The sequence below is a fragment of the Phaeobacter sp. NW0010-22 genome, assembly GCF_040365955.1.
GTDB lineage: Bacteria > Pseudomonadota > Alphaproteobacteria > Rhodobacterales > Rhodobacteraceae > OMPR01.
This window is the reverse complement of sequence record NZ_BAABWT010000014.1, coordinates 1-57,671: the sequence shown is the minus strand read 5'-3', so window position 1 is coordinate 57,671 and position 57,671 is coordinate 1. Positions and strand designations below refer to the sequence as shown.

At 56.4% G+C, this 57,671-nt stretch carries 50 protein-coding genes (1 of these 50 running past the window's edge); 25 read left to right on the top strand and 25 right to left on the bottom strand.

The features are described from left to right. The 4 genes from ABWV33_RS22140 to ABWV33_RS22125 all read right to left on the bottom strand — a co-directional run. Nucleotides 1–186, bottom strand: partial view of a TRAP transporter small permease gene (locus tag ABWV33_RS22140; RefSeq protein WP_353333883.1) — the 5' end (the start) only. The gene continues 360 nt to the left of window position 1, outside the view; 186 of the gene's 546 nt are visible here — the first part of the coding sequence; the start codon lies at nucleotides 184–186; the stop codon falls past the left edge of the window. A 64-nt stretch (nucleotides 187–250) separates the two neighbouring features. Further along, nucleotides 251–1,264, bottom strand: coding sequence for a TRAP transporter substrate-binding protein DctP (dctP, locus tag ABWV33_RS22135; RefSeq protein WP_353333881.1), 1,014 nt, complete (start codon nucleotides 1,262–1,264; stop codon nucleotides 251–253). 299 nt (nucleotides 1,265–1,563) lie between these two features. Further along, a complete protein-coding gene (locus ABWV33_RS22130) occupies nucleotides 1,564–2,898 on the bottom strand; it encodes an NAD(P)/FAD-dependent oxidoreductase (protein WP_353333879.1) in 1,335 nt (444 codons plus the stop codon). 78 nt (nucleotides 2,899–2,976) lie between these two features. Further along, nucleotides 2,977–4,350, bottom strand: a complete 1,374-nt coding sequence (locus ABWV33_RS22125) for an FAD-dependent oxidoreductase (RefSeq protein WP_353333877.1) — start codon at nucleotides 4,348–4,350, stop codon at nucleotides 2,977–2,979. A 194-nt stretch (nucleotides 4,351–4,544) separates the two neighbouring features. Here ABWV33_RS22125 and ABWV33_RS22120 point away from each other — a divergent pair, with 194 nt between their 5' ends. The 6 genes from ABWV33_RS22120 to ABWV33_RS22095 all read left to right on the top strand — a co-directional run bounded on the left by ABWV33_RS22120 (nucleotide 4,545) and on the right by ABWV33_RS22095 (nucleotide 11,664). After that, a complete protein-coding gene (locus ABWV33_RS22120) occupies nucleotides 4,545–5,339 on the top strand; it encodes a DeoR/GlpR family DNA-binding transcription regulator (protein ID WP_353333875.1) in 795 nt (264 codons plus the stop codon). 69 nt (nucleotides 5,340–5,408) lie between these two features. Continuing rightward, nucleotides 5,409–7,451 carry an ABC transporter substrate-binding protein gene (locus ABWV33_RS22115; protein WP_113823208.1) on the top strand — a complete coding sequence of 681 codons (2,043 nt, stop codon included), beginning with the start codon at nucleotides 5,409–5,411 and terminating at the stop codon, nucleotides 7,449–7,451. An 80-nt stretch (nucleotides 7,452–7,531) separates the two neighbouring features. Further along, the gene (locus ABWV33_RS22110) at nucleotides 7,532–8,536 is read left to right on the top strand and encodes an ABC transporter permease (RefSeq protein ID WP_353333873.1); all 1,005 of its coding nucleotides are present in this window, start codon (nucleotides 7,532–7,534) and stop codon (nucleotides 8,534–8,536) included. Between the two features lie 4 nt (nucleotides 8,537–8,540). Continuing rightward, nucleotides 8,541–9,671, top strand: coding sequence for an ABC transporter permease (locus tag ABWV33_RS22105; protein WP_113823206.1), 1,131 nt, complete (start codon nucleotides 8,541–8,543; stop codon nucleotides 9,669–9,671). Continuing rightward, entirely contained in the window at nucleotides 9,668–10,663 is a 996-nt protein-coding gene (locus tag ABWV33_RS22100; protein WP_353333871.1) for an ABC transporter ATP-binding protein, read from the top strand. The genes ABWV33_RS22105 and ABWV33_RS22100 overlap by 4 nt, the downstream gene beginning before the upstream one ends. Beyond that, nucleotides 10,660–11,664 (top strand): ABC transporter ATP-binding protein, encoded by a 1,005-nt coding sequence (locus ABWV33_RS22095; protein WP_353333869.1) that lies wholly within the window; start codon nucleotides 10,660–10,662, stop codon nucleotides 11,662–11,664. Before ABWV33_RS22100 ends, ABWV33_RS22095 begins: the two co-directional genes overlap by 4 nt. Nucleotides 11,665–11,670: 6 nt before the next feature. On the opposite strand, the gene ABWV33_RS22090 is transcribed toward ABWV33_RS22095, so the two are convergent. From ABWV33_RS22090 to ABWV33_RS22075, 4 genes are read right to left on the bottom strand one after another with little or no spacing between them, the layout of a single operon-like run. Further along, nucleotides 11,671–12,510, bottom strand: coding sequence for an EamA family transporter (locus ABWV33_RS22090; protein WP_353333867.1), 840 nt, complete (start codon nucleotides 12,508–12,510; stop codon nucleotides 11,671–11,673). A 4-nt stretch (nucleotides 12,511–12,514) separates the two neighbouring features. Then, complete coding sequence (locus ABWV33_RS22085) at nucleotides 12,515–14,197, bottom strand: Na/Pi cotransporter family protein (RefSeq protein WP_113823202.1); 1,683 nt, start codon at nucleotides 14,195–14,197, stop codon at nucleotides 12,515–12,517. Nucleotides 14,198–14,201: 4 nt separating this feature from the next. After that, a complete protein-coding gene (locus ABWV33_RS22080; RefSeq protein ID WP_353333865.1) occupies nucleotides 14,202–14,975 on the bottom strand; it encodes an inositol monophosphatase family protein in 774 nt (257 codons plus the stop codon). Then, complete coding sequence (locus tag ABWV33_RS22075) at nucleotides 14,959–15,780, bottom strand: DeoR/GlpR family DNA-binding transcription regulator (protein ID WP_353333863.1); 822 nt, start codon at nucleotides 15,778–15,780, stop codon at nucleotides 14,959–14,961. The genes ABWV33_RS22080 and ABWV33_RS22075 overlap by 17 nt, the downstream gene beginning before the upstream one ends. A 172-nt stretch (nucleotides 15,781–15,952) precedes the next feature. Here ABWV33_RS22075 and ABWV33_RS22070 point away from each other — a divergent pair, with 172 nt between their 5' ends. Further along, nucleotides 15,953–17,482 (top strand): sulfatase-like hydrolase/transferase, encoded by a 1,530-nt coding sequence (locus ABWV33_RS22070; RefSeq protein ID WP_353333861.1) that lies wholly within the window; start codon nucleotides 15,953–15,955, stop codon nucleotides 17,480–17,482. Here ABWV33_RS22070 and ABWV33_RS22065 read toward each other — a convergent pair whose 3' ends face one another. Genes ABWV33_RS22065 through ABWV33_RS22045 form a run of 5 tightly spaced genes read right to left on the bottom strand, consistent with a single transcriptional unit; the run spans nucleotide 17,483 to nucleotide 22,297 of the window. Beyond that, nucleotides 17,483–18,946, bottom strand: coding sequence for an aldehyde dehydrogenase (locus tag ABWV33_RS22065; RefSeq protein ID WP_353333859.1), 1,464 nt, complete (start codon nucleotides 18,944–18,946; stop codon nucleotides 17,483–17,485). Nucleotides 18,947–18,955: 9 nt separating this feature from the next. Next, nucleotides 18,956–19,993: an LLM class flavin-dependent oxidoreductase gene (locus tag ABWV33_RS22060; protein ID WP_353333857.1), complete on the bottom strand. Its 1,038-nt coding sequence runs from the start codon at nucleotides 19,991–19,993 to the stop codon at nucleotides 18,956–18,958. Nucleotides 19,994–19,996: 3 nt separating this feature from the next. Beyond that, nucleotides 19,997–20,914: a flavin reductase gene (locus ABWV33_RS22055; protein WP_353333855.1), complete on the bottom strand. Its 918-nt coding sequence runs from the start codon at nucleotides 20,912–20,914 to the stop codon at nucleotides 19,997–19,999. Then, nucleotides 20,911–21,723, bottom strand: coding sequence for an alpha/beta fold hydrolase (locus ABWV33_RS22050; protein WP_353333853.1), 813 nt, complete (start codon nucleotides 21,721–21,723; stop codon nucleotides 20,911–20,913). The genes ABWV33_RS22055 and ABWV33_RS22050 overlap by 4 nt, the downstream gene beginning before the upstream one ends. Then, nucleotides 21,695–22,297 (bottom strand): amino acid synthesis family protein, encoded by a 603-nt coding sequence (locus ABWV33_RS22045; protein WP_353333851.1) that lies wholly within the window; start codon nucleotides 22,295–22,297, stop codon nucleotides 21,695–21,697. The genes ABWV33_RS22050 and ABWV33_RS22045 overlap by 29 nt, the downstream gene beginning before the upstream one ends. 111 nt (nucleotides 22,298–22,408) lie before the next feature. Between ABWV33_RS22045 and ABWV33_RS22040 the strand changes: the two genes are divergently transcribed. Further along, nucleotides 22,409–23,098 carry a GntR family transcriptional regulator gene (locus ABWV33_RS22040; RefSeq protein ID WP_121997909.1) on the top strand — a complete coding sequence of 230 codons (690 nt, stop codon included), beginning with the start codon at nucleotides 22,409–22,411 and terminating at the stop codon, nucleotides 23,096–23,098. Between the two features lie 93 nt (nucleotides 23,099–23,191). Beyond that, nucleotides 23,192–24,343 carry an NnrS family protein gene (locus ABWV33_RS22035; RefSeq protein WP_353333849.1) on the top strand — a complete coding sequence of 384 codons (1,152 nt, stop codon included), beginning with the start codon at nucleotides 23,192–23,194 and terminating at the stop codon, nucleotides 24,341–24,343. A gap of 46 nt (nucleotides 24,344–24,389) precedes the next feature. Here ABWV33_RS22035 and ABWV33_RS22030 read toward each other — a convergent pair whose 3' ends face one another. Further along, complete coding sequence (locus tag ABWV33_RS22030; protein ID WP_121997907.1) at nucleotides 24,390–25,457, bottom strand: ParB/RepB/Spo0J family partition protein; 1,068 nt, start codon at nucleotides 25,455–25,457, stop codon at nucleotides 24,390–24,392. Then, nucleotides 25,450–26,835 (bottom strand): AAA family ATPase, encoded by a 1,386-nt coding sequence (locus ABWV33_RS22025; protein ID WP_353333847.1) that lies wholly within the window; start codon nucleotides 26,833–26,835, stop codon nucleotides 25,450–25,452. The genes ABWV33_RS22030 and ABWV33_RS22025 overlap by 8 nt, the downstream gene beginning before the upstream one ends. 578 nt (nucleotides 26,836–27,413) lie before the next feature. On the opposite strand from ABWV33_RS22025, the gene ABWV33_RS22020 reads away from it, so the two are divergent. Beyond that, the gene (locus ABWV33_RS22020; RefSeq protein WP_353333845.1) at nucleotides 27,414–28,682 is read left to right on the top strand and encodes a replication initiation protein; all 1,269 of its coding nucleotides are present in this window, start codon (nucleotides 27,414–27,416) and stop codon (nucleotides 28,680–28,682) included. On the opposite strand, the gene ABWV33_RS22015 is transcribed toward ABWV33_RS22020, so the two are convergent. Then, the gene (locus tag ABWV33_RS22015; protein WP_353333843.1) at nucleotides 28,672–29,709 is read right to left on the bottom strand and encodes a LacI family DNA-binding transcriptional regulator; all 1,038 of its coding nucleotides are present in this window, start codon (nucleotides 29,707–29,709) and stop codon (nucleotides 28,672–28,674) included. The genes ABWV33_RS22020 and ABWV33_RS22015 overlap by 11 nt on opposite strands. A gap of 115 nt (nucleotides 29,710–29,824) precedes the next feature. Here ABWV33_RS22015 and ABWV33_RS22010 point away from each other — a divergent pair, with 115 nt between their 5' ends. The 5 genes from ABWV33_RS22010 to ABWV33_RS21990 are packed head-to-tail and all read left to right on the top strand — an operon-like array spanning nucleotide 29,825 to nucleotide 35,756. Further along, on the top strand, nucleotides 29,825–31,336 hold the full coding sequence (locus ABWV33_RS22010) for a tripartite tricarboxylate transporter permease (protein ID WP_113823188.1): 1,512 nt from the start codon (nucleotides 29,825–29,827) through the stop codon (nucleotides 31,334–31,336). After that, nucleotides 31,333–31,788 carry a tripartite tricarboxylate transporter TctB family protein gene (locus tag ABWV33_RS22005; RefSeq protein WP_113823187.1) on the top strand — a complete coding sequence of 152 codons (456 nt, stop codon included), beginning with the start codon at nucleotides 31,333–31,335 and terminating at the stop codon, nucleotides 31,786–31,788. Before ABWV33_RS22010 ends, ABWV33_RS22005 begins: the two co-directional genes overlap by 4 nt. Before the next feature lie 43 nt (nucleotides 31,789–31,831). Further along, the gene (locus tag ABWV33_RS22000) at nucleotides 31,832–32,794 is read left to right on the top strand and encodes a tripartite tricarboxylate transporter substrate binding protein (protein WP_113823186.1); all 963 of its coding nucleotides are present in this window, start codon (nucleotides 31,832–31,834) and stop codon (nucleotides 32,792–32,794) included. A 56-nt stretch (nucleotides 32,795–32,850) separates the two neighbouring features. Beyond that, entirely contained in the window at nucleotides 32,851–34,266 is a 1,416-nt protein-coding gene (gene sauS / locus ABWV33_RS21995) for an acylating sulfoacetaldehyde dehydrogenase (RefSeq protein ID WP_353333913.1), read from the top strand. Further along, on the top strand, nucleotides 34,263–35,756 hold the full coding sequence (locus tag ABWV33_RS21990) for an AMP-binding protein (protein WP_353333840.1): 1,494 nt from the start codon (nucleotides 34,263–34,265) through the stop codon (nucleotides 35,754–35,756). The genes sauS and ABWV33_RS21990 overlap by 4 nt, the downstream gene beginning before the upstream one ends. A gap of 39 nt (nucleotides 35,757–35,795) precedes the next feature. Here the strand turns inward: ABWV33_RS21990 and ABWV33_RS21985 are convergent, their stop codons facing one another. The 7 genes from ABWV33_RS21985 to ABWV33_RS21955 form a co-directional block, all read right to left on the bottom strand. Next, nucleotides 35,796–37,031 (bottom strand): Tm-1-like ATP-binding domain-containing protein, encoded by a 1,236-nt coding sequence (locus ABWV33_RS21985; protein WP_353333838.1) that lies wholly within the window; start codon nucleotides 37,029–37,031, stop codon nucleotides 35,796–35,798. A gap of 22 nt (nucleotides 37,032–37,053) precedes the next feature. After that, nucleotides 37,054–37,992: a phosphotransferase enzyme family protein gene (locus ABWV33_RS21980; RefSeq protein ID WP_353333836.1), complete on the bottom strand. Its 939-nt coding sequence runs from the start codon at nucleotides 37,990–37,992 to the stop codon at nucleotides 37,054–37,056. Then, a complete protein-coding gene (locus ABWV33_RS21975) occupies nucleotides 37,989–39,284 on the bottom strand; it encodes an aspartate aminotransferase family protein (protein WP_353333834.1) in 1,296 nt (431 codons plus the stop codon). Before ABWV33_RS21975 ends, ABWV33_RS21980 begins: the two co-directional genes overlap by 4 nt. Nucleotides 39,285–39,300: 16 nt before the next feature. Then, the gene (locus ABWV33_RS21970; RefSeq protein WP_353333832.1) at nucleotides 39,301–40,785 is read right to left on the bottom strand and encodes an aldehyde dehydrogenase; all 1,485 of its coding nucleotides are present in this window, start codon (nucleotides 40,783–40,785) and stop codon (nucleotides 39,301–39,303) included. A gap of 9 nt (nucleotides 40,786–40,794) precedes the next feature. After that, a complete protein-coding gene (locus tag ABWV33_RS21965; RefSeq protein ID WP_353333830.1) occupies nucleotides 40,795–42,315 on the bottom strand; it encodes a tripartite tricarboxylate transporter permease in 1,521 nt (506 codons plus the stop codon). Nucleotides 42,316–42,322: 7 nt separating this feature from the next. Next, nucleotides 42,323–42,862 (bottom strand): tripartite tricarboxylate transporter TctB family protein, encoded by a 540-nt coding sequence (locus tag ABWV33_RS21960; RefSeq protein ID WP_353333828.1) that lies wholly within the window; start codon nucleotides 42,860–42,862, stop codon nucleotides 42,323–42,325. 68 nt (nucleotides 42,863–42,930) lie between these two features. Beyond that, nucleotides 42,931–43,863, bottom strand: a complete 933-nt coding sequence (locus ABWV33_RS21955; protein WP_258547060.1) for a tripartite tricarboxylate transporter substrate-binding protein — start codon at nucleotides 43,861–43,863, stop codon at nucleotides 42,931–42,933. Between the two features lie 106 nt (nucleotides 43,864–43,969). On the opposite strand from ABWV33_RS21955, the gene ABWV33_RS21950 reads away from it, so the two are divergent. Both ABWV33_RS21950 and ABWV33_RS21945 read left to right on the top strand, forming a co-directional pair. Then, the gene (locus ABWV33_RS21950) at nucleotides 43,970–44,755 is read left to right on the top strand and encodes an IclR family transcriptional regulator (RefSeq protein ID WP_353333826.1); all 786 of its coding nucleotides are present in this window, start codon (nucleotides 43,970–43,972) and stop codon (nucleotides 44,753–44,755) included. Nucleotides 44,756–44,782: 27 nt separating this feature from the next. Next, on the top strand, nucleotides 44,783–46,135 hold the full coding sequence (locus ABWV33_RS21945; RefSeq protein ID WP_121997894.1) for an aminotransferase class III-fold pyridoxal phosphate-dependent enzyme: 1,353 nt from the start codon (nucleotides 44,783–44,785) through the stop codon (nucleotides 46,133–46,135). 35 nt (nucleotides 46,136–46,170) lie between these two features. On the opposite strand, the gene hpaR is transcribed toward ABWV33_RS21945, so the two are convergent. Next, the gene (gene hpaR, locus ABWV33_RS21940) at nucleotides 46,171–46,623 is read right to left on the bottom strand and encodes a homoprotocatechuate degradation operon regulator HpaR (protein ID WP_113823175.1); all 453 of its coding nucleotides are present in this window, start codon (nucleotides 46,621–46,623) and stop codon (nucleotides 46,171–46,173) included. A 116-nt stretch (nucleotides 46,624–46,739) separates the two neighbouring features. On the opposite strand from hpaR, the gene hpaE reads away from it, so the two are divergent. The 8 genes from hpaE to ABWV33_RS21900 all read left to right on the top strand — a co-directional run bounded on the left by hpaE (nucleotide 46,740) and on the right by ABWV33_RS21900 (nucleotide 55,352). Continuing rightward, nucleotides 46,740–48,251: a 5-carboxymethyl-2-hydroxymuconate semialdehyde dehydrogenase gene (gene hpaE, locus ABWV33_RS21935; RefSeq protein ID WP_353333823.1), complete on the top strand. Its 1,512-nt coding sequence runs from the start codon at nucleotides 46,740–46,742 to the stop codon at nucleotides 48,249–48,251. Nucleotides 48,252–48,356: 105 nt separating this feature from the next. Further along, a complete protein-coding gene (gene hpaD, locus ABWV33_RS21930; RefSeq protein ID WP_353333821.1) occupies nucleotides 48,357–49,211 on the top strand; it encodes a 3,4-dihydroxyphenylacetate 2,3-dioxygenase in 855 nt (284 codons plus the stop codon). 10 nt (nucleotides 49,212–49,221) lie between these two features. Beyond that, entirely contained in the window at nucleotides 49,222–50,205 is a 984-nt protein-coding gene (gene hpaD / locus ABWV33_RS21925; protein WP_113823172.1) for a 3,4-dihydroxyphenylacetate 2,3-dioxygenase, read from the top strand. A 13-nt stretch (nucleotides 50,206–50,218) separates the two neighbouring features. Continuing rightward, nucleotides 50,219–51,691: an NAD-dependent succinate-semialdehyde dehydrogenase gene (locus ABWV33_RS21920; RefSeq protein ID WP_353333819.1), complete on the top strand. Its 1,473-nt coding sequence runs from the start codon at nucleotides 50,219–50,221 to the stop codon at nucleotides 51,689–51,691. A 3-nt stretch (nucleotides 51,692–51,694) separates the two neighbouring features. Continuing rightward, a complete protein-coding gene (locus tag ABWV33_RS21915) occupies nucleotides 51,695–52,549 on the top strand; it encodes a fumarylacetoacetate hydrolase family protein (RefSeq protein WP_353333817.1) in 855 nt (284 codons plus the stop codon). Then, a complete protein-coding gene (gene hpaH, locus ABWV33_RS21910; protein WP_353333815.1) occupies nucleotides 52,546–53,346 on the top strand; it encodes a 2-oxo-hept-4-ene-1,7-dioate hydratase in 801 nt (266 codons plus the stop codon). Before ABWV33_RS21915 ends, hpaH begins: the two co-directional genes overlap by 4 nt. Before the next feature lie 7 nt (nucleotides 53,347–53,353). Further along, nucleotides 53,354–54,130, top strand: a complete 777-nt coding sequence (gene hpaI / locus ABWV33_RS21905; protein WP_353333813.1) for a 4-hydroxy-2-oxoheptanedioate aldolase — start codon at nucleotides 53,354–53,356, stop codon at nucleotides 54,128–54,130. A gap of 124 nt (nucleotides 54,131–54,254) precedes the next feature. Further along, complete coding sequence (locus ABWV33_RS21900) at nucleotides 54,255–55,352, top strand: alkaline phosphatase D family protein (protein WP_353333811.1); 1,098 nt, start codon at nucleotides 54,255–54,257, stop codon at nucleotides 55,350–55,352. A gap of 195 nt (nucleotides 55,353–55,547) precedes the next feature. On the opposite strand, the gene ilvD is transcribed toward ABWV33_RS21900, so the two are convergent. After that, nucleotides 55,548–57,380, bottom strand: coding sequence for a dihydroxy-acid dehydratase (ilvD, locus tag ABWV33_RS21895; RefSeq protein ID WP_353333809.1), 1,833 nt, complete (start codon nucleotides 57,378–57,380; stop codon nucleotides 55,548–55,550). Nucleotides 57,381–57,671: the final 291 nt, after the last annotated feature.

Below are 57,671 nucleotides of genomic sequence, written 5' to 3'. Positions count from 1 at the left end.
GATGGCCAACAACCACTCTTCGTAGGCGAACAAATTCCCTGCAAAGCCATAGCGAATGATCACAACGGCCATAAAAGTCAACGCCATCAGCAATCCGCCAAAGGCGACGAAGATCCTCATAAGCTTCAAAATCCCACGCAGGGGCACAGCAGCCGCCCTTGGCAGTCTGTCAGTTATTTCACTCATGCGTTTCCCCCCGTTTGGAATTTCTGGGGTGGTCGGCGAAGTAGCATCGCCGACCACCCAAATCTTAGTTTGCTGTCAGACGGTCCAGTGTGTCCTGACCAATCGTATCAACCATGGTTGGCCAGATGTTTTCACGCACCCAAGCGGCCATTGCTGCCTGTTGGTCAGCATTCAGAGCAAGGATTTCGTATCCTTTTTCCTCAAGTTTCTTGCCGAATTCCGCGTCATTGGCGCGGTTGTAGGCAAAGAAGTCATCCGATGCTTTGGTGAACGCGGCCTGCACAACATCCTTTTGCGCTTCGTCCAGTTTGGCCCATGTCTTTTCGGATGCGTAATACGAAGTCAGCTCGGAAACCGAGTTGTATTGAACATAGTATTTGCCCACATCAGACTGCGCAAAGATCGAGTATGTGGCGGATTTGGTGCAACAAATCGCGCCGTCTACGATACCCGATTGCAGCGCGGGAAAGATGTCACCCCAAGCCATTGTTGTTGCTTGAAACCCCAGACCTTCGACCATGTTTTTGACAACGGGAGATGACCAGACCCGGATATTCATGTTTTTGGGGCCACGTTCGGCCCAATTGTCGGGCTTCTTGTTAGCAACGATTCCGGTGAACCCTTCGGGGTTGTTGGCGAGTAGACGCAGGCCCAAACCGTTTAGGCGCTCTTGCAGGATCTGGTTGAATGCGCTGTCCATGTTGCGCATGACGCTATCCATTTCGTCAAAATTGTTGACGAGGAACGGCATCGACAGGAACTCAAGACGCGGGTCTTTGTGGGAATAGACAAAGGCCGCGGTGAAATCGATGTTACCGCGAATAGTGTCTTCCATCAGCGCCTCACCCGAACCCAGCTGGTTGGCTGGAAACAGCGACATTTTCAGGCCCACATCCGCGGCTTCGATGTCTGCTTTGATCTGCTCCATCATTTTGGTGCCGGGGTGATCCACCGGGAATGTCCCAGCAAATTTCAACCGCATGTCCGCCGCCGAGGCAAACGTCGCAACTGACAATGCCATAACGCCCGCCAGACCGATACGGCCCAGAGTCTTACCGAATTTCCGTGAATTGAGCATGTTGTCCTCCCTCGCTCATTGCTCCTGTTAGCAGGAGCAAATGCACATCCCGTGATGCACCTCAAAACTGCGCCCCAGTGCCAAACACGCCCTATTCAAGGCCCCGACCAGCAGCAGGTTGGCGACACGTTACGGCAATAAATATTACATTTGCAATCTTATTTTATACTTTTGTTACATTTGATAAATTATGTATTGACACATTGCGCACCAAAACCAAACGAGCAGCGCCAGGTGCCTGGAACTGTTCTTTTGATTCATGAAGTAAAATCAGGTATTTGAAACTTATTCGACCGCTTTCACAGCTGGTCTTTGAACCGATACCACGCAAATGCCGGAGGCAATGACGCGCGACGCCACCGGCCCAGTTCAAACCGCCGCAGTGGCATTTGCAACAGCTTGGCGTGTGGTCGCTTCGTGCGCCCAAGGGCCAAATCAGCAATTAGAGCCCCGGCGTAATTCGCCATCGAGACCCCGCCACCATGGTATCCCAATGCCGCAAACGCGCCCTCAGTTCCGGGCAGAGCCCCGGCAAATGGGACCAGATTGCGGGTCATGCAAATCAAACCCGACCAGAAAAACGGAGTTTCCACGTGCTGCCAAGCCGGGAACATCCGGTCGAAATCTGCCCGTGCAATGGCGCGTGTCCGAGCAATATTGTCCTCGGTAACACGCACGGAACCACGCAGCCCCAACAGCATACGCCGGTCCGGCAGCAATCTGAAATAATGCAGCAAGGTGCGGGAATCGACGATCATCTGATCGCTCCACCATCCCTGCGCCTGAATTTCATCATCCGTCAGAGGCCGGGACACGAGGATATTGGACTGCACTGGCAGATATCGTCCTGCCAAAGCCGGGGGCAGATCATCGCTGGAATACCCGTTGGTGGCAATCAATAGCTTTTTAGCCCGAACCTGCCCATGTGGAGTGGTCAGGATAAATCCACCGTCGGCTGAAACTTTGGTCACAGGGGTGTTCGAGTACATCCGAACGCCAGCGGCCTTTGCCGCACGGGTCAATCCCAGCACAAACTTCATCGGGTTCAAGGCAAACCCAATCGGCAGATTTACCGCCGCATGGAAATCCGGGCTGTTCAGGCCCTGCGCAGCCATCTCCTCTTTGGCAATAAACTCATACGGAAGCCCATAACGCGATGTGTAAGACGCCCCGTAGTCTTTGATCCCGGCAATCGCCGAAGCAGAATGCGCAACAAACGTATACCCGCGCGAATGGCGATCCACGTTCAATCCGTAGGTCTCAAGGTACTCTTCAACCAACTCGACCGAGGCCCGATCCCCATCAAACAGGGTCTGCGCATCCTCGGCACCGTATTTTCGAATGATCTCGCTATCATCAATCTTGCAAGCCCCGGCAGAGACCAATCCGCCGTTGCGACCAGAGGCGCCCCACCCCGGGATCTTGGCATCAACCAGAACCACATCAGCGCCCGCCTCGACCAGGTTCAACGCCGCAGACAGCCCGGTATAACCGCCACCGATAATGGCAAAATCACAGGTCACCGACTCTGTCAGGGTCTCATAGACGGGTCGGTCCTTGGACACTGTTGCTGGCCAAAACCCATCCTGCAATGGACGATCGCCATAGGCCAAGGATTCATAGATCCGTTTCATGTTCCCCCTCCCCTTGATCCGCTTAGACCCTTAACCCGTTTAAAATGGGTCGACCCAGCCAGCGCCGACCATCTTTCATTAGCGGTGCCGCCCACCTTGGCGTTCCAATTCGGTTTGGATCAATAGCGGGTCGATGTCTGCCAACGCCTTGTTCTGCTGTTTGATCGACAGCGCGGCAGCGATACCTGCAGCCTGCCCCGTGACCGCGCAGCACGCCATGTTGCGCGTTGCGGCATGACTATCGCGGTCCCCACCGGTTGCACGGCCAGCAACCAATAGGTTTTCGACCTTTTTGGGCAACAGGTTGCGATACGGAATTTGGAAATAGCGCCCCGTCGTGGGCAGGATGAGAATGCCGTACCCATCAATGAATTCCGGGAAAATACCAACTGAATCTTCAAATCGGGCCTGTTCGCGCACATCATGGCTGGTCATGTTGTACTCACAATCCACTTTGCGCGTATCGCGCACGCCCAGCGACATGCCGAAATTGCGCAGGCGAATGCCTTCGCAGCCCGGCGTGTAGCGGCGCAATGCTTCGATGGCGAGCATCGACTGACGGCGGCCTTCGATCTCGTATTTGGTCAGACTGTCGGGGTCGGTGCCGTCACAATCATCCATGTGGATGAGGTTCATATACGTCAGCTCACCCGTGTCGTGCACTGCCCCCCATGTGCCTGCGATCGTGTTCAGATGTGGCGGGATCAACCCGTCTTTGATCGCCTGCTCAAAGGGCTTTTTCAAAAATGGCGAAAACATCTCGTCTTCTTTGCCAGTGGTCTCGATATTCCATTCACCACCGCCACCCCAATCGGCGTAGGTCTGCGGATCGTTCTTAATGCCATCCATGAACTTTTGTTTGTCCACGCCCGCAACATGGAACATCACTGACGCCGCCATCATCTTTTCCAGCGGAGTCTTATAAGTGGGCGCGCCTGCTCGGTCGATAACATCCGCATCCCCAGTTGCATCAATCACCCGCTTCGCCAGGATCGCTTCGCGCCCGGCTTTGGATTCCGTGATGATACCGATGATACCATTACCTTCCATGATTGGCGCGACGAACTGTCGGTGCAGCATGGGGCGAATGTTGGGTTCATCAGCGACCATCTTGTCGGCCACCAGTTTGAACCCTTCGCTGTCGATCTCATAGCTGAGCGACTGGCTTTCCGGAACGGCGGCGCCCATTTCCTTGGCCCTGTCTTCGAACTCACGCGCGATGCCGTTGGATTCCACTGTTTCTTCGTGGCGATACCAATGCATCCCCTCAACCCCAACAACGGTCAAGTTCCCGCCAAAGCAGCCAAAGCGCTCCACCAAAGTCACCTCGACCCCGGCCCGTGCCGCGGCCAACGCGGCGGGCAACCCACCGGGGCCCGATCCAATCACCAACACATCGGTTTCATGAATGACGTCAATTTCGCGCGCCGGTTCTTGAATTCGTTTTGCCATAGGTCCCCCCAGCATCTTGTATGGTGCAGCATTCTCCAAAGGGTTTGGATTTGGCAAGTACCCGCGTGAAGGAATGCCTGTTTTCCGGTCAAAGCCCCAATTTCAGACCTAAAATCCCCCGAAAATGGCCGTCATAAAAAATTCATATGGATTTCTGTGGCTTTTCGATTGGTTTTGTGTGTTTCATTTGGGCTATGGAAACTGAGACCGATAAAATCCCACATCGGGGGCACGAGCTGCTCAACGTTCTGGCGCGTCTGGGAGGCTCTGCGCGCAATGCCCAGATCGCTCAGGTGATGAACGTTTCAGAGGAAACCGTACGCCGTCTGATCAAAGGTCTGGCCCAAGCGGGCAAAGTTGAACGGGTGCATGGTGGCACCTATTTGCGCGGTTCTGCGGACACGCCAATGTATTCCGGAGCGCTGGAACAAAACGCAGTTGAAAAGACACAAATTGCGCGCGCGGTGTTGGATCATGTGATCGATGGCATGACCATTTTCATCAACGTCGGTTCAACGACAACCTATGTTGCAGAACAGCTAAGGGATCGTAAGTCTCTGATTGTGGTTACTAATTCGATCACCTCTGTTGCGGCGCTTGCCGATCATAATGACAACCGCGTCTTCATGGCGGGGGGTGAAATTCAACCTGCGGAACGGGGTACATTTGGCAGCGCAACAGAAGAATTCGCCGCCCAGTTCAGCTATGATCTGGTGATTTTCGGGTCGGATGCCATTTCGGCCAATCAGGGCTTTCTGGCCTCGAACCCGGCCGAGGCTTCGCTGACCCGCGTCATCATTAAACAGTCTCAACTCGCATTGGTCGCCGCGGACAGTCGCAAGTTCAACAGACGGGCCCCTATTGTGGCCTGCACCCCTGATCACGTCACCCACTTGATAACAGATGCTCCCCCAGATCCGGCCTTACAACTGGCCCTGAATGACTGGGGGGTCGAGGTTCATATCGCGCATAAACTGTCAAGAAAATGAAACATAAGAACAATAAGCGGGGCAAATCGCGGGTTAACCGTTCCCCAATTTAATCCAACTGGAGGTAACATGAAAAAGATTCTTCTTTCCGGCGTCGCCGCTATCGCCCTGCCGGGCATGGCCGCAGCCGCAAGCTGTCCGGCGGTCACCGTCGCAGATGCCATGGGTGTCGCCGCAGGCGCATTCCCACAGCAATATGATCTGGCTGAATTCCAAGGCGCCGCATCCTGCGAGATGACATTTGCCGAAAACCCCGCCATCGGCGATCTGAACGCGCGCATTCGTGGCAACGGCGATCTGCCTGCTGTCGCGGACCGTTTGCCATCCGAGCCGCTGGTAATGGCGCCTTATGCGGCAACCGGCACCTATGGCGGTCAGTTGGATGTCCTGTCCAACGCCACTGAATCCGGCACCTCGGATTTCCTTTCTGTGCGTCACGTCAATCTGTTCCGCTATTCGGATGACCTGCAGACTGTTGTGCCCAACGTCTCGAAGTCCTGGGCTTGGAATGACGACTTTACCGAGCTGACTGTATCGCTGCGCGCAGGCCACAAATGGTCGGATGGTGAACCCTTCACCGCAGCTGATGTGGTGTTCTGGTACGACAACCTGATGATGGACACCAATGTCATCGCCGAACCCAAAGGCTATGCGCTGGCTGGTGGCGAACCGATGAAGGTTGAAGCCATTGACGACACCACCGTCAAATTCACGTTGGCCGCGCCCAAGCCCGGACTGATCGAGACTTTCTCGTTCACCTACGTGCAGCCTTATCAGCCCAAGCACTTCTTTGAGCAGTTTCACCCGGCCCTGAACGATCAAGCTGACGCAAACGCCAAGGCACTGGGATACGAGGGTGGCTATGATCTGATCAAAGCCTATTACGGCAATTCAGACTGGATGGACACACCATCACCGATGCTGACTGCGGGTGACAAACTGGCAGGTCTGCCCAAAGACACCATGCCCACGCTCGAAAGCCATATCTTGGTCAAGGAAACCACCGAGGGCCGCCACTATGTCGCGAATCCCTACTTCTTCCAAGTGGATACAGCCGGCAACCAGTTGCCCTATATCTCGGACATGGACGAGACCTATGTGGGCGATGAAGAAGTCCGCACTCTGAAGCTGTTGAATGGCGAAGTGGATTACAAATCACAGGCCGTGAACCTGACATCAGCCCCCGTGCTGCTAGAGGGTCAGGAAAAGGGCAATTATACACTGGACGTTAAGCCCGGCATCGCAAGCCCGACCATCGCGTTCAACGTGACCCACGAAGACGAAGCCCGCCGCGCCATCTTTGGCGATGTCCGGTTCCGTACTGCGATGTCCGTCGCGATGAACCGCGCCGAGCTGAACGAAGTGACCGCCTTTGGTTTGGGCACACCCACCCAGTACATCGGTTTCTCGCCGCGTCCTGATTTCATCGACGCAAAATGGTCCGAGCACGAAGCCGGTTTCGATCCAGCCCGCGCCAACGCGCTGTTGGATGAAATGGGTCTGATGGACAAAGACGGTGACGGCGCGCGCGACATGCCCGACGGATCGCCTTTGGTTCTGGATTGGCAGTTCTCGACACAGGCCAGCCCGGCCCAGTTCGTGGAACTGATCGCCCAAAACTGGACTGATGTAGGCATCAAAACCTCGATCAAAGAAGTCACCTCAGACGAGTTCCGCGCGGCACAATCCGCCAACCAGCTAGACATCACCATGTGGGGCAAAGGTCAGCCTGCCGGGTCTATCCTTGGCGATGGCGAAATCTGGGTGCCACCGTTTGACGGGTACTTTGATGTTCGGACCGGGATGCTGTGGGCTGAATTCATCAGCTCAGATGGTGCAAACGGCGTACAGCCCCCTGAATGGGTTGGCAGCCTAAAGGCAGAGCTGGACACCTATCAGTCTTCGGCTCCGGGAACGGATGCGTCGATTGCAGCAGCACAGAAGATGGTCGAAATCGTAGCTGGCGAAATGCTGTTCATCGGGACGGTGAATGCACCTGCGCCGATCTATCACTCGAACAATCTGAACAACTTTGTCGAGTTCAAGACGCAGTCGTATGAGTTCTACCGGACCTACCCTTATCGCCCAACCCAGTGGTTCCTGACTGAATAATCCAGGTCCACCGGACCCAACAACACGAGATCGGGCATTCCAAAAGCGGATGCCCGGTCTTAGCGACCTAGGGGGTAGCCATGCTACAATTTGCACGGTTCGCTGCGACACGCGCAGCGATGGCACTGATCACACTGACGATCGTGTCCTTGGTGGTGTTCACCTTGATGGAACTGGTGCCCGGCGACTGCGCCGAGCGGTATCTGTCCTACAAGAACACCCAAGGGTCTGCGATCACGCTGGCGGATATCGACGCTGAGCGCGCTCGCTTGGGCTTGGACCGCCCATTCCTGACCCGCTGGGTCAGTTGGCTGACCGGCGCGTTTCAGGGCGATTTTGGCAGCAGCTGTATTCTGCGGGTTGATATTGCTCAGCTACTGGGCGCGAAATTCTGGATTTCCCTCGCTATCTGTCTGGGTGCCCTGACACTGGCCTATGCCATTGCAATCCCTGTTGGAATCATCTCGGCCGCGTCCCGCAATGCAGCGATGAACAACGTCCTGCGTCTGGTCAGCTACCTTGGTCTGGCAATGCCAAACTTTCTGTTAGCGCTTATGATTATGTTGGTTTCCACCGTCTATTTCGGCGAGACTTTGACCGGCCTGTTTTCCCCCGAATACAAAGACGCGCCGTGGTCCTGGGCCAAATTGGCCGATCTGTTGAAACACGCCTGGCTTCCGATCTTTATCCTTGGCTGGTCTGCGACTGCTTTTGCTTTGCAAACCGTGCGGGCCCTAATGTCGGATGAGATTGGTAAGCTATACGTCACTGCCGCCGCAGCGCGGGGCATTCATGGCACCCGCTTGTTGTGGCGCTATCCGGCGCGGCACGCGCTGGGGCCAATCGTCAACAGCCTTGGGTTCGATTTGAATCGGATCTTTAACGAATTGCCCATCGTGGCTCTGATCCTGACTTTGACCGAAGCCGGATCGCTGCTGCTCGAAGCTCTGGCACGCTCCAATGACCAACAACTGGCCGGCGCGATCATCTTTCTGCTCACAGCATCCATCGTGACGCTGAACTTTTTCACCGACATCCTGCTGGCGGTCATCGACCCCCGTGTCCGCAAAAGCATCCTGAGGTAGGCCGATGAGTGTGACGACACAAAACCAAAAGGCCAAAGAGGCCTATTTCACCGCCTCGCAGGGTCAGTTGATCTGGGCACGTTTCAAGAAACAAAAGGCGGCTATGGTCGGCGCCGTGGTGCTGGTGGTGTTGATCCTTTCGGGGATTTTCGCACCCTTCCTGTCGCCCTATGACCCCACTGTGGCGGGACGAGACAAAGGATACCTGAACGGCGCGCCACAGATCCCGAAATTTTGCGATGACAATGGCTGCTCAGTGCGGCCGTTCCTCTACACCGTGACCCGCGAGCGGTCACTCGCGACCAATTTCCGCTGGGTGGAAAAGGTAAACACCGACGAACGCCGCTATGTGCAGTTCTTTGTACAGGGTGATAAGTACAAGCTGTTTGGCTTTATTCCCAGCTCGGTCCACCTATTTGGCATGGATAATGGATATGTCCATTTGTTCGGCACCGACAGCGCAGGCAAAGACATCTTTAGCCGGACTTTGCACGCGATCCTGACCTCGCTTCAGGTGGGCACGATGGGTGTCGTGATCTCTTTCGTGCTGGCGCTCGTGATAGGAGGAATATCCGGGTATTATGGCGGTTGGCTGGACAGTGTGATCCAAATGGTCACAGATGCCATCCGTACCGTACCCGCAATTCCATTGTTCATGGCTATCGCGGCCTTTATCCCGCCAGAATGGACGGCAGAAACCCGGTTCTTTTTCATCTCAATGATCCTAGGCCTGATCGGCTGGCCCACTTTGGCGCGACGGGTCCGCACCCATTTGCTGACCGAACGCAATCAAGAATACGTGCTGGCTGCGCAGCTGTGCGGGGCCTCGCCCAGCCACGTCATCCGACGCCACCTGTTGCCGAGCTTCACCAGTTACATCATCGTCGATCTGGTCATTTCCTTTCCTTACATGGTGCTGAGTGAAACGGCGCTGTCATTCATTGGTTTGGGCCTCAAGGATCCGGTGAACAGCCTGGGCGTGATGTTGCAGAACGTAACCAAGGCGGATGTTTTGCTGAACTATCAATGGTATTTCATCCCGGTGATTTTCTTCATCGCTCTGGTGATGGCATTTGTGTTTGTGGGCGATGGCCTGCGTGACGCGGCTGACCCCTATTCGGAGGCCAACAAATGAGCCTAATCGACGTCAGAAACCTGACCCTGCAATTTGATACCGACGAGGGGCGCATTACTGCGGTCGACAACGTGTCGTTCTCCCTCGCACCAGGTGAAGTCATGGGGTTGGTCGGGGAATCCGGTTCCGGCAAATCGGTCACCGCCAAAGCGTTGATGAAACTGAACGCGCGCAACGGACACTATTCCAACGACAGCCAGATTACCCTGCATCTGGACAGTGGTCCGGTCGATGTCATGTCCCTGAAACGCCCACGCGATATGGCCGTCATTCGTGGCGGCGCGATCAGCATGATCTTTCAGGAACCCATGGCCAGCTTTGCCCCCGCTATGACTGTGGGCAGCCAGATGGTTGAACAGCTATTGATCCATTCCAACATGAACAAACGACAAGCCAAGGAGCTGTCGATTGAGATGTTGGATCGGGTCGGTATTTCCGACGCCTCGACCCGGTTCAATCAATACGCCTTTGAAATGTCCGGCGGGATGCGCCAGCGCGCTATGATCGCCATGGCCCTGTCGACAAAGCCCAAACTGTTGATCGCAGATGAACCCACCACAGCGCTGGACGTGACCATTCAGGCGCAGGTGATCGATCTGATGAAGGATCTGGTGGATGAGTTCAAAATGGGCATCATCTTTATCACCCACGACCTGGGCGTTGTGGCTCAAACCGCCGACAAAGTCGCCGTGATGTATCTGGGCCGGATGATCGAACAGGGCCCCGTGCGCGAGGTGATCCGCAATCCGCGCCATCCCTATACCCAAGGCTTGATTGACGCATTGCCGAAACTTGACGATCTGGGCGCATCTTTGCGGGCCATTCCCGGTGATATTCCGTCACCGCTGGAACGCCCCTCGGGCTGTGTGTTTCATACTCGCTGTTCGCAGATCATCGGCGATATCTGTAAAACCCACCTGCCCGCTTGGGCAGATACCGGCGCCGATCATCGTACCGCCTGCCATCTCTGTCACCAAGGAGCCAGCGCATGAGCGATCCGCTTTTGATCCAGACCAAGGATCTGTCTGTCACCTTTTCCATCGGCGATGGCGTGTTCAAGAAACAGCAGCTCAAAGCGGTGGATGGAATCTCCATCGACATCCCCAAAGGGTCATTCTTTGGCGTTGTTGGGGAATCCGGCTCAGGCAAAACCACGCTGGGCCGCGCACTGTTGAATGCGGTTCCGATCTCGGACGGGCACGCCACCTATGACGATGGCGAGGTCACCTATGATTTAGCCGATCTCGATGGCGCCGCGCTCAAGGATTATCGCAAACGCGCGCAACTGATTTTTCAGGACCCCTACGCCGCACTCAGCCCTCGCATGACGGTCCGCGACATTATTGCCGAACCGCTCGAGGTGATGGGTCTGACTGCAAACCGCGAAGAAACCGATGCCCGCGTACGTGAAATTGCGGCCAAATGTCGGTTGAATCTGGAACACCTGCGCCGCTTTCCCCATGCGTTTTCCGGCGGTCAGCGCCAGCGCATTTCCATCGCACGCGCGCTGGTATCTGGACCTCAGTTCATTGTCGCAGATGAATCCGTGGCGGCGTTGGATGTGTCCATTCAAGCCGACATTCTGAACCTGCTCAAATCCATCCAACAAGAGATGGGGCTGACATTTCTGTTCATCAGTCATGATCTGTCAGTGGTCGCCCACACATGTGACCATGTGGCGGTGATGTATCTGGGGCGTATAGTCGAAAGCGCCCCAACCCGGCAGTTGTTCAAGAACGCGCGTCATCCCTATACCAAGGCGCTGTTCTCCGCGATCCCTTCACTGGATCCGGATGATCGCGGCTCGGCGCAGAAACTGGTCGGGGAAATCCCATCGCCCACCAACCAGCCGACTGGGTGCAAATTCCACACCCGCTGTCCCTATGTGACGGAGCTGTGCAAACAACAGGAACCCCCATTGGTCACTTGCGAAGAAGGCCATGCCGTGTCCTGCCATCGGTGGGAAGAGCTCCAGGAAGGCATAACCGCCTGAACCGGGTCAGGCGCTGGTTCCGATCAGCGCCACGCCCATCGCCATCAGCACGGCTGCGCCAAGGCGGCGTTTCCAGTTGCCTTCGCGCAGGAACACGAACCCGATCAATGCGGCAAAGATCACCGATGTTTCGCGCAAGGCTGAAACTGCCCCAAGCGGTGCAAAGTTTTTGGCATAAAGCACCAGACCATAGGCGGTCATCGACACCAAGCCGCCCGCGATGCCCAAGGCCCAAACCCGCAGCGGTAGCGCCGCAAGTGTGGCCCGTTTGCGGAGCCCAATGAAGCCCGCGATAAAGATATGCAAGAATGCGCCCCATGCCCAATAAGACAGCGTATTGCCAGACAACCGCACCCCAATCCCGTCTACAACCGAATAGATCGAGATACAGAAACCCGTGCCGACCGCAAACCCAAGTGCAGCCTTACCGACGCCAGAGCGCAGCACTTTCCAACTGCTAAGCTGAATACCTAACGCAATAACGGCGATCCCGATCCACGCTTGCGCAGGCAGCACCTCGCCTAACAGGATCAGCGCCCACAGCGACACCAACGCCGGAACAATGCCGCGCGCGATGGGGTAAACCACGCTGAGATCGCCGTGCTGATAGGCCTTTCCCAGCATGAAGAAATATCCGAAATGCACCACCGTCGACAGCAGGATGTAGAAAAAGCTTTCGGCGTTGGGCAGCGGTAACAGCATCACCATGACCGTCGCAGGCAACACATGACCAAAAGCCACCAGACCCAGCGTCGTGGTCCGGTCCACGGCGGTTTTCACAATGGCGTTCCAGACCGCATGCAACACGGCCGCAGACAGGATTATGGCAATCACAAAGGGCGACATACGGTCAGTCCTGCGGTTCGGGGGTGGGCATGTCCTCGATCAGGCGGGTCTCTAGCAACTGCCCATTCTGATAAAGGATCGGCGTCGCGACCGAAGCAATATGGCTGTTGAAATCCCGAAACGCCCGCAGGGTTTCCAGATGGATATCGCTTGTTTCAAAACTTTGCACCTGACCGGCCTGCAGACGGCGAAAATGACGCTTTCGGCTGTTGCGCTCGGCGCGTTTAACCTCGGTCTTTTCACCGTTCAACAGGCGGGCGCTTTCCAAATCATCCGAGATCAGCACATTCGAAGCCAAGCGCAGGTTAGCCAGAATGGTCTCGTGCATGTCCTGCAATTCGCTCCAACCCTCTTTCGAGAACTGTTTGCCAGTCCGCCGCAGGTCCCCGGCTAAAACTGTCAAACGCTTGGCCACCACATCGCCAGCGGTTTCCAAACGGACGGCATATTCCATCATGTCCCGCGCAATTCCCGCGTTTTCTTTGCCCAGCTCCTCGACCGGAAGAGCCGCAACAAAAGCCCTGACCCCGGATAGGCACTCGTTAACCTCGTGGTCTACGGCCTGCACGGCCCGGATCTGATCCTTTTCGCCGGTTTTGTACAGCTTGAGCGTGGGGCGGAACATCGCTTCGACCAGATCGGTCATACGCAGCAGTTCGCGCTTTAGGCTGAAAATCGCTTGGGAGGGCGACCCGACATCCTGTGGATTCAACACGCTGGTCGGACGTGCCATCTGGTCAGCATCCACCGCAGGGGTCACGTCCGGCAACAGACGCTCAAACGGACCACGTAGCGCTGAACAGAACGGCAGGGCCAAAACCAGCAACGACGCGTTGAACGCCAGATGCGCATTGACCAACATCTGCCCGCCGTAATCCGCACCAACAAGTCCAGCCCCCAGAGCCGCGTTTACGGCAAACAAGGTGAAAACAGCCCATGTCCCGCGCAAAACAAGGTTGGCAACAGGAATACGCCGCGCAGCAACGTCCATCCCCCGCGTCAGCCAGACCGGGATAAAGGCACTGCCCATATTCGCGCCCAACACCAGTGACAGCCCTGCCGCAAATGGGATTGCGCCGATTTGCACCAGCGTCACACACATCAAAATTGCAGCGACCGAACTGTGCATCACAAAGGCCAGTGCTGCCCCGACGATAAACGCTGTGATGTAATCGCGCGCCAGATATTCCGCGAGCGCAGGCAAAAAGGCACTGTCGCGGATCGGGTCCATCGCCTCGCGCAGGAATCGCAGCGATATCAGGATAAACGCAATCCCCATCAAGATACGCCCCATCTGGCGTAGCTTTTTCTGCTCCGTTTTAACGAACAGCCAACCGCCAACGGCCAGCAAAAGGGGCACCAACCAATCCAGCTTGAAAGACAGGATCTGAATGATCAGAGCAGACCCCAGATCGCCACCCAGCACAATCGCCAGCCCGGCGCCAAACCCCAACATGCCACTGGCGGCAAACCCCGAGGTCAACAAGGCCACTGCAGCCGAGCTTTGCAACACCACTGCCATCACCAAGCCGGCAAGGCTGGATTGCAACAGGTTGCTTTGACCGGTCATAACCCGCTGGAACGAGGCGCCATAGCTGCGCTCGATCCCGGTGCGCACCATGCGAACCGCAAACAGCAGCAACATGGTTGCACCGGCTAGGCTGATAAGAAAACTAACAATTGCCATCGCGTTATCCGTTCACCAGCGCCAAAAGGGCGGTGTGCAATTCTGGCGTCGCCGCCGAAATCACCCGCCCGTCAGACTTCAGGGTCAGAGGTTGCCCCTGCCAATCCGTCATCATGCCACCTGCGGCCTCCACCACCGCAGAGACGGGCAAATAGTCATAGGGCTGCAAATCATAATCGACCACGGCATCCACATGGCCGGCGGCCAACAACGCGTGCGGATAACAATCATATGAAAACCGCCGGGTTTGGCCCGCTTTGGTCAGCCGGTCAAAGGTCTGCGGATAGTCACGATAGATCTTTTCGCCTTCGTTCACATAAAGGATCGCCCGGTCCAGATTCGTCTGGTTGGAACTGTGGATCGACGCTCCGTTCAACGTGGCCCCTGCCCCTCTGGCTCCGATGAACACTTCTCCAAGCGCTGGCATGCCAATCACGCCGAGTTGCGGAACCCCATCGTGGAGCAGCCCCAACAGCATGCCAAACAAGGGGTGCCCGGACAGAAACGACCGCGTGCCATCAATCGGATCAATGATCCACATATCCGCACGATCCGCGCCTTCTATCCCGTGTTCTTCGCCGAAAATCCCGTGATCAGGGAAATGCTCGGCCAAATAGGATCGGATCAGGGCCTCGACCCCTTTGTCGGCCTGAGTGACTGGGCTTTCGTCTTCTTTAAATTCGATCCCTAGGCTGCCGCGAAAATAGCCGCGCGCCGCTTCTCCGGCAAAATCGGCAATCTTGGCTGCATGGATCGTGTATTCAATCGTGGTCAGCATCGCTGTCCGCTCCACTCGATAAATGTGTGACAATCCCCCAGTCGAGCAAGGCAGTTGCCAGTTTTGCTCCGGGGGGTTGATCCGTTACCACCATATCCACCTGTCGCGGTTCCGGGCCTTGGTAGGGGGCCGTTTCGCTGAATTTGTGGTGATCCACGGCCATCAGAACACTTTCTGCGCTGTCGGCGATCACCCCCGCCAGATTGGCTTCGGTCTCGTTTAAGTACAAAAAGCCGCGCTTGGCGCTGAGCGCATCAACACTCAGGATCGCCATATCAAACGCAAACCGCCGCGCCTGTCGTTCAGTGACAAAGCCAAAGGTGCCGCGCTCATCGCCCTGCATTTCCCCACCTAACAGGTGCACCTTGTTGCCGTTGTGATTGACCAGGGCTTGCGCCACGCCAATCGAATTGGTCGCAACCGTAAGGCCCGAACGTTGGCGCAATTCCTCGGCCACAAAGGCCGTTGTGGTCCCAACATCGAGAAACAGGGTCATGCCATCATGAACCTGGTCCGCGACCCCCGCAGCAATCGCCTGCTTTTCATCAGAATGACGTGAAATGCGGCGGAAGAAGCTAGGATCGCCCTGTGTTCCAGCCAGATAGGCCCCGCCGTGCACACGTTCGACCGCGCCGGATTTTGACAGGGATTTGATGGTGCGCCGCACGGTTTCCTCGGACACATCAAGTGCTTTGGCCAATTCGGCCCCGCGAGCGGATCCACCCAGTCGGCGCAACGCGTCGAGTAGTTCCAGTTCCCGATGCGAGTGGGTCGATGTTTGGGCCACGGTTAGGCCTCCGGTCAAGGCGAATTCCCTCGTGATGCCACAAAATCCCACAAATATTCAACTGGTTTGTGGATTTTTCACACAACCATGACCACCAAAAGTGGGAAACTTGGCAAAAATCCTCTTTCCAGTGATGGAAAATGCCGGTTATGTGGGTTTGACCAGCGACGCCCGCACATCGGAGCCCCTTATGCGTGAGCCCAAGAATGTCCTCTTTGTCATAATCGACCAGCTGCGCGCTGATTGCGTCTTTGGGGCGCTATCGGACCATGTGGATCTGCCCAATCTGCGCGCCTTTATGGATGAGGCGGTAACGTTCAAACGCCATTATTCCGCGGTGAATCCTTGTGGTCCCTCGCGCGCATCTTTGCTGACTGGACAATATTCCATGAACCATCGGTCGGTGCGCAATGGCACGCCCCTGCGCCACGATACCCCGTCTGTTGCATCCGAAATGCGCAAGGCTGGATATGTTCCAATGCTGTTTGGCTATACTGACACCTCTCAAGATCCCCGCGCCTTTCATACCAGCGACCCTGCGATGCACACCTACGAATACCCAATGGCCGGATTTCACGAGATGTTAGAGATGCGGTTCGAGATGTCCTATCCGTGGCGCTCGCACCTGATGAACAACGGCTACAATTTTGACAGCTATGAACAAGTCTACCAACCTGTCTCACCCACTGGCGCGGCACCCCGTGTGAATGACCCCGCGCTCTACCGTGCCGAAGACAGCGACACCGCCTTCTTGACGGATCGGTTTCTGGCCACCATGCCAGCCTATGCTGATCAAAGTTGGTTCGCGCATCTGACCTATATCCGCCCGCACCCGCCGATGGTTGCGCCAGCGCCCTACAACAACATGTATGACCTCGATCAGATCCCCCTGCCCGCCCGGCTTGCGGATACTAATGCGGAACTCGCAATCCACCCGTTCTGCGGCCCCGCGCAAGCCAGCGCGACCCCTGCCCGTTTTGTGGTTGGGTTTCCGGATCTGGAACCAACGGATGAAAACGTGCAGACCCTGCGCACCCTCTATTTCGGCCTCGCGACCGAGGTTGATCTGCATATCGGGCGGGTCATCCAGTTCCTGAAAGACAGTGGCCAATACGACGACACATTGGTGGTGATCACCGCCGATCACGGCGAAATGCTGGGTGATCGCCATTCCTGGGGAAAGTTTTCAGTCTATGACGCCGCCTATCACACGCCGCTGGTAATCCGTGCGCCGGGGCTGTCTGCGGGAACCGAGGTCACAGTGCCGACGGAATCAATCGACATCACCCCAACCATCCTGGACTGGGTCGGCCAAGAGATTCCAAATTCAATGGATGGCAGGTCTTTGATGCCGTTCTTGCAAGGCGAAACGCCACGCGACTGGCGCGGCTATTCCTTTTCCGAGCTGGACTTTTCAGACCCTGAAACGCCTTCGTTGTGGGAAAAGACCCTTGGCACAGGGCCTAGCGATTCATCACTCGGTATCCTGCGCAACGATCGTTTTACTCTGGTCGAATTTGCGGCTGACCTACCGCCGATCCTGTTTGACCACGAAGACGCGGGTGAATTTGCCAATGTTGCGGATCAGCCAGCGTATCAGGCGGACCTGAACCGCCTGACCCGGCAGATGCTGCGCCACCGAATGCGAAATATGGATCACACTCTGTCGCTGGATTCCATCACCAATGACGGGCCGCGCAAACAGAAGCGGTATCCGTGATCACCGCATGACAAACGGATCAGGAATCGGATCGTCCGACGTTTTTAGCCAGACCGCTTTGACCTTGGTATAATCCAGCGCGGCCTGCATGCCGCCTTCGCGGCCATGACCCGACAAACCGTGCCCACCAAAGGGCGCGATGGGCGAGACTGCCCGATAGGTATTGACCCAGACAATGCCCGCGCGAATGCCCCGGATCATCCGGTGCGCGCGGGTCAGACTGCTGGTGAATACGCCAGAAGCCAAACCAAAGGTCGTGTTATTGGCAATTTCCAACGCTTCTTCTTCGGTATCAAACGACAGGACCGACAGAACCGGGCCAAAGAACTCGTTGGTGATGCAATCCGCTTGCGGGGCGTCTGAACAGTCGATGATCGTGGGCGGGAAATAGAACCCATCACCCGCAATCGGCTGCCCACCGGTGACCACGCGCGCGCCCTGTTTTTCAGACGCTGCAATGAGTGCCAGCGCATTGTCGCGTTGATGCAAGGTGCACAACGGGCCGACCTCGGTCGCCATGTCAGTTGGATCCCCGATCACCACGGCTTCAGCCTTGGCCTTGAGCTTGGTTAGGAACTCGTCCTTGATCTTGTTCGAAATCACCAACCGCGATCCAGCAACACAGCTCTGCCCAGTCGCCGCAAAGATGCCCGAGACCTGCGCGTTGACCGCGCTGTCGATATCCGCATCTTCAAACACGATAAACGGGGACTTGCCGCCCAGCTCGAGCGAGATCGAAGCGAGATTTTCGGCCGAATTTCGTACGATATGGCGCGCAGTCTCTGGCCCGCCGGTGAACGCCACATGCGCCACCTTTGGGTGACTTGTCAGGGTCGCGCCCGCTTCGGGACCGCCGGTGATGACGTTCAGCACCCCCTTGGGGAACCCGGCCTGATCAAAAATCCGGGCGAACTCCAGCATCGGCGCGGGGCCTTCTTCGGATGCTTTCAGCACCACTGTACAACCAGCGGCCAATGCGGGTCCAATCTTTACAGCCGACAGGAACAGCTGCGAATTCCACGGCACAACTGCGGCCACCACGCCGATGGGTTCGCGGCGCAACCAGACCTCCATATCTGGTTTGTCGATGGGCAGATGTGCGCCTTCGATCTTATCCGCCAACCCGGCGTAATAGCGGTAGTATTCCGCGACATAAGCGATCTGCGCGCTGGTTTCGCGAATGATCTTGCCCGTGTCGCGGGTTTCCAGCTCGGCCAGACAGGGGGCGTTCTCGGCCACCAGATCGGCCAGACGATGCAGCAGCTTGCCCCGCTGCGTCGCCGTCATAAGCGCCCATTCAGAGCCTAAAAAGGCCGTTTCCGCAGCTTGGACCGCGCGGTTCACATCTGCGGCCTGCGCCTCGGGCATGCTGGCCCACGCCGCACCCGTGGCGGGATCAATGCTGTGGAACTGCGCCGATCCATCGTCAAACGCGCCGTCGATATATTGCTGGAACTGTTGCATTTCTAATCCTTACCGAAACGCGGGCATCACATCGTTGATAAACCGCTCGAGCGAAGCCTTCTTACGCTCAAAGCTCATGCTGGAGTCGATCCAGAACGAGAACTCATCATAGCCCAACGCCTCGTACTTTTTGAGCCGTTCAATCACCGCTGCGGGTTCGCCAATCACCAAATCCCGTTCCATCGCCTCGGGGTTGTAAAAGGGATGCCCGGCGATTTCTTCATCGCTTAGCGTTTTAATCAACCCTTGTTCAACAGGGCGTTCGTTTTTGAACCATGCACCAAAGTAGTTGTAGAACCGGTTCAGCTCTTCGGCGCCCAGTTTCACATCTTCGGGGCTGTCGGCCACATAGGTGTGCAACAGCAACATGATCTTGGGGCGGGGCTGATCCGGGAATTTGGCGCACGCGTCGTTGAACTTGACCATCAGGCTTTCGATTTCAGCGTCACCCTGCCAAAGCGGCGTGACCTGCACGTTGCAGCCGTTTGAAACCGCAAATTCGTGGCTGTTGGGATCGCGCGCCGCCACCCAGATGGGCGGCCCGTTTTTCTGCGTCGGCATAGGCGATGACGAGGTTTTGGGGAAAGAGTGGAATTCCCCCTCTTGGGCGTAATCGCCCTTCCATAGACCCTGAATGGCGGGGATCAGTTCACGCATACGCTGCCCAGCCTCCCAAGCGTCCATGCCCGGCATCATGCGTTCGTATTCATAGGAATAAGCCCCGCGCGCGATGCCCAAATCCAAACGGCCATCGGTGATTATATCGGTCATCGCCGCCTCGCCCGCCAACCGGATCGGGTGCCAGAACGGCGCAATCACGGTACCGGTGCCTAGGCGCACATTTTTCGTATGCCTTGCTACGTCGATCAGGTTCAGCATCGGATTGGGCGAGATGGTGAAATTCATCCCGTGGTGTTCGCCGGTCCAGACCGCATGCATCCCGCCCTCATCAGCGATTTTGCACAGCTCGATGAACTCATCATACAGCTGCTTTTGATCTTCATCCGGTGAAATACGCTCCATATGCGCAAACAAAGAAAACTTCATGCCTTAACTCCCTGACACGATCGGGCGGACTTTGCCGCTGGTCTGGTTGCCATAATATACCCCGTAATTGCCCATGCGACTTTCGCTGGCGAACCGTTCGAGCATGATGCGCACTGCTGGGTCAGCAATGTCCATCAAGGTCGACGCGCTGAGTTCGGTAAAACACCCCTTTGCCGGGATGCCATCAGCCGCTTGGCACAGAAACGAGATATGTTGATGTTCGCGCGCACCATCTTCGAAAACAGAATAGATGAAGCCGGGCTCTGCCGAGAGGCCCGAGGCCTCGATCAGTTTGGTCAAGGCGGCGCTGGCACCGTCTTTGCCGACGCGGATTTCTGGCAGGGCCAAACCGCCGTTGCCGTCATCCACCAACAGAACTTCGTTGCCACGTGCGATCAGAGCCGAAACGATCAGGTTTGCGTTCTGGCTCAGCGCCTCGGCCTCGGCCATGGGGGTGACATAGGCCCCGCGCGCATAGCCAAGACCCGGTGTGGGGCTGGTGTCGTATGCCTGCACCTGACCAATCAGGATGACATGATCGCCCGCTTCGACCGTTTTATGCATGGAACAATCAAACCACGCAGACACACCATCAAACACCGGCGACCCATGCGGGCCTGTGCGCCAGTCGACACAGGCAAAGCGGTCATCAACCGGGCGGGCAAAAGTGTTCGACACGTCTTTTTGATGCTCGGACAGGATGTTGATGGCAAAGCCATCCGCCTGCGTCAGCGCATCGTAGTTCTGCGAAGAATTGGCCAAGCAGACTAGCACCAGCGGCGGATCCATCGAAACAGAGGTAAACGAGTTCGCCGTGAAACCCAGCGGATTGCCGTCTGCGTCATGGGCCGTCACCACGGTAACGCCGGTCATAAAGGTGCCAAACGCATTGCGCAGCGCGCGCGGATCAATCGTGGTCATGCGGTTCTCCTTTGGGTCAGAGAGCGGGACAGCCAATCTTGCAATATGGCTGTCACTTCGTTGGGCGCGGTCAAGTTCACCATGTGGCGGTGACCTGTGATCACTTTAGCCGCACCGTTTTGGGCAGCTGCTGCCATGGCTTGAGACATCTCAGGTGTCGAATTCGGGTCACCATCGCCCGTCAAGGCCAGCATTGGGCATGTCACCCTGCCCCACGCATCCGCATAGGTGCTGTCGCCGCGCGCAAAGGCCCCGTAAGCTGTGGCATAGCCGCTCATATCCACGGCGCTAAGCCATCCCGCGACCTGATCGCGCGCAATCTGATCCTGCGCGCTGTCGCCAAACCAGCGGGTCAGCGGGGTTTCCAGATCAACCTTGCCCTGTTTGATTTCGGCGGCGCGCGCCTCGACCGCTGCACGTGCGGCGGCGTTGCGGCGATAGACGCCGTTCACTACGGCCACCCGCGCAACCATGTTGGGATATTCAGCAGCAAAGCCCCCGGCGATCAACGCGCCCATGGAATGTCCCGCCAAACTGACAGGTCCAAGATCCAGCGCGGTCACAACAGCGAACAACCATGCGACAAAATCCGGCAGCTCGGCAGCCTCTGGCAATGGATCGCTGCCACCATGCCCCGGCATATCTACCGCAATCACGCGATGTGTGGCCGACAGCGTGTCGATCTGTGGACCCCACGACGCCGACTGCATACCGACGCCATGGATCAACAGAACCGGCGCGCCGGTGCCTGTGTCGCGATACGCGACCTGGCCGTATGGCTCAGACAGCTGCAGGGTTGTCGAGGTCATGGCCCAGATCCTTGAGGTCCTGATAGCGGTCACCGATACGGTGATGGGGGCGGCCCCCAATCGAGGCCCCCAGCGCGATCACGATTTCATCCGGACCCGGCGCATCCGCAACCGAGGTTTGGATGGTCAAATAGTGCGAACGCTTGCCGCCATCATTTTTGTCCATCAACGGAATGTAGAGCGGTGCGTTGGCCGGGCCGCGCGTGTTGCAGAACGACAGGTAGCTTTTCGCACCAACAGCTTCACGAAAGTAATTACCGAACCGCAGGGTGTGGATCAGCCCCGAGGCATGTTCGACCTCACCGTTCACGCCAACGATTGCAGACTTACCATACCCTTCGACCATGTCACCGCCACCAGCGGCATCCAGCACCATTTTGGTCAGCAACTCGCCCAGACCGGGGGCGCAATCCATAATGCCGGGTTTCAAATCCTCGACAAAACCCTGCCCCGCCCATGGGTTTTTGATCACGGCAATGGCGGCGATCATTTTCAACGGCGTTTCAGCGACCTTGCCGCCTTCGATCAGGGTGTCTTCGATGAAGAGCTGCGTTTTGCGGATTTCTGCGGGCATGGGAGGAGCACCTGATTCACTGTGTTTCGAACTGACAAACATATGGTATACCATAATCCCGTTAGTCAAGAATTTCTTGTCTCTCTGCTGGCGGACTGTTAAATTACGCCAATGACCCAATCCGACCTTTCGCATCTGAAAATCGAACAACCCCCTGCAACGCTTCGCGAAATCGTGCAGGACAAGATGCGTGCCGCGATCATTGATGGGCATTTCAAACCCGGACAAAGATTGGTTGAACGCCCGTTGTGCGACCAACTTGGGGTCAGTCGCACCGTCGTTCGCGAAACCATCCGATATTTAGAAGCCGAAGGTTTGGTGGAGATTCTGCCCAATCGCGGCCCCATCGTGGCCCGGATGGAATGGAATGACGCGCGCCAGATATACGACATTCGCCGCATGTTAGAGACGGCAGCGGCGGTCGCCTGTGCCCAAACCGTGACATCGGATTTGACCCGCGACTTGCAAGCTGCACTCGCCACGCTGGAACAAGAGTTTGACCAGACCACCCCCGGCGCACTGTTTCAGGCATCGTCGGGATTCTATCGGGTCATCTTTCTGGGCGCGGGCCATTCGGTGGCTTGGGAAATCGTTCAACGGCTGAACGGGCGCATCAGCAGGTTGCGGATCATGACCCTGTCGGCAACCCAGCGCGCGCGCCCAGGTCTGGACCATATGCGCGCCATAAGTGACGCCATCATTGCCGGCGACCCCAATGCCGCGCGCGCCGCCGTAGCGGCCCATTTGGATGATGCCGCCACCGTTGCACAGCGCTTATTGTCGCTGGAGCCCCCTGAATAATCCTACATTCCAGAATACATATTTGATTTGGCGCAACGCGCGCCGTCTCACTTTGCGCTAGGCCCGGGCAAAATCCGACAAAGAGAGCTGGCCATGACTTCTCCTCGTTCCGTTCCATTCTTTGAATTGGGGTTTCGACCCTTTTTTCTGGGCGCTGCTGTTTTTGCACCGCTCGCCATCGTCCTTTGGATCCTGTCGCTGCGCATCGATCTGGAATTGGCGTTCCGATATGACGCCCAAAGCTGGCACGTCCATGAAATGCTGTTTGGCTATGGTTCAGCGGTCCTGACCGGCTTTTTGCTGACGGCAGTCCCCAACTGGACCAATCGTCCACCGCTGAGCGGATGGGCCTTGATCGTCTTGTTTGCCGTCTGGGTCTTGGGTCGCGTGGCGATGATCACGCCCCTGCCCCCTTTGGTTGCGATTGTGTGCGAAGGTTTGTTTTTACCGATGGTTTTGGGTGTCATGGCCCGCGAAGTCATCGCAGGGCGCAATTGGCGCAATATGGCTGTTCTTATTCCTGTCTCATTGTTCACTTTGGCTAACATTGGGTTTCATGTCGAAACCCTGACAGAAGGGTACGCTGCAACGACCATCCGTCTTGGGTTTGCTGCGCTGATCTTTTTGTTGATGTTGATCGGCGGGCGCATCACCCCTGCGTTTACCCGCAACTGGATGATCCAAAAAGGTGTTGAGCCAAAGCCCCCGATGATGAACCGATTTGATGGTGTCTGTCTGGTTTCAGGGCTGATCTCATTGCTTGCCTGGGTGTTCCTGCCCGAATGGACCGGCACCGGCGTGGTGTTGTTGCTGAGCGCCACGCTCCACCTGATGCGACTGGCGCGTTGGGGTGGATGGCGGACTCGTGTGAACCCCATCTTGTTCGCATTGCATGTCTATTACGCAATGATCCCTGTGGGTTTAGCGGCTATTGCTCTGGGTGTGTTTGATCCCGCCTATGCCACGGCCGGGCTTCATGTCATCGGCATTGGGGCCATTGGTGGCATGACTTTGGCCGTCATGATGCGCGCCAGCATGGGCCACACCGGGCGACCCCTGGTGTCTGATATCCGGCTCACGCTGGCTCTGACCTGTATCATCGCGGCAGTGATTGCCCGGTTTTTGTGGGCTTCGTTTCCCGACATCGATTGGATGCTGGATCTTGCCGCGCTATTTTGGATCGCGGCCTTTGGGCTGTTCATCATCCGGATTGGCCCATGGATGTTTAAGCCCCGCCTAAGCTGACAGGCGAAGCCGTCGCGAAACCAGCAATGACGGTTTCGCGACGAAACTACCCCAGCTCACGCGCCAGAATATCCATCAGGCGCTGCGCCTCGGCCACCCCCAGATCGCGCCCCGCAACCCGGAACCGCACACCGTCTGGGGACACTTCAGCATCCAGTTTGCCGCCGCTTGTCAACGTGCGCGCTGACAGTCGGGTGATTTGTTGGGGGCGACCCCCACGAGATTTATCCTTGGGACCAACTGGGATTCCGAACAGTGCTGTATCCAGCACCTTCCATTCGCTTTTGGCATCCGAAGCATCCGACCCATCCAATGCATCGCGCAATCTGGATTGCGCCCCGTCCCGCAATGCGGTGGCCAGTTGCAACCCGGCTTTTTCCGACAGTGATACTGGGAACCGCAACAGATCCCCCAACGCCTCGTGCACCATTGCGAAACTGCGCACTTTGGACCGTTTGGCTTTAGATGCTGCTGCAAACAACACATCAACCGCCGCCTCGACCGAGGGGAACACCCCCTGCCCGGCTGCCAGAACCGCAATCCGTCCGCGTTCATAATGGCTCAGGTTCGAGCGCATTTCGTTTTCTTCAACCATCGAGACATAGGCCGTCGCCCCGGCCCCCGCATCACGGACAAAAGCCGGGATATCTGCAAACATCGGGTCAGTGATCGCCAGCTGCCGAAACGCCATCAACCGCCGATACCCAGAAATCAATCCGAACCCTTCGGGCGTTGGAGTCACCTCGATCGGAGTGCGTAATCCATTTGCCCGCAACGAGATCACCAGCTCTTGCATGGCTTCTTCGTCTTCAGTCATACGGTCACGACGAATGAAATCCGCCTCGATCTGATCCAAAGGAATGCGTTGAGCCACAAGCCCCGCAGCGGTCGCATCGCGCCACCGCCCGGCATCGCCTTGATCCTGTGCCAGGGCAACACGATCAGTTACCGCTGCCATTCCAGACAGGCGCGCGGCTTCGGCCGCGACCTGCGCAATCGGTGGGGTCGCAGATGTGTTTTCAAAGGGGCTGATGCTGGGTTTCGTGGCGAAACCCGCCTCTAGCTGTTCAAGTTCTGCCGCATCAGGCGCGCTTAGACGTCTGCGTTTAGCCATTCTCTGCTCCTCCCATATTTGCATCACGCCACCAGCAGCCAATCAGTAGCTGTTTGAATTCGGCGTAGGTCCGGTCAAAGGTTTCGCGCCCGCGCACATAGGTGTCGCGGTTGAACTCCCGATAATCCGCCTCGTAGATCCCGTTGACCTGTTCGCCAGCCTGCCCAACCAAGGCGGTGTAATCCTGACGGTAGGCATTCATGAAATCCCCAAAGTAGGCCTGGATCACGTTGGCCATGTCAGTCTGTTGGCTGGCGTCAAACCGGGTAATGATCGCTCGGACCACATCCCATTCGAATTTGATCTCTGGCAAACCAGCAGCGCGTTGGGCTGCATTTTCCCCATCTTCGATACTGGCAAAGGTGGTGTAAAGCATGTCGAAAAACCGGCCGGTCGAGTCGAACTCAAGAAACGAAGCTCCAAGCGGCACCAACAGAATGTCCGCCGCAGCCAACGCATTGATGGTCAGGTAGCCAAGGGCAGGGGGCGTATCCAGAAAGACGATATCGTATTCATCCAGAATACCTTCGCCTTCGAGGAAGTTAGTCAAGCCATCCCATAGTGGCCAAGACCGGAGCCCCATGCGCCAAACCGGGATCTGAAATTCCGCCCAATACAGATTCAGCTGCGCACCAATCAGATCAATGTTGGGCCAGTGGGTTTTCTGGATGACATCCTGCGGTGTGACCTTCAGCGCCTCTTGCAGGGTTTCGTCCAACCCAATTTCCGGTTCACCCGCCGCGGCGCGCACAGTGTTTTCCTGCATCACCGCCTTAGCGTAATCTTTAGCAATCAGCGGAAAGACGGTCTGCCATTCATCCGCAACTTTACCGCCCAAGATCGACGTCATCGACCCTTGGGAATCCAGATCAATGACCAGAACTTTGTAACCGTCCAGGGCCGCAGACATAGCCAGATGGGCAGCAGTGCTTGTTTTCCCAACCCCGCCTTTGAAGTTGGCGACTGAGACCACCTTGGCGGGTTGTCCCTCGGGACGGTAGGGCAGGTATTCTTTGGTGCTGATCCCTTCGCTGGCAAAATGTTGTCGCAGGGTCAGGACCTCTTCTAGCGTGAACCATTTCGATCCGCCTTCGCCTTCGCCTTCGGGCAGGTCCGGGTTTGCTTTTAGCACGCGCCGCAGATGAGCAGGCGCAACGGGGATAAGATATTTTGTTATCTCCCAGATCGAAAACTTACGCAGACGTTTTTCACCATCCGGGGCGTATCCCCGTCGGGCCAGATCTTCACGCCCTTTGCCGCAAAACGCAGCTGCTTTCGCGAATCGGGTAGTCCCTATAGGGTCTGGGAGACGCTTGGCTGCCGCCTCGGGGTCAAGATTTAAATAGGGTGGCAGAGGAGGTGGGGGTGTTTTGCTCACTGTCGGTGCCTCGGTAAATGTTCGCCTTTTTGGCGTATATATCCGAGAATAGCGAACATAGAAAAATGGCGCCAGCAATTCATACGAAATATAGTGATATTGCAGAACTCCGTGGCGGTTTCGCGACGAAACCTTCGAACTAATAGAAGAAAAAGCAGCAACAAAGAGTTTATTTAGTTTATGATGTTTAGAGTCTTTAACCACAGAAACTATATTAGTTATAATGTGTTAGCTTAGTTTGGGGACCCATCATCAGGTTAAAGGGAACCCGTATGCAGGGTTAAAGGTACCTGATTACGGGATCATAGGTACCTGGATACAGGAAGAAGGGTCCCAATTCACAGGAGAGTTTGGACCGCCTTGAATCAGCCAAATATGGTCGATTTTTTGCTCGTTTTCGCGCTGTTGAGGACCGAATTGCGCTTGCGCCGAGTCTTATCAACAGGTAGGCATGGCGATCTTGCTGTTAAGGTACCTGTCTACGGGACGTCTGTTTGAAGCAGTAAGGAACCTGAAAAGTCGTTGTGCATGGGTACCTTTCGTGGCATACCTGTTGAAAACGAACAGGCGCCTTTTTCATGTCCGATACGCAAATAGATATGGACCACCTCAGCGGTGCTTTGCGTCGCGAGACGGTGAAAAAGAACGTCGCTGCGATCCATATCAGTGGCAAACTCACTCTGCTGCAGCGCAAGTTATCCAACGTTTTGCTGCTTAATGCTTATGACGCTCTGACATCGGCCCAAACCCACACCATTGATGCCCGAACACTGGCAATGATGGTGGGATATAACTCCAACGACTTTGACACTCTACGGGCCAGTTTACGGGCCTTGGCTGAAACCGTTGCGGAATGGGATATGCTGGATGACAAGGGCCGTCAGGAATGGGGCGTGTCATCGTTGCTGTCGTTTGCCAAGCTGACGAATGGAGTTTGTGAATATGCCTATTCCCCCGCCTTGGCGCAGAAGCTGCACGACCCGAAAATTTATGCGCTGATCAATGTGCATATTCAGCGCAACTTTAGTTCAGGCCATGGGCTGGCCTTGTATGAGAACTGTTACCGGTTTGTGCGGACGGGTTCGACGGGGTGGTGGACGTTGGAAACCTTTCGCAAACTGATGGGCGTAGATGGGTCCAGCTATTACGAAAGCTTCAAACATCTGAACGCCAAGATCATCAAAACAGCCGTAGCCGAGGTGAACAAAAGCGCTGACATCGTGATTGAACCAGAGTTCCGGAAAAAGGGGCGCTCGGTGACGGACATTCGCTTCCTGATCCGCGAGAACCCCCAGATGGCGATGTTCCAGATCGATGACAGCGAAGGCGTTCGAAATCTTGGCGTGTACCGGGCTTTGCGGGCACAAGGCGTGTCGGACCGGCTGGCGCGCCAGTGGATAGCGGAACACGGCGAGGCATATGTGCAGCAAAAGCTGGACTATATGAAAGGGCAGGGGGATGTGAAATCGACCGTTGGGTATCTGTCCGCTGCGTTGCGTGACGACTATTCCGGCACAACGGCTCCAGAATCCGATCCTGAACCACCTACCGCTGAAGCCGTTGCAGCTGCTGCTGTACGCGCCGCCGAGAAGGCCGCCGAAGATCAAGCTTACGAAGCACGTGCTACAGAGCGTAGTGCCCGCGCCGCAAAATTTGCCATTGTCGAAGATTTGGTTTCGCGGCGAAACCCGACTCAACGCGACGCAGACAAACAGTTGTTTATGGCCAGCCTCAGAGACGATTTAGAGCGCGAAAGCTTTGCTGCGCATGGCTGGCGATCTGGGTTGAATGCCACAGCTATTTTCGAATTCTGGGCAGAGCTCGAACCGGGGGCCTTTAAAGAGTAACCGATGGGGACCGCGCCGTTGTGGCCCGTATCAAAACCTTTAATTCGCACCGATGGCGGACCAACGCGGGCTCATCTTCGGAAATTGCAGCACAGATCTCTTCGCCAGCCAGCCGCCCGATGCTTTGGGCGGGAATGCGAATGGTTGTCAGCGCGGGTTCCATTTCCGCGGATCCTTTGAAGTCTCCGATTCCGATGACGGACAGATGGTCCGGAACGCTTAATCCAAGGGTATGGGCCGCATAAATCACGCCTTGTGCAATCACATCATTCCCGCAGAGCATCGCTTGGGGGCGGCGCTCTAACGATAATAATTCTGTGGCTGCTTGTTTGGCTTGTTGCAGATTATAGGGGGATTCGACCTGCCAGCCTTCGGGCACGGTGATGCCTGCCTTTTCAAGTTCAATCATGGCCCCGTCGCGACGGTCACGTGCGCGGTCATTACCTGCGACGCTGGGAAATATCGTGCCGATTTTGCGATGCCCAAGAGTGATCAGGTGGTCGGCTGCCAGCCGCCCCGCTTCGGCGTTTTCTGCCCCCACGCATGAGATTTTGGAGCCTTCGGTAAAGTTCCAGATAGCGATACAGGGCACACCCTGTTGTTTGAGCAGTTGAAATGTCTCTTCTGAATGTTCCAACCCGATCAGAGCAACACCATCCACCCGGTGTTCCAACAGCTTGCGCAGAACGTCGTATTCTTTGGTCAGGTCGTATCCGTGCGAGGCAAGCAAAGTGGTAAAGCCCTCGGCCTCAATCGCGGTTGAAAACGCCTGTACCACCTCTGCAAAGATGGCGTGATCGATGGTGGGCACGATCAATCCGATGGTGGCGGACCGTTTTCCATGCATCGCCTGGGCGGCGCGATTGCGGATATATCCTAGCTTTTTGACCGCCCGATCGACCTTGCGACGGGTTGTTGGATTCACCAAATCAGGGTGGTTGAAGCAGCGCGACACTGTCGATGCAGATACGTTCGCAGCCAGCGCTACAGCAACAATATCAGACCTAGAGTTTTGTTTTTTAGCCATAAATCACCTCTCCTCAGGTTATTTTATGAAAACATTTGCAATACTATTTTCATGGCCTACGCTCAATTGTCAACAAAGCTGAGAAAGCAAAAGACTTGGGTTGGGAGGCCCCAGAATGGAGTTCATCTACTACTTCGGCGACGTATTCTCGCCCCTCTCTTTCATGCTGCTCTTGGGCGGCACAATCGGAGGTCTGATCCTTGGGGCAACGCCCGGCCTTTCGCCGACAATGGCTGTGGCTTTGCTCATCCCGTTCACCTTTCAATTGGAGGCGGCACAGGGTCTGATCTTGTTGGGGGCGGCCTATACCTCAACTGTGGCGGGGGGCGCGGTCAGCGCGATCTTGTTGAAAATTCCCGGAGCACCCGCAAATATCGCGACCACACTGGACGGGCATACGATGGCGAAGAAAGGGCAGGGTGCAAAGGCATTGCAACTGTCGTTCCTGGCCTCGGCTGTTGGCGGAGTGTTTGGGGTTTTGCTGCTGATCTTTCTGACGCCAGTTCTGTCAGATTGGGCGCTGGCCTTTGGTCCAAGTCATTTGTTCTGGCTCGCCATTCTAGGGGTCACCGTGATTGGGTCCTTGGATTCCGCATCGGTGGTTAAGGGGTTGCTGTCGGGCTGTATCGGACTTTGGCTGGCCACCATTGGTTTTGATGACATCATGGGCGCACAGCGATTTATCTTTCACCCATCTTTGGGAGGTGGGATCAACATCATCGCAGCCTTGATTGGCCTGTTCGCGATCCCACAGGTTCTAACTATGTTTGCCAAGGGCCGTCAGGTTGACGGGGCCGAGGTGATCGAGGTGCAAAAGCATTCGGTTTTGGCAGCGACGCGTGAATTGATCCGCTGGCCACGCGCTTTGACCATCGGCACGCTTACAGGTTCTATTATTGGTCTGATCCCCGGCGTTGGTGGGCAGATTGCGGGTTTGGTCGCTTATGATCAGTCCAAGAAATTCAGCCCCGAAAAAGACAAGTTTGGCACTGGTCATCCCGAAGGTGTGATTGCGGCTGAATCTGCGAACAACGCCATGGTTGGCCCGTCTCTGGTGCCATTGCTGACGCTGTCGATCCCCGGCAGTCCCACGGCTGCGGTGCTGTTGGGCGGCTTGCTGATCCATGGGATTTTCCCGGGCACGGATCTGTTTGATAATCACCCTGACGTGGCGTGGACCTTTATCAACTCGATGCTGATCGGGCAGGTTCTGATGTGCATTTTTGGGCTCTATGTTGCCGGTCTTGCGGCGCGTGTCGCTCAGGTTCCCCAGTCGGTTATGGCTGCGGTGGTTTTGTCGCTGTCGGTCTTTGGGGCCTATTCGGTGCAAAGCTCGATGGGCGATGTCTATGTGATGGCCTGCCTTGGTTTGGGCATGTTCTTTCTGGAACGTTTTGGATTTTCCGCCGCACCACTGGTGCTGGGTCTGATCCTTGGCCCGATCGCCGAGGCAAACTTTACCCAAGGGTCGATGATCGCAAACGCCACTGTTGGCCAAGCCAGCTATTTCTTTTCCGGGCCGCTGAACCTGTTCCTGATCTTTGTCGTGATCGCATCGATTGCGTATTCGGTCTGGATGGAACTGCGGTCGCGTCGAACCACCACCAAAGAGGAGGCCCTGGCATGAGCCGTACACAACATATCATTCCATCGGGCATTGTTTTTCTGGTCGGGTGCTGGGTCGCCTGGATCAGTTTCACCCAACAACCGGTTGAGGCCTTTTTGTTCCCGCGCATGATCTCGATGGTCTTTGTGGCGTTGGCAGGCTGGACCTTTGCCAAGGCCCTGCTGGGGAAATCCAAAGTGGGCCTGGGACTGTCACGGACAATGGTGATCAACCTAGCTCCGGGCCTGTTGGTTATGCTTGTCTATGTATTCTGGGCTGCAAAGGGGTTGGGGTTTTACACCGCAACCGCCGGGGCCTTTTTCATCCTGCTGTCGCTTTATGACCCGGCGTCGCACTCGGACATAAAAACATGGGTCAAACGCGGGATCATTACCGCGGTGTTTGTGGCCGTGATGTACGGGCTCTTTGCCCAGTTGCTGAGCGTCTACACACCCCGAGAAGTCCTGTTCTGAACCACCGATCACTGGTGGACGCAAATCCAAGGGAGGAAACGCGATGAAGAAACTACTACTGAGTGCCGCACTGGCGGTAACTGCACTGTCTGGGGGCGCTGCCTTGGCAGCTGATTACCCAGAACGTCCCGTCATGATGATGGTGTCGTATGGCGCGGGCGGGGCCACTGATTTCCAAGCCCGGATCGTGACGATGACGGCTGGTAACGAAGATGCATTGGGCATGCCCATCGCGATCATCAACAAGCCGGGTGCCGGTGGGCGTGTTGGCTGGAACTGGTTTGCGACACAGGCCGACGCCGATGGATATACGCTGGGCGCCTACAACGTCCCGCACTTTATCGCGCAGTCGATCAAAGGCGGCGTACAGTATTCCACCGACAGCTTTGAACCCATTGCCAACTGGGGTGCTGACCCGGCGGTGTTTGTGGTCAAGGCAGACAGTGAATTCCAGTCAATGGATGATGTTGTTGCTTTTGCCAAGGAAAACCCGGGCAAGTTGACGTTCTCGGGGGCGGGTCTGTTTGTGGGTCACCACATTGCTGCATTGCAGATTGAAAAAGCTGCGGGTGTAAAGATGGCCTATATCCCGACCAAAGGTGGCGGCGCAGCGGCAATGAAATCTGTGATTGCTGGCGAAGTATTGGGCGGTGTGAACAACCTGTCTGATGCCTTCCGCGCGCAAGAAGCAGGCAATGTCCGCATTCTTGGGGTTGCTGACCTTGAGCGCAGCGCGTTCCTGCCTGACGTTCCAACGATGAAGGAACAGGGACTGGATGTGGACAATGCTTCGGTCAATTTCCGCGGTGTGATGGTGCCAAAAGGCACACCACAGGAGGTGATTGACAAGCTGGCTGTGACTGTCCCTGAAATGTTCAAAAACGGCCGGGTGGCCAAAAAGATGAAAGCGGGCGGTTCGCCTATGCACATCATGACACGTGACGAAGTGATCGAGATGTGGGCTGCCCGTGAAGCGACATTGAAAGAGCTGCTTGCCGGGCTCTGATTTTAACCGACGCACAGGGGGGCGGGATCAGCCCGCCCTCTGACAACCAATCGAGGATCAAGATGAACGCTCAGGATGAGTCCGCTCAAGTGGACCAGATCATTGCACGTGCGCGTGCAGCCCAAAAAGCTTACGAAGCCAAGGGCAGTCAGGCGCTTTATGACAAGGCCGCATTGGCGGTGGGCTGGGCCATCATGCAGCCCGAGCGCAATCGGACGTTGGCTGAATTGGCGGTGAAAACCACCGGATTGGGCAACGTGCCAGACAAGATTACCAAAAACCACCGCAAGACGCTGGGATTGCTGCGCGATATCGCGGATGCAAAGACCCACGGTGTTGTGCGGGACGATCCAGAAAACGGGATTACCGAAATTGCGCGCCCTTTGGGTGTGGTGGGGGCGGTCGTGCCGTCAACCAACCCGGCGGCGACGCCTGCCAATAACATCATCAATGCAGTGAAGGGCGGCAATGCGATTGTTGTGGCCCCGTCGCCCAAGGGTGTCGCCTCGTGCGAGACGCTGTTGTCCTACATTCATGCGGAATTCGACAAGCTGGGGCTGGACCGTGATCTGGTGCAGATGCTGCCATCGCCCGGTTCCAAGGCCAAGACACAGCGCCTGATGGAAACCTGTAACCGGGTGATTTGCACCGGCAGCCAGAACAACGTGCATCGCGCGCAGAGTTGCGGCACTCCGGCAGTGGCGGTGGGCGCGGGCAATGTCACGGTGATCGTGGATGAAACCGCTGATCTGGCGGCAGCAGCGGCGAAAATCACCGCATCTAAGACCTTTGATAATGCCACATCCTGTTCGTCGGAAAATGCGTTGGTTGTGGTTGATGCGATCTATGATGATTTTCTGGCGGCCATGGCAGCCGAAGGTGGCGCATTGGTGCCAGCGGATCAGGCCCATACCATCATCGAGCGATTGTGGCCCGACGGGCATCTGAACCGTGAGGTGATCGCGCAGGACGCGGACAAAATGCTGGCGGCCCTTGGCGTGGCAGATCAGGTTCCAGCAGATACGAAATTTCTGGCCGTGGAAACGGATGGGATCGGCGCAGAGCATCCCCTGTCAGGGGAAAAGCTGAGCCGCGTTGTGGCGCTTTACCGGGCGCGGGATTATGAAGATGCGGCGGCTACGGCGGCGCGTATTCTGAATTACCAAGGGGCAGGGCACTCGATCGGCCTTCATTCGGCTCGCGACGATCGGGCGCTCGAATTGGGTCGCAGTATCCCGACCTGTCGGGTGATTGTGAACCAGGCCCATTGTTTCGCAACCGGTGGAGCGTTCAACAACGGCATGCCGTTTTCCCTGTCGATGGGATGCGGCAGCTGGGGTGGCAACGCCATTGACGATAACCTGAACTGGAAACATTTCGTCCAGACCACCAAGGTGATCCGCGAAATTCCTCCGCGTGAACCAGCCGTCGAAGACCTCTTTGCCGGATACTGGAGCGAGGTTGGCCAATGACCATGACCCCACCCAAAGGAACGGTGCGTGATTGGGTCGACATGCGCGCAGAACAGGGCGGCACAGCGTTTGTGTTTCCTGATTTGGATGCGCGTATTTCGTGGGAACAACTGCGCGATACCGCCCGCAATATCGCATCCTATTTGACGGATCAGGGCATTGCCAAAGGCGAAAGCGTGGCGATCCTGCATCCCAATGGCCCCGAAGGTGTTCTGAGCCTGTTTGGCACGCTCTATGGCGGTTTTCGGGCGACGATGATCAACCTTGTCGCCGGAACCAGCGCGGTCTCTTACGCATTGGAACACAGTGATGCGCGCCATGCCTTTGTCCACGATACACAGCGCGGGCTGTTCACAGAATCCGTAAATACATCCCATATCTCCCCTCTGGATTATCCAGCGGCAACTGGTGGTTCATCAGCAGAGCTTCATGACCTCTCTGCTGATGACCACGCTTTGTTGATGTACACCTCGGGAACCACAGGCCGTCCAAAAGGCGTTGTTCATACGCATTCCAGCCTGCTTGCGGGAGGCTGGACCACGTCCATTGCGCATGAATTGACGGATCAAGATCGCGGTCTGTGTGTTCTCCCGATTTACCACATCAACGGGTTGTGCGTGACGGTGATGGGCGCTCTGATTTCGGGTGGATCGCTGGCGATGTGTCCGAAATTCTCGGCCAGCCGGTTCTGGGACAATGCCGCCAGATCCGAAGCGACCTGGTTCTCGGTGGTGCCAACGATCATCTCGCATATGCTGCATTCCGAGCAAAACCCGGATGTGGCGACGCGGGCGCGAATCCGCTTTGGCCGTTCGGCTTCGTCTGCGTTGTCGCCAGATGTGCAGCGCGCTTTTGAAAAGCGGTTCGAAATCCCGATTGTTGAAACCATGGGGCTGACCGAAACGGCGGCGCAGATCCTATCCAATCCATTGCCCCCCGGCGTTCGCAAGATCGGCTCGCCCGGTATTGGATACGGCAACGAGGTGGCGATTTTCGACGCCAACCAACAGCCTGTTACGGCTGGGGTCGAGGGCGAATTGGTCATCCGTGGACCCAATGTGATGTTGGAGTATCTGAAGAACCCCGAGGCGACAGAAGGTACCTTTGCCCCCGGCGGTTGGTTGCGGACCGGTGATCTGGGGCGGATGGATGAAGACGGCTATGTCTTTGTCACGGGACGCCTTAAAGAGTTGATCATCAAAGGTGGTGAAAACATCGCCCCGCGTGAGATCGACGATGCGCTACATTCTCATCCCGAGGTGGTTGAAGCTGCAGCCTTTGCCCGACCATGCGAAAAATACGGTGAGCGGGTCGAAGCCGCAGTGCGGATTGGCGAAGGATCAACAGTAACCGAGGAACAATTGCTGGAAATATGCGTGTCCTTGTTGGGCAAATTTAAAAGCCCGGATCGGGTGCATTTTCTGGATGACCTGCCCAAGGGTCCGTCAGGCAAGGTGCAGCGTCTCAAGCTGTTGGACCTAACCAGCTAAATTTGAAAAATGCCCGACCCTGACGCCGGGCATTTTCATTTAATCCGTTTTGACGATGCCTTTGGCGACCCATTGGTCGAACAGGTTCAGCACAGCGTCGCAGAATTCAGGATCGTTGATGTGGGCGTCCACCTCGGTCATTTGCACTACGGCTGGTATCACTTTGCGGGCCTCATCGATCAGCGCGGCTAACCCATCAGGATCATGGGTTTCGCCACCTTCCCGATCCCAATCTTCAACCCCGCCAAGTGGGAGGATGAAATGGGTCTCGCCCTTGGCAGCACTTAGCCGGTTGGCCATCTCACGCACCCAGGCGCGGCGTTCGTCTTCATTAAAGACTGAGCTTTTGATCAGCCGGTTGTGTTCGTGAAAGGGGCGGTCGGCGTATTGATCAGGGATGGTCTGCCAGCCTGCGAAATCCAACAGGTCCAGTGCACCGGGGGCCACGATCTGGGGTGTGCCAACACGGCCTGCATTGGTCAGACGATCCTCGCCACTGGACACCAGAGATCCTGCCATCAGGTTGCCGAATTCCTGCATTGAGAAATCCATGACGCAGGCAAACGCGCCTTCACCCGCTAGTTTTTCAAACGCCATGCCGCCCATGCCGGTGGAATGGAAAATTGCCACTTCGAACCCGCGTTGTTCTAGGGCTGGTTTAAGGGTCTTCATGTATTTCAAGCAGGACGACCCAAGCGATGTCATGCCGATCAGGGGACGCGCGCGCTCAGGCGCGATCACTGCTTTGGTTGCGCCAACCACGGCCCCGGCGGCCTGCGACAGCGACGACCGGCAGATCGAATTCATGCCATAGAGTCCCCCGGCCCAGAGGATCATCTGAATATCGGGTGCAAGCCGGTGCGGCGGGATCAGCGGTGAAAAACTGACGGTTGAAACGATGTATTTCGGCACGCCCATAGGCAGCGCCTGCGCACAATCCAGCGCCAGATCGGTGCCCATGGTGCCACCCGTGGCCAGCATCCCGTCAAAGCGCCCTTCTGCGTGCGCCTTGGCCACCACTGTGGCTGCGCCGCGCGACATTACGCGAAACGCCTTGTTCTCATCCCCAAGTGCGATCACCTCATCAATGGTCATGCCACCTGCAGCTGCGACTTCGTGTTTTGAGATGTCGGTGGGTTCGCTTGGGTCGCCCAGCACGCTGACGTCCATGGTCAGAACCTTGGCGCCTTGATCACGAACGCACTCAGCAATGAACTGCATTTCCGGGTCTTTGGTGTCATAGGTGCCGATCAGCAGAATGGTTTTCTCGGTCATCTGGGTCCTCCCTCGGGCACGCTCAGGGCGTGGTTAAATAGTTTTGCGCCAAACGGGTGGCGGTTTCGATAAAGCGGCGGTTGCGGATATCTGATCCGTCCTCATTCATACGGGGGACGATCCAGCCGACATAGGTCAGCGCGCGCAGCAACAAAAACAGGTCCAGATCGGTGGTGTTGATGGGACGCACACTGCGATAACCGTCCAGCAGCGCAGTTTTTAGTTCGTCATAACCCGGTTCGCTGAGGTTCTTGAGCAAAGTCGTTGCGATGTCGAACAGGCGATACCCAAAACCGCTATCGTCGAAATCAATCAGCTGCAGGCGGCCCCCGTCCTGCATCACGTTTTCCCGCACCAGATCGGCGTGGATCAATCCGTAATCCAGTGTGCTTGAGGTCGTGGCGAGTCGAGCGGAGGCCTTGGCGCGGACGACTTGCAATAGCTCCACTTGGCTCTGTGTTAGAGACGGGTTTTCCCAGAACCGGCCCCAGATCGGATCATTCCCCAACAGCGCGGCTTGGTCCCAAGCACAGCGGGTGAAGCCGGGCGGCAAGGTCCACGCATCTGAAACTGTATGCAGACGCGCCATTTCGCGACCCAAGGCCTGAAACAGGGCAGGCGGGTCAGCGTGATCTAACGCAGCACCCGTTTCCCCGATGGGCGCACCGGACAACCAGCTGAGCAGATCAATTTGAACCCCATCAACCCGGTGCAGGTAATCCCCAGACAGCCCTGCAATAGGGGTGGGCACGTGCAACCCCCCCGCATCCACGGCACCCATCCATTGCAGCTCAGATCGCAGCTCAGCGTCAGTGCGGTAACCGGGGCGATGCAGGCGCAGCGCATAGGCTGCGTTGCCATAAACGACCCTAAATACCTGATTTTCACGCGCGGCGATCAGTCGAAGAGGGGCGTCCTGCAAGCCCCAGAACGCCAGTGCTTGTTTGGCAATATCGCTCATGACGTCAAAGGCGTATTGGCCAGCACATCGTCCAAAACATCAAACAACATATCGGCGTTGTCTTTGGTAAACGGCATGGGCGGACGGATCTTGAGGGTGTTTTTGTGGCGTCCCAACTTGGAATGGATAATGCCGCGCTGGCGCATTTCGTTGATGACGCGATCGGTGAAGTCGCTGGCGGGGGTTTTGCTGTCACGATCCAAAACCAGTTCCGCGCCAAATACCATGCCTGATCCGCGTACATCACCGATGAAATCGTATTTGCCTTGCAGCTTGTTCAGGCGGGCGCGGGCATGATCGCCGACGTCTTTAGCGTGGGCCATCAGATTGTGATCCTGCAATTCGTCCAAGACCGCCATTGCCGCTGCACAGGACACCGGATTGCCCCCAAACGTATTAAAATACCTGAATTTCGTACGAAATGCGGCCATTGTATCTGCGTTGGTGACGACTGCGCCGACCGGGTGACCGTTGGCCATGGGTTTCCCGAGGACCATGATGTCGGGCACCACACCCATCTTTCGGTGGGCCCAGAAGTGGGTGCCAATGCGACCAAAGCCAGATTGCACCTCGTCACAAATCAAAAGACCGCCGGCTTTGCGCACCACGTCTGCGACTGGTTTCAACCACCTATCGGGTAGGTTTGGAAAGCCTTCGTTCAGGAAGAACGGACAGACCACGAGCGCGGCAAAGCCGTGTTCGGTTTTGTTCAGCGCGTCGATCTGTTCGGCCACGGCATCGGCAAACAATGTGCCTGTTTCGTCCGGATTGCGATAGCTGTCGGGCGCGGGGGCAAATCGAAAGAACTGATCCAGACCAAACCCAACTTCGGGCACGTTGCTGCGCGACAGTTGGCTGACCAATGCCGTATTGCCGTGATAAGTGGCATCAGTGGCGATGATGCCGCGTTTGCCGGTCATGCCTTCGGCCATACGTAGGGCGATGTCGTTGGCTTCGGATCCGGTGCAGGTCAGGATCGCAGTGGACAGGCTGTCATCCATCGTGGCGGTCAGGCGTTCTATGTAATCTAGAATACCTTCATGCAGATATCGTGTGTGCGTGTTCAGCGTGCTGGCCTGTTCGCGGATTGCCTCAACCACGCGCGGGTTGCAGTGGCCCACGTGCGGTACGTTGTTATAGCAATCCAGATATTTGCGCCCCTGGGCGTCCCAAAGCCAGACGCCTTCGCCGCGTACGATATGCACGGGATCTTCATAAAAGGTCGAGACATTCGGGCCTAACAGACGGGCCCGGCGCTCCATCAGGTGCACGGTGTTTTCAGATAGGGTCATGAGGTCTCCGAATTTGTCAGAGTTGGATCCAAGCTGTTTTCAGATCGAAATATTTGTCCATTGCATGCAGGGATTTATCATGGCCATTGCCGGATTGCCCAACCCCGCCTAACGGAACGGTCAGATCCGACCCGCCATAGGTGTTCACGTGGATGATGCCCGACCGGATGCCTGCCACCATGCGGTGCGCCCGGCCAAGGTTCGAGGTCCAGACACCAGCGGACAGGCCGTAAACAGTGGAGTTGGCGATTTGGATCGCCTCGGCTTCGTCTTTGAATGGAGTCACGGCCAACACTGGTCCAAACACTTCTTGCTGGGCCAATGTGTCGGTGGGTTTGACGCCGCCCATCACCGTGGGCTGCATGTAGTATCCGCCGGTCTCAGACAGGATGCGATTGCCTCCTGAAAGGCGACTGGCACCTTCGGCCCCGGCTTTGGTGACGAAATCGAGGTTTGCCTCCAATTCGTCCAGCGAATGCACTGCGCCGATTTGGCTGTTCAGATCCAGCGGATTGCCAACGCGAAAGGCTTCGGCGTGTTTGCAAATTTCAGCAACAAAATCATCGTGGATGTCCTCTTGCACCAACAGGCGCGATCCGGCGACGCAAACCTGACCGGAATTGCGGAAAATGCCACCTGCGGAAACTTGCGCTGCATGGGCCAGATCCGGGGCATCGTTAAAGATGATGTTGGGGGATTTACCGCCCAGTTCCAGATAACAACGTTTCAGGTTCGAGCGCGCGGAATATTCCAACAACCGCCGCCCCGTCGCGCCGGATCCGGTAAAGACCATGATGTCCACATCCATGCTGAGCGCGAGGGTTTCCCCCACAACGCTACCTTTGCCAGTCACCACGTTGAATACGCCATCGGGCACGCCAGCCTCTGAGGCAAGTTCGGCTATGCGCAGCAGGCTGAGCGACGCGCTTTCGGCTGGTTTCAGCACAATGGAATTGCCAGCAGCCAGTGCGGGTGCGATTTTCCACGACCCGATCATCAGGGGGAAATTCCATGGCACAATCGCGCCAACAACACCGACTGGCGCGTGGTGCACAAGGCCCAACACGTTTTCAGCTGTCGGCGCGATTTGGCCGTACACTTTATCAATCGCCTCGCCGTAATAGCGGAAGGTGGCGGCGGCGGACATGGATTCCGCCTTGATCGCCATGTTGATTTCGGTGCCATTGTCGCGCACGCCCAGAACCGCCAGTTCCAGCGCCTGTGCTTCGATTAAGTCGGCCAGTTTAAGCAGCACTTTTTTGCGTGCGGCAGGTGCCATGCGGGACCAGCGCCCATCCTCGAATGCGGCGCGGGCCGAGGTGATGGCGCGCTCCATATCCGCGGGGGATCCTTCGGCTATCTGCGTCAGAACCTGCCCGTCTATGGGGGAAATAACGTCACGCATTCCGCCTTCGATTGCGGGGACGCTCTGGCCGTCGATGAAGTGACCGCGCGGCGATACAGGAAGAGCGCGCAGCGCGTCGATCGAAGTTTGATCCATGGGTCAGTCTCAGCCTTGTTGGGTTGTGGAATCGTCGCCGGTCGGCTCGGGACGGATGCGGTTCTTGTGTTCGTTGATCAGGGTGCGGATGTGCATGACGATGATCAGCAGGATCATCAGCGCTAGAATGGCGGCAATAGGTCGATCAACAAAATCCATCGGAGATTTGACGCGGGCCATGGCGCTGCGCAGTTTGACCTCCATGATGCCGCCCAAGACCATGCCCAGAATGATTGGCACAACGGGCAGGTTCAGGCGTTTCAGGATCAGACCAAAGACGCCAAACCCAGCGGCTAGCATGCAATCCGTGGCCGAATTGCGCAGGGAATAGACCCCAACAAAGGACAACATCAGGATCATCAGCCCCAGAAACCGGGTTGGGATCTGGATGATTTTCAACAGCAGGTTGGTCGAGAAGAGTAGGAATACCAACACGATCACGTTGAGCAGGATCAGCGCCATATAGAGCGCCATCACGAAATCCATCTGATTGGCAAACAGTTGCGGACCGGGGATCACGTTATGGACGTAAAACACCGAGAGCATCATCGCGGTCAATGCCTCGCCCGGGATGCCGAGTGCCAGCAGCGGGATCATCGCTGCGCCGGGGACGGCGTTGTTCGCCGCCTCGGAGGCAACCAACCCTTCGGGCGATCCTTTGCCGAATTGTTCCGGTGTTTTCGATGACTTTTGCGCATAGGTGTAGGACAGGAATTGTGAGGTGAATTCGCCCACGCCCGGGATCATGCCCATCAGAACACCGATTGATGAGGATACGGTGGCGATACGTTTCAGGCCCAGCAGTTCTTTAAGCCCGGTCGTCAGGTTGCCATCGACGTGGGCCTTTGGCGGGGCGGTGTCTTTGTCAACCAGCAAGAGCAGCGCTTGGCTAATTGCAAACAGCCCGAGAACCACAACGATCAGATCAACGCCCGAGGTGAGCCAGCTTTGATCAAAGGTAAAGCGGCGGGTGTATTTGACGGGCTCCAGACCAACGGTGTTCAGGAAGATCCCGAGACAGGCGAGCATAGCGGCGGCGAATGTTTGACCACGATGCGCCAACACCACCAGCAAGATACCCATAAAGGCGGCGAGGAAAATCTCGCGGCTGCCAAAATGAGGTGCAACCATAGCTAACAAAGGCGAGAGGATAATCAGGCAGAGGATTGAAAACACGCCCCCAAAGAAGGACGCGGAATAGGCCAGCGAAAGGGCGCGATGGGCCTGACCGCGTTTGGTCATCGGGTAGCCGTCGTAGGTGGTCAGCGCGTTGACCGCTGTGCCGGGTGTGTTGATCAGGATCGCTGGGATCGCGCCGCCATACATTGACGAGCCATAGATCCCTAAGAGCAAGGTCAACCCAACGATGGGTTCGAATGAAAAGGTGGCAGGTAGCAGGATTGCAATTGCCACAGCTGCGCCAACACCGGGCAGGGCACCGATAATCACGCCACCAATAGACCCGATCAACAGGGCCACAAGAACTTGCCATTGGGCCAGAATGCCCAAGCCGGAAACAAAGACGTCCATCAGAGCCTCACAGGTAAGTCAGCGCAAAGGCGCGGATGGTATCGGGGAGCAGCTCGTAAATCTGGCCAGAGGGGATTTTGACCTGCAGAAACGCGCGAAAGATTACCGCCAGACTGACGCCAAAGACTGCTGCGGCCAGAAACATCTGGGGGCTGCGGAATCCAACACGGGCGCAGAGAAACAGTGCAAACAGGACCGAAGAGGGTAGGTAGCCAAGCAGCGGAACGGTAAAAACATAGATCAGGAAATAGGCAACGAATTCCAGCGATTTGAGCCAAAACAGAACCTCGCGCCAGCGACCGGGAATGCGCGGCGACAAAAGCGAGCTTATGTAATGCAGGGCGCCAAAAAAGACCATGCCGTAGACAGCAACCGTGGGCCACAGGCTGGGCTGGGCGTACCATTTGGTGCGTTTCACCATTTTGGTTTGTTCACCCAGTTGGGTCAGCAGAAATATGGCGAGCGCCAGAAACAACAACGCAAAGACGATATCGCCAGGTCGCCGGTATCGCCTGAACAGATCCTGTAGCGTTTTGATCGTCCTCATGTGGGGCTCTCCCTGTCAGCCTCGGTAAACTGCGCAGACCCTATTGACCTGCGCAGTCGTGAGTTTTTTTAGTCGCCGAGGATCTCGCCAATTTTCGCAACAGAGGCTTCATCGCCGGAAATCTGCGCTTCTGAGGCGGCGGCGTCCTGCCAGTAGATCAGCGCGCCGGTTTCTTTGGCCAACTGCTGCGCCTTGTCCGAGGTCACAACTTTTTCGGCGACAACCGCGATCTTTTCGCGCACGTCTGCCGGAGTGTCCTTGTGCACAAACAGGCCGTTCCACAGGAACAGCGGCAGTTCAGGTACCAGTTCGGTCACGGTTGGAGTGTCCGGCACCAGCGAAATACGCTCGCCTCCGATCGAAGCCAGAACATTAACGTCGTCCAGGCAGGGCAAGATCAACTGCAAGGTGGTGTTGATGACGTCAACATCACCGGAAGCCAGCGTGTTGCAGTCCAAGGCGTCAAACGCGGCTTCGGATGCGAAATCAAAGCCAGATGCGATAGCGGCGGCCATGGTCACACGGGTGGGTGGCAGGGGCGCACCAAAGTGACCCAGCGCGATATCATTGTCCTTGCCGTGGGCTGCCAGTTCAGCCCAGTTTTGGTAGGGGGCTGATTTGCTCGCGGCAATGACAAACGGATAGGTCAGGAAGATCCCGATGGGATCAAACGGGTTTGGCGACAGTTCAGGAATGCCAATTTTGGGGCCGGTGATAGGAACGCCGATCACAAATGAGCCGACTGTGTATCCATCTGCTGGGGCATTGGCGACTTCGACTGCGCCGGGGAAGGGGCCACCGCCGCCGCCGGGTTTGTTCACGACAGCAGCAGGCACGCCATAGGTTGCCTGAAACTCGTCCGCAATCATGCGCGTTAGAACATCCTCTAGGTCACCCGGAGGCCACGGTACGACAAAGGAAACGGGTTTTTCTGGGTATTCAGCGACAGCCGCAGTTGCGGCCAAAGTAAAAGCAAGTGCCAGCTTGGTAATCTTGGACACGGTGATCCTCCCTGTTGCATCGGTTCAAATAATGAACCATGATATACATGTTTTAGATTGCTATGTTAAACAATTTCTGTCAAGGATTACATGTAACGGAAAGGCCATGGATATGGGCACGACGACCAAAGCGCTGCGAATGCTAGATTTTTTCTCGCTCACGGGACCTGAAATTGGGCTCTCGCAGATGACTCGTTTGACCGGTTACAACAAAGCCACTGCCTTAAGGTTGCTCACAGAGCTGGTCGAGTACGGATTGGTTGAGCAAGATTCGGATACCAAGCAGTACCGTCTGGGCAGTGCCGTTTTGCGTTTGGCGCATTTGCGCGAGTCATCCTTTCCGACTCGTACGGTTGCCCGCCCTTTTATGAAAGACTGTGTCGAGCAATCTGGCGAGTGCTGCCATCTGGCGCTGCTGGATGGGTTTCACCTGAACACAATTGCGGTCGAGGATTCCAGCGCTCACAGCACTCGTGTGGTGATCGATGCCGCTGTGCGTCTGCCGCTTCATGCTACGGCATCTGGTTTGGCAGTAACGGCCTTTGGATCCCCGGCCCTGCGAGAGTGGGTGCAGACAGAAAGGCTGGAACAGTTCACGTCATCCACAATTGTCGATCCGGCAAAGTTAGAGCCGGTTTTGGAGCGCGTCCGCACCACGGGTCTGGCCGAAAGCCCGGATGGCTTTGAGATCGAAGTACATGGAATTGCCGCCCCCTTGTTCGACGCCAAAGGGCTGGCCATCGGATCCATTGCCATCGCAACGCCGTCGTCGCGCATGAACGAAGAGCTGCGCCAAAGAATCTACGCCATTTTGCTGAATGCTTCGGCAAACATCTCCCGGGCTTGGGGCGGCAGTTTTCCTGCCTCTTTTCGCCAGTACATCCAAACATGACTGCTAATCTGATCTTGGAGGATTAACGTGAAAGACTCGAACTTTCTGAAAGAGAACAATGCGCGCCATTTCTGGCATCCCATGGCGCATCCCAAAGACAGTCAGGACAATCCTCCGACGATCTTGACCGGTGGCGAAGGCGTTTCGATCATTGACGTCGACGGTCACAAGGCCTTGGACGCTGTTGGTGGATTGTGGAACGTCAATCTGGGGTATTCCTGTGAGCCGGTGAAACAGGCCATCGCAGATCAGCTGTCGGCGCTGCCGTATTATTCGACCTTTCGCGGCACCAGCAACGATAAGGCGATCGAGCTGTCTTATGAGCTGGCCGATTTCTTTGCCCCCGATGGGCTGACACGGGCGTTCTTTACGTCGGGCGGTTCGGATTCCGTTGAAATCGCGTTGAAAATGGCACGTCAGTATCACCGGGTACGTGGCGATGCGGGCCGCACCAAGTTTCTGAGCCTGAAGCAGGGATATCATGGCACACATTTTGGCGGGGCATCAGTCAATGGGAATGCCAAATTCCGCAATACGTACGAGCCGATGTTGCCGGGCTGTTTCCACATTCCGTCACCGTACACCTATCGCAATCCGTTTGATGAAACTGATCCGGCGCGTCTGGCGCAGCTTTGTGTGCGTGCATTAGAGGCCGAGATTGCATTCCAGGGCGCAAATACCATTGCCGCCTTTATCATGGAGCCGGTTCTGGGTGCGGGGGGTGTGATCCCACCGCACGCAAGCTTTATGCCGATGGTTGCTGAGGTCTGCAAAAAGAATGGCATTCTGTTGATTTCTGACGAAGTCATCACCGCCTTTGGTCGGACAGGCACCGAAAGCGGCGCGCGTCATTGGGGCGTCCAGCCAGATATCATGACCACTGCCAAGGCGATTACCAACGGTTACTTCCCGTTTGGCGCGGCGATGATCGCAGGTCACGTGGCCGAAGTGTTTGAGGGCGACACCACCGGTATTGCGTCGATTGATCAGGGTTATACCTATTCCGGCCACCCTGTAGGTGCGGCGGCTGCATTGGCAGCGCTGAGCGAAATTCGGCGCCTGAAGGTGCACGAAAATGCAGCTGTACGCGGCGCGGAACTGTTTGCAGGCATCAAGGCATTGAAGGAAAAATACGACGTTGTTGGTGATGTGCGCGGCGGCGAGGGTCTGATGTGCGCGCTGGAACTGGTTTCGGATCGCGACACCAAAGCCCCGGTTGGCAAAGCCGTTCCTGTGACGTTGCAAAAAGCAGCATACGAGGACGGTGTGATGGTGCGCGTGTCAGGCAACAACGTGATCCTGTCGCCCCCATTGGTCATCACAGCTGACGATGTGACCAAGATCCTATCCGCGTTGGATACCGGACTGCGCGCCTTGTAAGATAAAGGGCGCGCTGGAAAGTTGGCGCGCCCGTTTTAAACGCGGACCTGTTGTAGCTCTTGCAGCAGGTCCAGAAGTGTATCGAGCTTTTCCTGACCCATCTGGGATTGGATCGACTGATAAATCCCGTTTGATACATGGATGTTGTCGCGCAAGATTGCGCGCCCGGTTTCAGTGATCTCAACCAGCGTGCGCCGTTTGTCTGTCAAATCTGCGGCACGGGCGATTTGGCCGTCTGCCTCCATCGTGCGCAAAATACGGGTCAGGCTGGGCAGTAGCAAACACGCCTCTTTGGCGATGGTGCTTTGTTCAACCCGTCCGCATTCCTCTAATGTGCGCAGGATCCGCCATTTTTGTTCCGTCAGATTGAGGTCATGCAGCATGTCCCGAATCGGAGACATCACGGTTTCACGCGCCCGCAAAAGCGCAATCGGAAGCGCACGCGAGGTTTCGCGGGTTCGCTGAAGAGGGGGATTTTCTACTGTCATACCCGCATTCTCGGCGATTTTGAGATGATTAACAACACAACCGTTGACATGAGGTTCAATATACTTAACATCGCAACTATATTGATTGACCCGAAGCTGTCCCAGCGGAGAAAGCCATGTCTGACCTGACCACACATCTGTCCCAGCTCGAAACAGTTCTGGAGCGGTATCGCGCAACTGGTATCGAAAACCTGATCGGGGGCGTTAGCCTGCCGTCTAGTTCTGGTGCAACGTTCGAAACGTGCTCGCCGGTGGATGACAGCCTGATCTGTTCGGTGGCGCGTGGGAACGAGGCCGACATCGACGCCGCCGCTGCGGCCGCCAAAGCCGCATTTCCTGCGTGGCGCGATACTTCTGCGGCGGATCGCAAAAAGGTACTGATCAAGATTGCCGAAGGTATTGAAGCCCGTGCAGATGAAATTGCTGTCGCAGAATGCTGGGACACCGGGCAGGCCTATCGCTTTATGTCCAAGGCGGCCTTGCGGGGCGCGCAGAATTTTCGCTTTTTCGCTGACAAAGTCTCCAGTGCGCGGGACGGCCAGCAGCTGCAATCGCCAACGCTGATGAATGTCACAACACGGGTGCCTTTGGGTCCGGTCGGGGTGATCACGCCGTGGAACACGCCGTTCATGCTGAGCACCTGGAAAATCGCGCCGGCGCTGGCGGCGGGATGCACAGTGGTTCACAAGCCCGCTGAATTCAGCCCGCTGACGGCTCGTATTCTGGCTGAAATCGCGCATGAAGCCGGTTTGCCGGATGGGGTTTGGAACCTCGTGAATGGATTTGGTGAGGACGCAGGCCGTCGTCTGACGGAACACCCGGATATCAAGGCCATTGCCTTTGTTGGCGAAAGCCGCACCGGCAGCATGATCATGAAACAGGGTGCGGATACGCTCAAGCGGGTGCATTTCGAGCTGGGCGGCAAGAATCCGGTTGTTGTCTTTGATGACGCGGATCTGGATCGCGCCTTGGATGCCGCTATCTTTATGATTTATTCGCTGAACGGCGAACGCTGCACTTCGTCCTCGCGCCTGTTGGTCCAAGACACCATTGCGGATGAGTTCGAGGCCAAGCTGACCGCGCGCGTCAATAATATCAAGGTGGGGCACCCGTTGGATCCTGCGACAGAAATCGGTCCGCTGATCCACAAGGAACATTACGACAAGGTTGTCGAATATTTCGACGTAGCAAAGCAGGATGGCGCGACCATCGCAGCCGGTGGTGAGCGTTTGGGGGATGTTGGGTATTTCGTCAAACCAACCTTTGTGACCCACGCGACGCCAGACATGCGCATCGCCCAAGAGGAAATCTTTGGCCCCTATTTGACCTCGATCCGGTTCTCGACCGAGGAAGAGGCATTGGAGATCGCAAATGGCACGGAATACGGCCTGTCGGGCTATGTCTGGACCAACGATCTGACCCGCGCCTTGCGGTTCACCAACCAGCTAGAGGCTGGGATGATCTGGGTGAATTCGGAAAACGTCCGCCATTTGCCTGCGCCGTTTGGCGGTGTCAAAGCCAGCGGCATTGGTCGCGATGGCGGCGATTGGTCGTTTGAATTCTATATGGAGCAAAAGCACATCGGGTTTGCCCTTGGAGATCACAAGATCCCCAAATTGGGGGCCTGATCCCACTCTTGGTGACAAGACATAGGAGCCTGTGAGGGGCCACGCCCTCACCTCCATTTTCGACTTAACGGAAACGCGCCCACATCCAACCTCCAGGAGGAGACTATGGGAGAAATCGTTCTCGCCGCCAAATGCACCCACGTGCCAACGATGTTGATGTCTGAACAAGACGGCCCGATCAAAGGCAAACGTCAGGCGGCCATTGATGGTCATCGTGAAATCGCGCGCCGCGCCAAAGAGTTGGGCGCGACCACAGTGGTGATCTGTGACACCCATTGGGTGATCAATGCCGGGTTCCACATCAATTCCAACAGCCACTTCAAGGGATTGTTCACCTCGAACGAGTTTCCCCAGTTCATCAAGGATCTGCCGTATGAATATCGCGGCAACTCAGAACTGGGCGATGCCATTGCCAAGATCGCGACCGATAAAGGCGCTTATACACTCAGTCATCAGGTCGACAGTCTGGAATTGGAATACGGCACACTTGTTCCGATGCGGTTTATGAGCCGCGAGGCGGATTTCAAAGTTGTCTCCGTCGCGGCTTGGGCCACTGTGCACGGCCATGACGAAAGCCGCATCGTGGGCGAAGCCATTCGCGAGGCGATTGAAGCCAGTGGTGAAAAAGTGCTGCTGGTTGCCTCGGGGTCGTTGTCCCACAAAATCTGGGCGAACAAGGATTATGCTGCCAACAACGGCACCTTTACCATCAGCTCGGAATTCAACCGCCAGATGGATCTGCATGTGCTCGAAATGTGGAAGAACGGCGATCACGCGACCTTTCTCAAGATGCTGGGCGAATACGCCACGTATTGCTGTGGCGAAGGGTCCATGCACGACACCGCTATGCTTTACGGTGCGCTGGGGTGGGACAGATACGACGCGAAATGCGAAGTTGTGACCGACTATTTCCCCAGCTCTGGCACCGGCCAAACCAATGTTATCTTTCCCGTCCAATAGGAGATCCTGAATGCCTGTTCCCGCTCCAAATCTGTACCCGGATTTCAACACAATCCGTCTGAGCCATGTTTGCCTGAATGTCAGTGATCTGGCGGCGTCACGTACCTTTTATACCGATATGTTTGGTCTTCAAGTCACGGACACGTCCGATAGCCATGTCTATCTCAGAGCGCTCGAGGAGCGGGGCCACCATTCGGTGATCCTGCAAAAATCGGATCAACCCGGCACGGTCGAGGTGATGGGGTTCAAAACCTATGACGAGGCCGATCTGGATAAGGCCGAAGTCTATTTTAAGTCGAAAGGTCGGCCAACGTCGTGGGTCGAACGCCCCTATCAGGGTCGCACATTGCTGACCTCTGACAACATGGGCATCCCGCTTGAATTCTATCACAAGATGGATCGCCTTGCCCCGATCCATCAGGAATACGCGCGCTATCATGGTGTGCGTCCGCTGCGGATTGACCACTTTAATTGTTTTTCGAACAACGTGGATGAAAGCGTCGCATTCTATAACGACTTTGGCTTCCGCGTGACCGAATACACCGAGGACGAAGAGAGCGGAAAGCTCTGGGCGGCGTGGATGCACCGCAAGGGCGGTGTGCATGATATGGCGTTCACCAATGGCAAAGGTCCACGGATGCATCACCTTGCATTCTGGGTCGCCAATCCGTTGCACATTATCGACCTGCTGGATGTGATGGCGACCACGGGGTACGTTGAAAACATCGAACGCGGCCCCGGCCGGCACGGGATTTCGAATGCGTTCTTCCTCTATATTCTGGATCCCGATGGACACCGGATCGAAATCTATAGCTCGGACTATCAGACCGTTGATCCAGATCACGAGCCGTTGAAATGGGATCTTAAAGACCCGCAGCGTCAGACCCTTTGGGGTGCACCTGCACCGCGCAGCTGGTTTGAGCATGGCACCGAATTTGTCGGGGCCGAGGTCAAAGAGCCCGCGTTGAACGCCACCCCGATCATCGCGCCTTGATCCGGAGACTGACATGATTGCATTGAAGGACAGCGGCCTGTTGCGACAGGCCGCCCGCGTTGGGTCACGTTGGATCGATGCGGATACGGAGACCGGGTTGGCAGTGACTAATCCTGCAACGGGCGAGTTGATTGGCTATGTGCCAAACCTTGGCGCGGCTGAAACCAACGAGGCGATTAAGGCGGCTGAAACGGCGCGTCACGCATGGGCGGCGCGCACCGCCAAAGAGCGCAGCCAGATCTTGCGTCGGTGGTACGAGCTGATGATGGAACATCAGGACGATCTGGGCGCAATCTTGACGGCGGAGCAGGGCAAACCCCTAGCCGAGGCAAAAGGAGAAATCGCCTATGGCGCGTCGTTCATTGAATGGTTCGCTGAAGAAGCGCGTCGGGCATACGGCGACATCACCCCTGGTCATGCGCCCGACAAACGTATCTTGACTGTGAAGCAACCGATCGGGGTTGTCGCTGCGATTACGCCGTGGAACTTTCCCAATGCGATGATCACCCGCAAGGCAGGCCCGGCTTTGGCGGCTGGTTGCGCGATGGTGCTGAAACCTGCATCGCAAACGCCGTTCTCGGCCATTGCGCTGGCAGTTCTGGCAGAACGGGCGGGCATTCCGGATGGGTTGTTTTCGGTTGTGACCGGATCAGCCAGCGCCATTGGCGGGGTCATGACCAGCAGCAAAACGGTGCGCAAATTGACATTCACTGGATCGACCGAAGTGGGTGCGATGCTCTATGCGCAATGTGCGCCGACGATCAAGAAACTGGGTCTTGAGCTGGGCGGCAACGCGCCGTTCATCGTGTTTGACGACGCCGACCTGGACGCAGCAGTCGAGGGCGCAGTGATCGCCAAGTTTCGCAATAACGGCCAGACCTGCGTCTGTGCCAACCGGATTTACGTGCAGGCCGGGGTCTATGACGCCTTTGCCGAAAAGCTGCGCGCCAAGGTGGCAGACCTGCCAACCGGCAACGGGTTTGATCAGGGCATCGTCTTTGGTCCGCTGATTGATCAGGCCGCAGTTGATAAGGTGGCTGAACATGTCAGCGACGCCAAGGCCAAAGGGGCCACCGTCACATTGGGCGGCAAGGCGCATGAATTGGGCGGCACGTTCTTTGAACCCACTATCCTGACTGGTGTCACTGCTGACATGGCCGTCGCGACCGAAGAAACATTCGGCCCCATCGCGCCCTTGTTTGAATTTGAGACTGAGGCCGAGGTAATCGAGGCGGCTAACGATACCGACTTTGGCCTGGCCTCTTATTTCTATTCCCGTGATCTGGCCCGTGTCTGGCGGGTGTCTGAGGCGTTGGAATATGGCATGGTGGGGATCAACACGGGTTTGATTTCTACAGCCGAAGCCCCGTTTGGCGGGGTCAAATCCTCGGGACTAGGGCGTGAAGGGTCGGCCCACGGGTTGGACGACTATTTGGAACTTAAATATCTGTGCATGGGTGGTCTCACCCCGGCTGAAGGAGCCTGAACAATGAAGATCGCAACCTATACGGCAGATGGAACGCAGTTTTATGGCGCAATAACTGATGCGGGCGCTGTTGCCTTGTCGCCTGATTTTCCGCAGTGGGTGACCCTGTATCAGGCGATTGCCGCAGGCGGGTTTGACCAACTGGTCGCGGCGGCAGAGGGGAAATCGGTGACGCATACGGATTTCACCTATGACATGGTGATGCCAGACGCGCGGCGCATCTTGTGTGTTGGGGTGAATTTTCCCGATCGGAATGCCGAATATAAAGATGGCAGTGAGCTGCCGAAATACATGTCGTTGTTTCCCCGCTTTGCTTCTGGCTTTACTGGACATGACCGTCCGCTAATTCGTCCGCCAGAAAACCACACGCTGGATTATGAAGGTGAGGTTGCCATCGTGATCGGTAAGGGTGGACGTCGGATTAGCCAAGATGATGCCTATGACCACATCGCGGCGCTGACCCTGTGTAACGAAGGCACCATTCGTGATTGGGTCCGACACGCTAAATTCAACGTAACTCAGGGCAAGAATTGGGACAGCTCGGGCGCGATTGGCCCGTGGTTGGTGCCGTTCACCGATGCGTCACAGTTGGACGAGGCGCGGATCCTGACGCGGGTGAATGGTGAAGTACGCCAAGATGACACCCTGAACCGGATGATGTTCCCGATCCGGCGCGAAATCGAATATATCTCGACATTTATGGCGTTGCAGCCGGGCGATATCATCGTGACGGGCACCCCAACAGGTGCAGGTGCGCGGTTTGATCCGCCGAAATATCTGAAACCCGGCGATGTGGTAGAGGTTGAGGTCAACGGCATCGGAACCCTGCGCAATACGGTAGAGGATGAACAAGTATGACCCCAGAAGATCACGCCAAGGCCGCCGCTGATCTGTTGATGGCGGAACGCACAGGCCAGCAGATCGGATTGCTCAGCCTGCGTCATCCAGAGATTACGATGGATGATGCTTATGCCGTGCAAAACGCGATTTACGCCCAAAAGTTAGCCGAAGGGCGCAAGGTGATTGGTTGGAAGATCGGCCTGACATCCAAAGCGATGCAATACGCGCTAGGGATCGATATCCCCGACAGTGGCATTCTGTTTGATGACATGATGTTTGATGATGGCGAGGTTGTACCAAAGGGGCGGTTCATCCAGCCCCGGATCGAGGCCGAAATCGCTTTTGTCATGAAATCTGCCGTGGGCGGGGCTGGGGTCACGCGGGGGGATGTGATCGCTGCCACGGATTATGTCGCGCCCAGTATCGAGATCCTTGACACCCGTATTCTGCGCGCGGATCCCGCAACAGGACAGGCGCGGGTGATCTATGACACCATCAGCGACAATGCCGCCAATGCGGGGATTGTGCTGGGACAACAGCGACACGGCATTGATGCCTTTGATCTGCGTTGGATAGGAGCGATCACCACGCGCAATGGCGAGGTCGAAGAAACCGGTCTTGGCGCGGGTGTGTTGAATGACCCGGTTGAAAGTGTGGTCTGGCTTGCGCGACGCATGTCGGCTTATGGTCAAGCGATTGAGGCGGGGCAGGTGATCCTGTCTGGTTCCTTTATCCGCCCGGTCGAATGCCCGTCGGGCACTGATATTCACGCCGATTTCGGACCCTTTGGTTCGGTCGCCTGCAGCTTTGAGTGAGGTCGCTATGCCCGCCCCCAAGAATACGTTTAAACAGGCCTTGAAAGAGGGTCACGCCCAGATCGGATGCTGGGTCGGTCTGGCCGATGCTTATGCGGCGGAAGTGATGTCGACCTGCGGGTTCGATTGGCTGGTGATCGACGGTGAACATGCCCCCAACGATTTGCGCAGTCTGCGTGATCAGTTGCAGGTGGTTTCCCCATCTGACAGTCACCCGGTGGTGCGTTTGCCAATTGGCGAAACCTGGATGGTGAAGCAGGTGTTGGATGCTGGGGCGCAGACCGTGTTGATCCCGATGATCGACACCGCGGAACAGGCCGCTGAAATGGTGCGTGCCTGCCGCTATCCGCCCGAGGGCGTCCGCGGCGTTGGATCATCGCTGGCACGGGCGTCGAAATTTGGTGAGATCGCGGACTATCTGCACTCTGCCAATGACGAGATTTGTCTGCTGGTGCAGGTCGAAAGCGTCGAAGCGATGGATAATTTGGATGATATTCTAGCCGTTGATAACGTCGATGGTGTGTTCATCGGTCCTGCGGATCTGGCGGCGAGCATGGGTCATCTGGGCAACGCCAATCACGCGGACGTGGTTGCGACTATCGAGGATGCAGTGACCCGTATCACCAATGCGGGGCGCGCAGCGGGTATTCTGATCACCGATCTGAACGCGGCGAAACGCTATTTGGATCTGGGCGCGACGTTTGTAGCGACGGGTATTGATGTTACTTTGTTGGCAAATGCAGGTCGCAAGTTGGCCGCAGACAGTAAAGCTTTGATTGTCTGAGGGTTTTAGCGAACTGGCAATATTGCGCCGTGAATGCCGGACCCAAATCAAGTTTTTGCTTGGTTTGGGTTAAGGACGGCTGCGTGGGCAAAGCGGCTATACCCAAAAATTGGAACCTGACTTCATGAGCACTCGACGCGGTTTTCTAGCAACAACACTGGCTGCGGGTTTTTTCCAGCCGGCATTTGCCCCTAGGGTAAATGCAGACACTACAACCCCAATTTCTCGGATTACCTTTGGCTCGTGTGCAAAACAGTGGGAGCCACAACCGATTTGGAGCTCTATTGGTCGACGTGATCCAGATGTTTTTCTGTTCCTCGGAGACGCGATCTATGGCGATTGGCATGGTGAAGAAGTCTTTTCACCAACGCGGAAAAGCCTGATCGCTGATTGGGAAAGGCTCGCCGCAATTCCGGAATTTGCGGCGTTCCGCGAAAGGACTCCGATCCTCGCGACGTGGGACAACCACGACTATGGCAAACATGACGGCGGTGCAGAGTTTGATCTTAAGGATGTTTCTAAAGAGGTTTTCCTAGACTTCTTCGGCGAGCCCGCGGCCTCGGCTCGACGAAAAAGGACCGGCATCTACGACGCGAAAGTATTTGGGCAAGAGGGACAACGTGTCCAGATCATCTTGCTTGATACGCGCACTTTCAAATCGCCCTATTTGATAGATGAGCGCGACAAAGAGATGAAAGCCGCACTCAACATTCGCGGTCAGTACCTGCCATCGACTGATCCCGACGCGACCCTGCTGGGGCAAGAGCAATGGGATTGGCTGGAAGGGGAGCTGTCTAAGCCGGCGGAGATCCGATTTATCTGTTCCAGCACTCAGATCGTTGCCGACCAGAAAGCCATGGAAGAATGGGGGAACTTTCCTCTTGAACGCCAAAGGTTGTTTAATTTGATCGAAGCAACCAATGCGAATGGGGTCATCCTGCTGTCCGGGAACGTGCATTATTCGGAAATCTCGCGAACAGATGAAGGTCCTTATGTTTTGACGGATTTTACATCGAGCGGAATGACGCATTCGGAGCCCGCGTATGCTGAACTCAACAATACAAAACGTATCCAAGGTCCATTTACAGGTTTCAATTTTGGAGAAGTGTCGATTTCGTGGAGTGATCCAATAGGGCCAGTCGTGACACTAACCTGCTACGATGCTGCTGGTCGCCAACAGTTTGAACATGTCATTCAAACTTCTGAGTTGCGCCTTGGGTAAATTTGTCTCGTGTCTTGCCAAGTCATTGCTCTGGACTCACTGTAGACCTCTAAGGCAATTCTCTTCGAAGCCTGCCTTCCTGTTATTGGGACCGCTTTTGAGGTGAGAGCCCAAGTCATCTGATTTTTAGTAAAGACAAAAAGAAACCCCCACGTGATGCCTCACGCAGGGGTTTTCTGTATTTTCAGAACAGATTTACAGCTCGCGAACGGCACCTTTGGCGGCGCTGGTGGTCAGCGCGGCATAAGCCTTGAGCGCGGTGGTCACCTTGCGTTTGCGTGGCGCTGCGGGGTGCCAACCTTTGGCCTCTTGTGCCGTACGGCGCGCGTCAAGCACATCGTCGGCCACTGCCAGATTGATTGTCCGGTTGGGTATGTCGATCTCGATCTTGTCGCCCTGTTCAACCAGTCCAATCATGCCACCTTCGGCCGCTTCGGGTGAAACGTGCCCAATCGACAGGCCGGAGGTACCGCCCGAAAAACGACCATCGGTCAGCAGGGCACAGGCTTTGCCCAGACCTTTGGATTTCAGGTACGAGGTCGGGTAGAGCATTTCCTGCATGCCGGGACCACCCCGTGGACCCTCATAGCGGATCACCACTACGTCACCCTCTTTCACCTTGTTGGTGAGGATGTCGTTGACTGCCGCGTCCTGGCTTTCGCAGACATGCGCGGTGCCGGTGAATTTCAGGATGCTGGCATCCACACCGGCGGTTTTCACAATACAGCCGTCTAGCGCGATGTTGCCGAACAGAACCGCAAGGCCACCGTCTTGGCTGAACGCATGTTCTTTGGACCGGATCACGCCGCCTTCGCGGTCAGTATCCAGCTCTTTGAACCGGTTCGACTGGCTGAATGCTTCGATCGTGCGCACGCCACCGGGGGCGGCCTTGAACAACTCTTCGGCTTCGGGGTTGTTGGCGACCTTGATGTCCCATTTGGCAATGGCCTCGCCCATCGATGCAGAGTGCACGGTAGGCACGTCGTTGTGCAACAAACCTGCGCGCGACAATTCCCCAAGGATTGAGAAAATCCCGCCCGCACGGTGGATGTCTTCCATGTGCACGTTTTCGGTGTTGGGCGCGACTTTGCACAGGCACGGGACCTTGCGGCTGAGCCGGTCCATGTCTGCCATGGTGAAATCGACCTTGCCCTCGTAGGCGATGGCCAGCAGGTGCAGAACGGTGTTGGTCGACCCGCCCATAGCAATATCCAGGCTCATCGCATTTTCAAACGCTGCGAAAGAGGCGATTTCGCGGGGCAGCAGACCCTTTTCCTCTTCCACGTAATGACGCTTGGTGATGTCGACGATTTTGCGACCCGCTTCAAGGAACAGGTTCTTACGATCCGAATGCGTCGCCAGCGTTGACCCGTTGCCGGGCAAGGCCAGACCGAGAGCTTCGGCGAGACAGTTCATCGAGTTGGCGGTGAACATGCCAGAACACGACCCGCAGGTCGGGCAGGCGTTCTCTTCGATGTGTTGAACCTGCTCGTCGGTCAGCTTGTCATCGGCTGCCGCGACCATGGCGTCCACCAAATCGACCTTTTTCACGACCAGATCATCAAGGTTGATCTTACCGGCTTCCATCGGGCCACCAGAGACAAAAATCACCGGAATGTTCAGGCGCATCGCGGCCATTAGCATTCCGGGGGTGATCTTGTCACAGTTGGATATACAGACGATGGCATCTGCACAGTGCGCGTTGACCATGTATTCAACCGAGTCCGCGATGATTTCGCGAGAGGGCAGCGAATAGAGCATCCCGTCGTGACCCATCGCAATGCCGTCATCGACCGCGATGGTGTTGAATTCTTTTGCTACGCCACCGGCCGCTTCGACTTCGCGTGCAACAAGCTGACCCATGTCCTTGAGGTGGACGTGGCCAGGAACAAATTGGGTGAACGAATTGGCGATGGCGATGATTGGCTTGCCAAAATCACTGTCGGTCATGCCGGTTGCGCGCCACAGTCCGCGCGCACCTGCCATGTTGCGACCGTGGGTCGAAGTTCTCGATCTGTAAGAGGGCATATGTCACCAGTCTGTTTGAAACTATCGTTTTGCGGGCTCTATCTATCAACCAAACGGCCACAGGGCCATACAGGAAAGGCCCTGATTGCGGAAAACGCCTTTTTGTTCGGTTCGGAAATGCCATGCGAAACGGCGATGCGACGATACTCTATATATAGTTCGTGCTGTGAGGTCGTGGAAATCACCACGAATTCGCGGTCGTTTTTTTGCAAGGGCAGCAGATTTGAAATGAATCGCAGGGTGCTGACTCGGAGGCCCTCTAGAGTGTTCAGGTGGGCGGCTCATCGGGTC

Coding starts and splice junctions, on each gene's coding strand:
- dctP (WP_353333881.1), bottom strand. CDS start 1,264: ATGCTCAATTCACGGAAATTCGGTAAGACTCTGGGCCGTATCGGTCTG.
- ABWV33_RS22060 (WP_353333857.1), bottom strand. CDS start 19,993: ATGAAGTTTTCTTTGTTTGCGCATATGGAGCGTATTTCACCGGATGAA.
- ABWV33_RS21970 (WP_353333832.1), bottom strand. CDS start 40,785: ATGGATCAAACTTCGATCGACGCGCTGCGCGCTCTTCCTGTATCGCCG.
- ABWV33_RS21920 (WP_353333819.1), top strand. CDS start 50,219: ATGATTGCATTGAAGGACAGCGGCCTGTTGCGACAGGCCGCCCGCGTT.
- hpaD (WP_353333821.1), top strand. CDS start 48,357: ATGGGAGAAATCGTTCTCGCCGCCAAATGCACCCACGTGCCAACGATG.
- ABWV33_RS21980 (WP_353333836.1), bottom strand. CDS start 37,992: ATGAGCGATATTGCCAAACAAGCACTGGCGTTCTGGGGCTTGCAGGAC.
- hpaD (WP_113823172.1), top strand. CDS start 49,222: ATGCCTGTTCCCGCTCCAAATCTGTACCCGGATTTCAACACAATCCGT.
- hpaH (WP_353333815.1), top strand. CDS start 52,546: ATGACCCCAGAAGATCACGCCAAGGCCGCCGCTGATCTGTTGATGGCG.
- ABWV33_RS22105 (WP_113823206.1), top strand. CDS start 8,541: ATGAGTGTGACGACACAAAACCAAAAGGCCAAAGAGGCCTATTTCACC.
- ABWV33_RS22115 (WP_113823208.1), top strand. CDS start 5,409: ATGAAAAAGATTCTTCTTTCCGGCGTCGCCGCTATCGCCCTGCCGGGC.
- ABWV33_RS22095 (WP_353333869.1), top strand. CDS start 10,660: ATGAGCGATCCGCTTTTGATCCAGACCAAGGATCTGTCTGTCACCTTT.
- ABWV33_RS22005 (WP_113823187.1), top strand. CDS start 31,333: ATGAGCCGTACACAACATATCATTCCATCGGGCATTGTTTTTCTGGTC.
- ilvD (WP_353333809.1), bottom strand. CDS start 57,380: ATGCCCTCTTACAGATCGAGAACTTCGACCCACGGTCGCAACATGGCA.
- ABWV33_RS22000 (WP_113823186.1), top strand. CDS start 31,832: ATGAAGAAACTACTACTGAGTGCCGCACTGGCGGTAACTGCACTGTCT.
- ABWV33_RS22065 (WP_353333859.1), bottom strand. CDS start 18,946: ATGCAACAGTTCCAGCAATATATCGACGGCGCGTTTGACGATGGATCG.
- ABWV33_RS22110 (WP_353333873.1), top strand. CDS start 7,532: ATGCTACAATTTGCACGGTTCGCTGCGACACGCGCAGCGATGGCACTG.
- ABWV33_RS22100 (WP_353333871.1), top strand. CDS start 9,668: ATGAGCCTAATCGACGTCAGAAACCTGACCCTGCAATTTGATACCGAC.
- ABWV33_RS22050 (WP_353333853.1), bottom strand. CDS start 21,723: ATGACCTCGACAACCCTGCAGCTGTCTGAGCCATACGGCCAGGTCGCG.
- ABWV33_RS22070 (WP_353333861.1), top strand. CDS start 15,953: ATGCGTGAGCCCAAGAATGTCCTCTTTGTCATAATCGACCAGCTGCGC.
- ABWV33_RS22040 (WP_121997909.1), top strand. CDS start 22,409: ATGACCCAATCCGACCTTTCGCATCTGAAAATCGAACAACCCCCTGCA.
- ABWV33_RS21990 (WP_353333840.1), top strand. CDS start 34,263: ATGACCATGACCCCACCCAAAGGAACGGTGCGTGATTGGGTCGACATG.
- ABWV33_RS21960 (WP_353333828.1), bottom strand. CDS start 42,862: ATGAGGACGATCAAAACGCTACAGGATCTGTTCAGGCGATACCGGCGA.
- ABWV33_RS22090 (WP_353333867.1), bottom strand. CDS start 12,510: ATGTCGCCCTTTGTGATTGCCATAATCCTGTCTGCGGCCGTGTTGCAT.
- ABWV33_RS22010 (WP_113823188.1), top strand. CDS start 29,825: ATGGAGTTCATCTACTACTTCGGCGACGTATTCTCGCCCCTCTCTTTC.
- hpaR (WP_113823175.1), bottom strand. CDS start 46,623: ATGACAGTAGAAAATCCCCCTCTTCAGCGAACCCGCGAAACCTCGCGT.
- ABWV33_RS21975 (WP_353333834.1), bottom strand. CDS start 39,284: ATGACCCTATCTGAAAACACCGTGCACCTGATGGAGCGCCGGGCCCGT.
- hpaE (WP_353333823.1), top strand. CDS start 46,740: ATGTCTGACCTGACCACACATCTGTCCCAGCTCGAAACAGTTCTGGAG.
- ABWV33_RS22035 (WP_353333849.1), top strand. CDS start 23,192: ATGACTTCTCCTCGTTCCGTTCCATTCTTTGAATTGGGGTTTCGACCC.
- ABWV33_RS22085 (WP_113823202.1), bottom strand. CDS start 14,197: ATGGCAATTGTTAGTTTTCTTATCAGCCTAGCCGGTGCAACCATGTTG.
- ABWV33_RS22125 (WP_353333877.1), bottom strand. CDS start 4,350: ATGGCAAAACGAATTCAAGAACCGGCGCGCGAAATTGACGTCATTCAT.
- ABWV33_RS22080 (WP_353333865.1), bottom strand. CDS start 14,975: ATGCTGACCACGATTGAATACACGATCCATGCAGCCAAGATTGCCGAT.
- ABWV33_RS22130 (WP_353333879.1), bottom strand. CDS start 2,898: ATGAAACGGATCTATGAATCCTTGGCCTATGGCGATCGTCCATTGCAG.
- ABWV33_RS22055 (WP_353333855.1), bottom strand. CDS start 20,914: ATGACCACGATTGATCCGCGCGCGCTGCGCAATGCGTTTGGCACCTTT.
- ABWV33_RS21965 (WP_353333830.1), bottom strand. CDS start 42,315: ATGGACGTCTTTGTTTCCGGCTTGGGCATTCTGGCCCAATGGCAAGTT.
- hpaI (WP_353333813.1), top strand. CDS start 53,354: ATGCCCGCCCCCAAGAATACGTTTAAACAGGCCTTGAAAGAGGGTCAC.
- ABWV33_RS22030 (WP_121997907.1), bottom strand. CDS start 25,457: ATGGCTAAACGCAGACGTCTAAGCGCGCCTGATGCGGCAGAACTTGAA.
- ABWV33_RS22020 (WP_353333845.1), top strand. CDS start 27,414: ATGTCCGATACGCAAATAGATATGGACCACCTCAGCGGTGCTTTGCGT.
- ABWV33_RS21915 (WP_353333817.1), top strand. CDS start 51,695: ATGAAGATCGCAACCTATACGGCAGATGGAACGCAGTTTTATGGCGCA.
- ABWV33_RS22045 (WP_353333851.1), bottom strand. CDS start 22,297: ATGCCCGCAGAAATCCGCAAAACGCAGCTCTTCATCGAAGACACCCTG.
- ABWV33_RS22015 (WP_353333843.1), bottom strand. CDS start 29,709: ATGGCTAAAAAACAAAACTCTAGGTCTGATATTGTTGCTGTAGCGCTG.
- ABWV33_RS21900 (WP_353333811.1), top strand. CDS start 54,255: ATGAGCACTCGACGCGGTTTTCTAGCAACAACACTGGCTGCGGGTTTT.
- ABWV33_RS21950 (WP_353333826.1), top strand. CDS start 43,970: ATGGATATGGGCACGACGACCAAAGCGCTGCGAATGCTAGATTTTTTC.
- ABWV33_RS22120 (WP_353333875.1), top strand. CDS start 4,545: ATGGAAACTGAGACCGATAAAATCCCACATCGGGGGCACGAGCTGCTC.
- ABWV33_RS21985 (WP_353333838.1), bottom strand. CDS start 37,031: ATGACCGAGAAAACCATTCTGCTGATCGGCACCTATGACACCAAAGAC.